Source organism: Paraflavisolibacter caeni (assembly GCF_025628885.1).
GTDB lineage: Bacteria > Bacteroidota > Bacteroidia > Chitinophagales > Chitinophagaceae > Flavisolibacter > Flavisolibacter caeni.
The window spans coordinates 57,672-115,342 of record NZ_JAOTIF010000014.1 but is presented as its reverse complement, the minus strand read 5'-3'; the positions used below and the strand labels follow the sequence as shown (position 1 = coordinate 115,342).

Below are 57,671 nucleotides of genomic sequence, written 5' to 3'. Positions count from 1 at the left end.
TACAGGTCAATTTCTTCATATAGTTCTTCACCTACTTCGAAGTCCGGCTCAATCTTTACGGCGTCTGAATAAGCGATCTCAGCGTTGGAATCAATTACTTCTCCGTCTTCAACAATCATACGGCGGCGAATGATTTCCAAGTCACCCTTTTCTGCGTTTACAATTACGTCAAAGTTCTCATCACTGCCAAATTTCTTGCGCAGCAATGTTTTAAAAACATCTTCCACCACACGCATCATGGTCGGACGGTCTATATTTTCAGCATCTTTAAAGTCCTGAAAAGCCTCAATTAGGTTGATACTTGCCATATGAAGTACAATTTACAAGTTACGATTTACGATTTAGTTTGCTTTAGGAGCGGATTGATGGTTACAGTATGCAGCCTTCGCCTTATGCTCTTTAGGCTTAAAACTTCACTTGAATTTTAGTTGTTTTTATATCACTGAATAAAACAGATTCCTGTTTTACTTCTTTCTTTTTTCCTTTCCCGGTCTCAGTTTCGACGATAATGCCGTCTTCGGCGGCTTCGATCAGCTTACCTTCTTTCTTTGTGCTGTCGTTGAGTGTAACTTCTACAAATCTTCCCAGGTTTTTTGTGTACTGGCGGCGCAGTTTCAGCGGTTCATCCAGCCCAGGGGAGGAGACCTCTAGGGAAAAGTCGCCATCGGGAAACATGCCGTCGGCTTCCAATATTTTGTAAAGCTTCCGGTTATAGTCTATGAGGACTGATAAGTTTACGCCTTCATCTGCATCGATAAAAACCTTAATATTATTGGTGGGCTTTACACGCACTTCTACCAGGAAATGATTAGGGTGTTCTGCCAACAGCTGTTCCATTTTTTCTTCAACAGCCTGTATTATAGTTTCTTTTTGCATGTTGTATAAAGAAGAAGGGAACGATTTCCGTTCCCTTCTAATAGTCATTGCTGAGGCAAAGTTAAGAGATTCTTTAAATAAGTTCCAAATTATAAAATCTTAAAGTCTGTGCTTTAATTTTGGGGTAATGAGTGTTTTTAGCATTTTATTCTATGGTTTCCTGATTTACCTGCTGTACAGGCTGGTATTTAACTTCATTATTCCTATCTACCGGACCACCAGACAGGTCAAAAAAAGCTTCCGGGCAATGCACGAGCAGATGAACCAGCACCAGCACCAACAACAGGGTAATGGTTCAGATACTCAAACGCAACAACAAAACAAGGGGAAGGATCTGAATACTGACAATGTTGGCGAATATATTGATTTTGAGGAGATTAAGTAAGCTAAGGCCTTAAAAGGCAGGGCTGCACAGCAAGGCTGGGAGTTGCATTATAGCTTTTTTAATCAAAATATGTTTCGGAATCGGAGTTTGTTACTTTTTTATAAAGCTGTTCCAACTGGCTTTTCAAGATCCTGTCGGTTGAAAGTTCTGGCAGGTTGTTGATGTCGAAATAGCCTACATCCAGTACATCAAAACCTTTGTTTAAGGTTGATGAGACCGCTTCACAGTGAAAAACCAGTTTGTAAATATAGTGTGGCTCCGGAGGGTGTGGATGTTTCCTTTTATCGTAAACGGCCAGTAGTCGTTTTGGAATAACATCAATGCCGGTTTCTTCTTTGCACTCTTTTGCAGCAGTTTCTGCAGGACTGTGGCCAATGTCCGCCCACCCGCCTGGCAGTGACCAATTGCCGTCAGCGCTTTCCCTGGCCATCAGGATTTTGTTATTGGGAGAAAGCACAAAAGCCCTGATATCGACTTTAGCAGTGGGATAGTCCTTTATTAATGGAAAAGTTTCTTTTAATGCTTCTATGCTGTGGCCGCTTAGTTCGCTCAAAAGGCGAAAGCAGATGTCTTTCAGTTCTGAATAGCGTTCCTTGTCATAGTTGTTGTTGCAATATAGCAGGCCTACATCTGCAATTGATTTCAGGCGCTTGATCTCTTCAAGTAATTCAGTAGGTGTCATAGGGTAAAGATAAAATCCATACTATAGTTTATAATAGTTGGTTGAATATTGATGATGAAAAAACTTATAATGAAATAGATTCTATAATGCCCTTGAGTTTCTCTGCCGACTTATTTAGTAATTGCTTTTCATTGTAATTTATTTGCAGGGGCAATACTTCGCGTACACCTGTATGGTCTACGATGCAGGGCACGCCAAGATATACGTCACTTATGCCGTGATAATTAGTGAGCAGTGCGGACACATTGAGCACAGAGGCCTCATTTCTCAAGATGGCGGTACATATACGATCTAAAGCCAGCGCAATGGCATAAAAAGTGGCACCTTTGGTTTCTATTATGCGGTAAGCTGCATCCCTTGTGTTGGCAAATATTTCCTGCTTGTCTTCTTCGCCTAGTAAGATCTCTGAGCCAGCAATGTTGGCAAGGCTCCATACAGGCAGTTCAGAATCGCCATGCTCTCCTATGATGTGAGCATGTACACTCCTCGGGTCAATATGCAGTTTATCGCCAATCAGGTAACGAAAGCGGGAGCTATCCAGTAGGGTGCCTGAGCCAATCACACGGCGAAAAGGCCAGCCGGATTTTTTCCAGGTAAAATAACTCATTACATCGACAGGGTTGCTGGCAATGAGCAGGATACCATCCGTATTGTATTTCAAAACTTCGTCTGTTATGCTTTCGAAGATGGCCACGTTACGCTTCAAAAGGTCAATCCTTGACTCGCCTGTGCGTTGGGCCGCTCCAGCGGTGATGATGATGATATCTGCTTCGCGGCAGTCCTCATAAGTTCCGGCCCAAACCTTTGCCTTACCCAGGAAAGGAAGTCCATGGTTCATGTCAAGCGCATCACCTATCGCTTTGTCCTTATTAGCATCTATCAATACCAATTCGTCCATGCGCTCCCTGAGCAGCAGGGTATAAGCAGTTGTAGAGCCTACAGCTCCTACTCCAATCACCACGATCCTTGTTTTCTTTTCAGCAGATGTCAGCATATATCTTGTTCATTATTTGTCATACGAATATAAGGCTCTCAGTAATAAGCTTTCTTCAATGAGAGGATAGCGCCTATTTCTGCGGTTATTCTTTCTAGTTAAATGATTAATAAAGTAAGATACAAAATGAATCTGTGTCCTGTAAAAAACTATCTATATACAGATGATTTACAAATGTGCCAACAAATTATAATTTAATCAATATGGCAATATGTTTGTGGCAGAATGTAAAAGACTTTTATGAGAAGCGAAGAACTATTGGGTACAAGCAAGTTCTTTGTTATTGTTCTGCTTGCTTTCACCTATTTGCCAACCTTTTTATTTGCGCAGACAAATTATCAATCCTCAAGCGCAAACGTTACGATTTCCGGCACCTCTTCTTTACACGATTGGACAGAAAAATCAGCTAAAGGCAGTGCTGCTGCAACTTTTGTCATCAGCAGTGATCATAAGATCACAGGCTTGTCTGCTCTATCCTTTTCTGTTCCTGCAAAAAGTTTAAAGAGCGAGCATAGTGGAATGGATAACAATACCTACAAAGCGCTTAAGACAGATAAGCATGCCAATATTACTTATACTGTCTCTTCTGCAACTGTAGAACCGGTCAATGCTAATACATTTACTATCAAAACGAAGGGTAAGCTAAGTATTGCCGGTACTATCCAGGAAACGGATGTGGTGGGCACTGCTAAGCTTAATGGTGATCGAAGTATTACAGTAACCGGTTCTAAAAAAATCAAAATGACGGATTACAAAGTAACGCCACCCACAGCTATGCTTGGTACCATCAAAACAGGAAATGACCTTACTATTTCTTACGATCTGAAATTGACCAGTAAATAAGTAACATCAACTATACTTTAAACCAAATCACTACAAATGAAAAAGTTTACTATCGCGAGCACGATAAAGTTGGCTTTAATGACTGCTTGTGCTCTACCGTTTGTAGTCAATGCACAGACGGAAAACATAGACGAAACTCCCGATAGGGAGATTTACCTGCGACCTTCTTACTGGAGGCCTTATGACAAAAGGGGTATCAATGTTTTTGAAACCAATAAGATGGCAGATACTATCCCTTATTCAGGACCCAGAGTACGTTTTGGAGCTGGGTTTACTCAACAGTTCCAGGGTATTAATCATGAAAATCCTGACGCCGATAATAATGGGGGAACCAGTGTTTCCACTGCAGGTGCTAACAAGTTATATCCCATTACTGCGGGTTTCATGACGGCTATGGCCAATCTTTTTACAGATTTCCAGTTAGGGGACGGTATCCGCTTAAATCTCACCACATATCTGTCCACCCGTCACCACAACGAAACATGGGTAAAAGGAGGATATATCCAGTTTGATAAGCTGCCATTCAAAGGTGAGTTCTGGACCAACCTGATGAAGATTACAACGATTAAGGTGGGGCATATGGAAATCAATTATGGAGATCAGCACTTCCGTCGTTCTGATGGTGGCCAAACTTTGTATAATCCCTTTATGGACAATTACATTATGGACGCGTTTACTACAGAAATTGGCGGTGAAGTGTATGTCCAAAAAAATGGATGGCTTGCCATGGGTGGTATTACCAACGGTATGCTCAAGGGAAATGTGGATACTGTTATTGCTACATCTGCAGACGAAAATACAGATAAAAATCCTTCCTTTTTTGGTAAACTTGCTTATGATAAACAAGTAAGTCCTGATTTGAGGTTCCGGCTGTCCGGGAGTATATACTACAACTCCAGTTCACCTGCGAGTGGGCTGACCTTATATGGGGGAGACCGTGCAGGGTCTAACTATCAAAACGTAATGGAGAAATGGGTAACCAATGCCGGGACACCTCAGGCTACACAGCAGGCTTCTACAAGTATAGCGTTCTCTGGCCGCTTAAACCCCGCATTTTCCAAGAAGGTTCAATCCATTATGGTGAATGGCTTTCTTAAATTCAAGGGCTTTGAATTTTTTGGTACTTATGAAAATGCGGAAGGCCGGACAAAAAATGAAAAAACCGAGAGAGACGCAGACCAATATGCTTTAGAAGGCTTGTACAGGTTTGGCAAAGCTGAAAGTATTTACCTAGGAGCCCGTTACAACAGTGTGGATGCAGAATTGTCAGGAATAACTACTAAAATAAATGTAAACCGCCTGGCTTTCGCGGGGGGCTGGTTTGTGACCCGGAATGTATTGCTTAAGGCAGAGTATGTCGTTCAAAATTACGAGGACTTTCCATCCTCCGACTATCGTGCCGGAGGACAGTTCGATGGATATGTTATTGAAGCAGTTGTCGGCTTCTAATACGTATTATTTTAAAGCCATGTGGCTCGGTGCCAGAGGTTTTCCAGTGGACCTTGCTTGTGCCGGCTCAGCCACCAGCGGCAAAAGAATAATTGAAGTGTAAACAACAGGATTCCTATTAACAGGCAATAGGTGGCGCCTGTGTATTGGTACAATCCTAATCCATAGCCATAGTATACTAAAGTTCCCAGTATAGATTGAACAATGTAATTGGTGAGGCTCATGCGTCCCAGGGGGGCAAATGTATTCAATACCCGCTTTGCTGCATTTTTAGTGTACAAATAAACAAAGGAGGACACCAAAACCATCATAAAAGCAAAGTTTGACCAGGTTGTAATGATCATGCTTAGTTTTTTGGCCAGCGCTTCAGTTGCAACGAATTGATGCATAGATCCTTTTAAGTAAAAGAGGGGTATGAATGATACTGCAGCAATCATCAGTATCTTCTTCCAAAATTGAGCATTCTGTTCAGATGCAAGAAAGCGCCTTTGCCTGCCCAGCAGCATTCCCAGCAAAAACAGGGCTGGCGTTTGAAAGAATCTGCCATTTTCCCAGGACCAGAAGAATACTGCTGGTCTTCCCACCAGGAAGTTGCCTTTTATCAATTTCCAGAAAGAACTACCCGCCATGAATTGTCCAACCTGTGAAAAATACTGGTCTGATAAGTTCTTGGGAATAACATAGCCTGGTGTATTTAGTATGTTGATGACATTGATCCACTCTACGGGCTGGAGCAGAAGAATGATTGCTGTGATCAGTAATGCTTTATTGTTCCATTTACCTACCGGCACCAGGATAACACCCAGTAATGCATAAAAAGAAAGAATATCGCCTTCATAGAATAATGCGTTGATACATCCGAAGATCATTAACAGGAAGAGCCGCCAAACAAATCTTAATCGAAAATCAACGCCTTTTTTAGCTTGGTTCTCCATCTGAATGAAGAAAGTAAAGCCAAAGAGAAGGGCAAATATGGCATATGCCTTACCTGCAAACAGGAAGAAGATAGAGTCCCATATCCCTTTATCAATTGCTTTTACCCAGGCAGGAAGATGCTGAGGAAAATAATAGAAGTCAAAATGCTCCAGGTTATGCAGCAGCATGATGGCGAAGATGGCAAATCCGCGCAGTGCGTCAACTACTTCAATACGGGGAATTTTGACAATAGAGGTTTGGTGGGGCTTGCTGTAAGGAGCCGCAGCAGTTAAGGTCATTGTATTTGCGTTATTAAGTAAACAATTGTTTTGGCGCGTACTAATGTAGTGAGAAAATACAAGATTATTTCACGGGATTGCAGTAAGTGGTTTGTCCTGGGCCTTTTTGGAAGGAATCATTAAAAGGTTATAATTTGTGGTGCTAATTACATGCAACCATGAAACTGACTTCTATTATACTGCTCAACTTGTTTATGCTATTGCCTTTTGTAGCATTGCGTGCTCAAAAAGGGCAACCAAAAGTTGAGAGTGCTCCTAACTGGATTACACAGAATACTGTTGATTATACCGTTCGTAACCTGGATCATGAGGCTGATAACGGTTATGTGGATCTTGTTTATGAAAAACAGGTTTCTCTGATCCATTCAGCATCTTATTACAAGGTTGGTATTAAGATACTTTCAGAAGCTGGCGTACAAAACAGCTCAGAGCTCTCCGTGAACTTCGATCCTTCCTACCAGGATTTATGTTTTCATAGTATCCGGATCATCCGCGGAGCTAATTCAATCAATAAACTGCACTTATCTAAAATCAAGATCATACAGAAGGAAAAAGAGTTGGACAGATTTATTTATGATGGTTCACTCACTGCTGTTCTGTTATTGGATGATGTCAGGAAGGGCGATATTATTGAGTATAGTTATACGATTAAAGGCATGAACCCTATCTTTAGTGGTAAATATGCTGATGTATATGATACAAGATTTTCTGTACCCGTATACCAGTTGTATTACAAACTGGTGAGTCCAAAGAACAGGAATCTGTTCATTAAGAACAACCAGGTCTCCCTATCTCCTGCTGTCACTACTTCCGCAAACGAGACAACTTATGAATGGAAGCTGGCTAATGTTCCCTCCTTACATGTAGAGGATCATTTGCCTTCCTGGTACGATGCTTATCCAACTGTCATGGTTAGTGAATTTAAAAGCTGGAAGGAGGTTAGTGACTGGGCCCTTAACTTATATCCTGTCCATTTCCCTTTATCTCCTGAAATGAAGAATACGCTTGAAGAGATCAAGAAGAAGGATGTAACTCCGGAGGGACGCATATTAACTGCTTTGCGCCTTGTACAGGATGAAGTTCGTTACATGGGAGTTGAGGTAGGTCCCAATTCTCATAGGCCACATGACCCGGGGCAAGTTCTGGTACAACGCTTTGGCGATTGTAAGGATAAATCTTATTTGCTTTGCTGCTTGTTAAGGGGCATGGGTATAGACGCTAGCCCCGTGTTCATCAATACATCCTTTAAAAAAACTGTGGGTAATTGGCTGCCTTCGCCCAAAGCCTTTGATCATGTAACTGTAAGAGTGGTGCTAAATGGGGCCATTTACTTTTTTGATCCTACAATTTCTTACCAAAGAGGAAGGCTTCAGGATATTTCTTTTCCTGACTACCAGGCAGGCTTAGTCATTACTGATACGACCACCAGCATCACTTCCATTCCCTTACAGGAGAAGGGAATGGTGAACGTAAAAGAAGTATTCAATGTATTGACGATGGCCGGCACTGCCCGGTTGGTGGTCAATACGATGTACACCGGCTCTTATGCTGATGATGTTAGGAGTGATTTTCAAAGCACAAGTCTATATGAGAAGAAAAAGGACTACTTGGATTTTTATAGTGATTACTTTGAAAAGATCAACGCTGACAGCTTATCATATATCGATAATGAGCAAGATGGATCATTTACGACCATTGAGTATTACACAATAAACGATTTCTGGGGAGCGTCCAATAGTTTTAAAAAGGCATCTTTCGAGCCATTTGTCATCAATGGTGTCATACGAAAACCAAAGGAGGAACCACGAAAAATGCCATTTGATCTTGTTTTTCCTGCTCATTACCATGAGGACATTGAAGTTAATTTACCTGAAGCCTGGAAAACAGAAGAATCTTCTGAAAAGATTAACGGCCCTGGTTTCGTTTTAAACTATGCCTATAATTGCATAGGAAGTCGTGTATTATTGAAATATGAGTATGAGAACCTGAAAGACCATGTGCTGCCTGAGGAAACAAAAGCATTTTTGGCCAGTATGAAAAAAGTAGATGAGTCGATTGGCTACCGGCTTACTCAAACTATTGAAGATAGTTCTGTTGCAGGTACTACCACTAGCGCATTCTCAAGTCATTATACATCACTTTACTTAGTGCTTGGGCTTTGTGTACTCATTACGATCATGATGCGTAAGGGAAATAATTATTAGGCGGCAAAGAGGTCTACAGATGCGGACTCTGAAACCCTAGATCCTTTAAACCTTTTTTTATTTCCGGGCAACTCAAAAAAAGATTCCATAACAAACCGCTTCGGTAGTTTTCAATCATTACAATAATTGGCCCCTGGTCAATGGCTAGAAACGAATCTGCAAACCAGGGAATACCCAGGTTGAATGCATCCACGAAGCCGTATTGCTTCCATATCTTATCACCCAGTTTGTAATAAAAGAATTTCAGTGCTTTCATGGATTCTGTTGGTGTGTAGGGGAAAGATGATAAAGCAGCAGTTGGTGAAATTGTCCCATTATCATTGGCTGGTTCATGTGCCAGGTAGCCAGTAGGAAAATGCCATTAAATGATTACGGCTGCTATTTTGTAAATAGCAGCCGTATCAAAACAGACCAGGTTACCGGCCTTGTTTTTCCAATTGGTAGAGAGAGCTTATTTCAAGGTCAGTTAATCCTTTATTATAAATCCTGAATTCATCCACAGATCCCCTGAAGTTCTGCATCCATGTATCGCCTGGTCCACCGATCTTTTGTTTCCAGGTACCAAAGACGAGCCTGCCAACATTGGCAAAGGCCAATTCGCCCAGAGGCGGGCCGCTTGGACCTGACAAAGGAGTGGATTGAAAAAATTTACGATTGTTCATGTAAGCCCTGAAAGTAGAAGTTGTTCCATCATAGACCGCAACAAAATTCGTCCATTTGCCAATGATATTTGGTTCTTTATCTGGATGGGCTTCGATAAATTGATTATTGAAAGCAACACCTTCTTTATGAAATTGTATTTTGAAGCGTAAGGAATCATCGGCTCCCCTCGCTTCAAAATATACGGCCAGGTTATACCAGAAATCGTTTGTATTATCAATATGAAACACCTGGGTAGCTCCGCAACAAAAGAAAGTATCTAATTTCATCCAGAATGAAACTGTAAAGCTTTTCAGGTTAGAAAGGGCAGGTCCAGCACTGGGATAATCGACATATCCCGTTTGAGAACCTTGTAATGCTTTGCCTTTTTGCCCCGCCGAAAAAGTGGTGCCGTGATTAGTGCCGGCCAGGTTTTGTTTGCTTTCCGTTAGGTTGTCCTCAAAACTCCACTTTGCTGCCTGGCTGGCAGCAGCCACTTCATCAGAGTTATTATAATCGCCAATAGGAGGAGGTGAACCAGGTTTGAAGTCGTCACTATAATCTGCTTCTGTGCAAGCGGTCAACAGCCCCATACAAATGAATATGGCAGCTTTGTAAAATATGATTGGAATGTTTTTCATTATTTCTTTTTTTGATAATAATATATACGGATAATGGGGTGGAAAAGTAATTGCTCATCAATAATTAGGGTTTTGTGCCAATCGATGACCGCTAAGGTCTATTTGCGCCTGTGGAATGGGATATATCTCATTCTTATTATCAACAAATGCTTTCCCATGGGCACGTAGTACCTGGCCGGCTCTTCCCTGCCTTACAAGATCAAAAAAGCGATCCTGCTCCATAGCCAATTCAACGCGGCGTTCCTTCCAGATATCCTGCTGTGTTGCGGTTGTGGCATCGGTCAGGCCTGCCCTTTTGCGTACCAGGTTCAACTTAGCTAGTGCTTCTCCGCTATTGCCCAGCATCGCTGCAGCTTCGGCATACATCAGCAATACCTCCGCATAGCGCATAAGAACTATATTTTTGGGCTTTTTATCCTTATTTCCGGCACAAGGCCCGACAGAGGGAACAGAGGCATAGGCCTTATAATTATAACGAAGATTTTCTACAGAGTCTTTTGTCGGCAGACGGAGGCCGTCCCATAAAATTGTTCCGGGATTAGGTCCGCCAGTAACTGTTGGCTGGATAAAAATAATAGAGGCATCCCTACGCTTGTCGTTTGGTTCGTAGGCTGCCAATAAGCTTTCTGAAGGATTGTTAAAACCCAAGCCTACATCATTCCATCCTCCTTTACCTCCTGAACGGGGCCCCTGTCCATTGCTGTAAAGGGGGCTGACACCATCGCAATTGGCAGTATTACCAGTTTGCACTTCAAATATCGATTCTGATGTGTTCGTGGAAGTTTGTATAAAATTTGAGGCATAGTTATCAGCCAGTGAATATTTGCCAGAATTGATGACCTCCTTGGTTAGATCAAATACCTTCTGCCAGTTTTTCTGGTACATGTAGACCTTTGCCAGTAAAGCTTGGGCAGCGCCTTTTGTAGCACGCCCAACCTCGGTATTGGGGTCACCTTTCTGAGCCAGGTTGTCTACGGCAAATTGCAGGTCATCAATAACCACCTGGTAAATCTCTGCAGCACTCGCCCTGGTCTGAAATTCATCGGAATTGCCTTCTGTTGCGTCAGGCACCCGTATGATCTTCGGCACACCGCCAAATAAGCGAACCAGGTTAAAATAATACATGCCCCTGATAAACCGAACTTCTCCAAGAAACTGGTTTTTGATGGCCTCTTCGAAGGTGCTTTCTTCCAGAGTTTGCAAGGTCTGGTTGGCACGAACGATGCCTGCATAATAACCGGTCCAGAGGTCATTAATAATTGAATTGGTAGGCGTAGTGGTGAAATTGTCTATTTCTTTTGCCGGCAGGAAATCAGCATCAAAGCTGCCTTTATCCTCATCATCAGAGGCTACATCTGTCGCTATAGAATAGAACCAGCCAATAGTGGTTCTGGCAAACCCCCCCAAATAGAGGGAATTGTAAACACCATTGACCAATTGCTCGGCCGCATCCAGGTTGCCGGCAATTTCCTCGTCGGTCAATTGCCCCTGGGGTGGAACATCAAGAAACTTCTGGCAACTTCCTGTGAACAGCAGCGTAGTAATGAAAGCTGCGATAACTCTTGTTTTATATTTTGTAAGCATTTTTTCAGTTTTAAATAGTCACACATTAGAAACTAACATTCAGGCCGAAAGCCCATGTGCGTACGGTAGGATAAACGCCTTGCTCGATGCCTGCAGCTAATGTACCTGCCGGGTCGGAGCCTGCTTCACTTTTGGGTATGATTTCCGGTGTGAACCCGCTGTAACCGGTAAAGGTTACCAGGTTTTGAATGGTAACAAATGCTCTCAAGTTACTCAGCTTGAGCTTGGAAACTATATCATCAGGCAGTTTATAACCCAGTGTCAGGTTGTTGATACGGAAAAAACCGCCATCTTCCAGGAAGTAGGTGGAAGTAGGAAGTTCTGTCAGATTGGCCCGTGGCACATCGGTATTGGGGTTGTCAACTGTCCAGCGGTTACGTGCCACATGGGATTCAATATTATCACGGGCATCCCCCCTTGCTTCTTTTTTAGCATTGTAAATCTTGCCGCCGGTTGTGCCATAAGTATTAATGCTCAGGTCAAATGTTTTATAATCCACACCGCCATTGATACCATACAATACTTTGGGTTGGTAAGAGCCAGAGAATTGGCGGTCTTTGGCATCAATTTTCTTATCTCCATTAAGGTCCCGGTATTTTAAGTCACCGGCTCTTGCTCCTGTTTGTCCCGATGCAGCAGCCTCGGCATCCGATTGAAAAAGGCCATCCACTTGCCAGAGGTAAAAACTGCCTACAGGTTCACCCACATCTGTAAGTGTAGTTGTTCCCTGGCCTCCCACGCTACCGCGGGGTAAAGGAATGCCCTGATTCAGTTCCAGTACCTCATTTTTATTAAAAGCTATATTGCCGTTCACATTGTAGCTCCAGTCTTTATTGATATCGTCAGACCAGTTGACGCCCAGTTCAACACCTTTATTTTGAATAGTAGCCGCATTGGTATAGTATTCATTGTTGGGGTCGCCCAGAACAGCTGGGACAGAAGCAATTACCAGCGCATCCTTTGTCCTTTTATCATAAAAGTCAAGGGTTCCGGTAAGCTTGTTATTTAAGAACGACGCATCAACGCCTATGTCAAATTCGTTCGTTACTTCCCATGTCAGGCCTTCGTCAACTAATTTGTCAAGAGAAAGCGTCAATGCCTGCTGGTTATTAAAGAAATAAGGTTGGCCAATGGTCGCTACGCGCAAAAACTCGCTGGAAGGTATTTGGTCGTTACCAACCTGGCCCCAGCTTCCTCTCAATTTCAGGGAGGTAAAGGTCTTCTGGTCTTGCATGAACTTTTCCTGAGCAATATTCCATCCTAAGCCGACAGAAGGAAAATAGCCCCAGCGGCTGCCTTCAGGAAACTTTGAAGTACCGTCTGCCCTAAAAGTAGCTGTAAGCAATAATCGGCTATCGTAACCATAATTCAACCGGGAAATAAAGGAATTTCGGCTAAACTTATCGGCTGAGCTGCTGTTTGTTTGCGTGCTTGGATCACCTGTACTTAAGTACCACTGGTTACTATTAGCCGGAACCCCCTGGCGCCCAGATACATTGCTGGAAAAGCGCAACTTTTCTGTGGTGATACCGGCCAGGAAGGTAACACTATGAAGGTCAAACTTTTTGGTAATGGTTGCTGTATTATCCCAAACCCAACGGGTGCGGTCGTCATCAGTGACATTCAACTGGCTGTTGGGGCGTACCTGGTTGCCACCAGGTACAATGAATACGTTTTCCGGGCCTGTATTGAGGTACTTGTATAGATATTCATTTCTCTGAAAAAAAGTGAGGTCTATACCAAGGCTGGAGCGAAGGGCCAGCCATGATACCGGGTTATAGTCAATCATAGTGGTTCCCTGTATGCGGTTTTCCAAACCGCTGTTGGAAGTTTTATCCAGATCCAATAACGGGTTGCCCACATTGCCTGCAGCAGAAGTATTGCCATATTTCCCATCTTTTATGGCCGGCAAATAAGGGACAGTGCGGTAGGCATTATTGAACGCTCCGGCAAAGTTAACATCCCTGGAATCGGCGCGACTATATGAGAATAGGGTAGAAAGTTTTAAATTTTTTGTGAATTTATATTCATTATTTGTGCGCACCGTAAAGCGGTTAAACTTGTTGGTAACCACGATTCCTTGTTCCTGGAGATAGCCAACACTAAAAAAATAACTGATCTTATCACTGCTGCCGGAAAGTGCAATATTATGGTTTTGATAAAATCCCTTTCGTAAAATCTCATCAAACCAGTCGGTAGAAGTGCCGTCCAGAACAGAGGGGTCAACTAGGTTATCTCCGCTGCCATAATACCGGCTAGCTTCGTTCACATAACCAACATATTGATTAGGACCAGCCATATCCACCAGGTCTGTGGCCTCACGGAGACCAATGTTCATATCATAATTTATGGTCAGTTTGCCACGCCCTTTACGCGTAGTGATGATCATAACGCCATTTGCCGCTCTCATGCCATAAATAGCCGTAGCTGAGGCGTCCTTCAAAATGTCCATACTTACAATGTCCGCAGAATTGATATTGCGGATGTCATCAGTGATCACTCCATCCACAACATATAAAGGGTTAACGCCGCCCAGCATCGTACCTGTTCCTCTTACCCGGACCGTAGGCAAGGTATTCGGTTGCCCGGACGTGATCACCTGCACACCTGCAACGCGGCCCTGGATGGCTTGTGTAGGTGTTTGCACGGGCAACTTTGCTATTTCAGCACCGCTTACCGAAGCTACTGAACCAGTGACATCTTTTCTTCTTTGGGAACCATAACCTGTTACCACTATCCCTTCCAGCACATTCTGTCCTGGTTGCATGGTAATAGTCAGGTCAGTCTGGTCGCCAACAGGGACATCCTTGGTCTGGAAACTTACGTGACTGATGGCCAGGGTTGCATTCGCGGGTACATTTAATGTAAAATTGCCACTGGAATCGGTTACTGTTCCATTACCGGTTCCTTTTACATAAACGGAAGCCCCGTTAACTGCTTCGTTTTTGGGAGACATAACACGGCCTGTAATACGCCGGGTTTGGAAATAGCCTGCAGCAGCAGTTTGTGAAATAGTAAATAAAATGAGTAGAAGTAGATACATGAAGATGTTGGCCTTTTTTTTCCATAGCCGGAAAATTGGTAAGGCTCTTGGTTTCAAGGTCATAACAATCGTATGTTTAAGGATGAAGGGAATTTTCTGCTCAAATACATTTTGTATGGACAAGTCCTGCAAAACACATCTATGCAAAAACTGTACTTTGAGTCAATGTATATAGGCAATTGCTAATAGGTTTTCGTTGCAGGAAAAGATGTTCGTTAAAAAAATATTTTTTAGCTGTGGAGAATGTGCCCCTTTCCTTATCTTTGCTGCCCGTTTATACCGCCTTGTGTGGTATGGACCCTTAGCTCAGACGGTTAGAGCATCTGACTCATAATCAGAGGGTCGCTGGTTCGATCCCAGCAGGGTCCACAAAAAGACAGCCTTTCAGGTTGTCTTTTTTATTTCTGGAGTTATCTATAAGTACTTAGGTTCAAGCTTTGCTCAGCTGCACAGGGCCAAGGTGTAAATCCGTAAGTTTTTGAATGACTTCGGCCTGGCGGGTCTCTTTTTCCGTTAGCCATTCGCTTTCCAAATGCTCCAGGAGCCGCGTTTCATTTTCTGGCAGGCCCTCTTCCTTGTGCGTTTGCAAAAATGTGAGGGCAAAACACAGATCATTATATTTACCCAAAAGGTGAGCGGCATGATTAAGGTCTTCTTCACTGTTCCCTAAGCTTACCGGGAATGGTTGGTTGAAATCGTTGCGGTAAGTTTTTATGTTGTAAATAAGGTCTTTTAGTTGTTTGCGGATCGTATGCAGGTCTTCATCGTGGTGAATTGAAAGCAATCCGGTTTGAATGGCTGTAATTTTATGTTGCACAAACTTTTTGACAGTTCCTATTCGTAAACTTTTAGGCAAATTACTGAGTATTGATTCTTCTGCCTTGTCAAATGAAGCTTTTTCAATAGCCTGCTGCAGGTCATTCTTTGCATGACTTGATTTTTGCTGCAGCCTTTCTAAATATTGCTGGGATGGCTGCTGGCTGAAATAAGGGTTCACAAGAGGCAGAAATAGTTGCAAGTCGCGCACAGGACCTGCTGTTTCATAAATAGCTTTTAGTTTACCCGGCACTTTCAATTTTGAAGACTCCTCCTCACCCTGGAGCAACCGGATGAATGCCCTCAGCTTTTTATATTCGACACGCAGGTCATGAATATCTTCAATGTCATAAGTACCAGTGATTTGCGCACACAGGGTTTTCATGTGCAGCAACCGTTTATTAATAACTTCTTCCAGGTAGGCCTTTTTCATGAAATTTGATCTGAACTATAAAGTCAAATCTACGAAGTAGAAAGAAGTTCAATAAAAAAAGCCAATACCTGGTTTAGAGGTACTGGCTTTTAATGAAACAGATCTTTATTGAGGGGATCAATGACTAACACAATTCACCATTCACCATTGACCATTCACTACTTTAATCTTTAATAAACTCTGCATTTGCTACCAGGGCAACTTCATCGCCTACAACAGCTGTAGGAGTAGCGGTGCCAACACCAAATTCAGAACGCTTTAAAGTGCCAGAGATCTTAAAGCCGGCAACTGTTTTCTTAGAATAAGGATGTACAGCAGAACCATTATAAACTACATCCAGGACTACTGGTTTCGTTACGCCATGCATTGTCAGGTCTCCAGCCAGTTTATATTTCTTGCCGCCAACATTTTTAAAAGATTTGCTCTTAAAAGTTAAGGCGTTGTATTTAGCTGCATCAAAAAAATCAGGGCTTTTTAAATGTTTATCCCTGTTTTCATCATCAGTGTTAATGCTGTTTACATCAGCAGTCAGCTCTATAACGGCATCAGAAAAGTCAGCTTTAGAAGAAGTGAACGTTGAATTGATGTTTTTGAAAGAACCTTCCACGTCAGAGATCAGCAGATGGGTAACTGTGAAGTTTAATTTAGAATGTGATTTGTCGATGTTCCAGGTTTGCGCAAAGCCAGCAAAAGAAGCAACAAGGGCTAAAGCAATAATAACGGTTTTCTTCATTTCTGTTTGTTTTTTAAGTATATATAGTATTAATTATGAATGCTGCATGTGCTACAGAAGATGTTTTTTCTCCTGTGTTGATGTTTTTGACAAGGCAAAATTCACCCCTTAGCCAAAACTGGACATTGATGTATGTTAGGAAATAAATGTTAAAATGGAAGGGTCAAATCATTTTTTAGAAAGTTCTTTGCGGATCCGGCTCAAAGATTCGGGCATTACGCCTAAATATGATGCAATCATGCGTTGAGGAATGCGGCGGGCAAGGTCGGGGTAGGTATTTAGAAAATCAAGATAACGATCTTCTGCGGTTGCCACCAATTGATTGACCAGCCTTTTTTGCAAGGCCCTGTAGCTATTCCGGATCAGGCGGTTGAATAAGGGGTTAAAGTCTGGGTGTATGGCTTCCAACTTTTGCTGAAAGTCTTTTTCACCCGCCAATATTGCTGCAGGTTCAATGACGTCTATAAAGAACATTGCTGTTTCCTGTGAGTAAAAACTGTTCAAATCTGTTATCCACCAGTTCTCTGGGGCAAATTGTATCACGAATTCCTTTCCTTTATCATCGATCACATAGCTTCTCAGACAACCTTTGGCTACAAAGAATACCTGCCTGCAGGGATCTCCCGACCGTAACAGGATCTCTCCCCGTTGTGCTGTTTTGGGCGTGAAGACATTTTTTACCTGTTCAAACTGGCCTTCACTGATCTCTATCTTTCCCTTAAAATATTGCTGTAGCAATTCGTACATGGGAGCAAATTAGCAAATTGGTAAGATTTAAGTAAATTACATGTAGATACATCAGAACTGAAAACCAGCGGCTTGCAATAGCATTAATCTATGCGTCGCACTTTATTATACCTGTTCTGTATTTTAGGATGGCCTGTGCTGCTTTGGGCGCAGGAGGTTGCCTCCATAAAGATCGATGGAAGCATTAACCCTACTTCCGCAGAGTTCATTCAGCGCAGCATCAGGAAAGCCGCTGAGGAGCATGCTCAATGCCTTTTGATCCATTTGAATACCCCCGGTGGTCTTTTGAAATCAACCCGTGTCATCGTAGGTGATATTATAGACGCTCCCCTGCCGGTAGTCGTTTATGTATCGCCCTCCGGTGCCCATGCTGGTTCCGCCGGTGTGTTTATTACATTAGCTGCACATGTAGCAGTCATGATGCCAGGCACCAATATGGGGGCGGCACATCCTGTAGGCATGCAGGGTATGGTCGGAGATACCATCATGAATGAAAAATCCACGAACGATGCTGCCGCCTTCATACGCACCATTGCGGAAAAGCGCAACCGCAATGTTCAATGGGCTGAAGAAGCTGTAAGAAAAAGCGTTGCTATAACTGCTACAGAAGCATTGAATAAAAACATTATTGACTTTGTTGCTGTTAATGAGCGGGAATTATTAAAACTTCTTGATGGAAGGAAACTGCAAACCACTTCAGGCATTGTTACGCTGCATACCAGCAGGGCGACGGTCAAGACCTATGAAATGGGCTTTATCGAAAACCTGCTGAACATTCTTAGCGATCCTAACATTGCCTACATTTTGTTGCTACTTGGTTTTTATGGAATCATGTTCGAATTATACAGTCCTGGTGCTATTCTGCCAGGTATTATAGGCGTGATTAGTCTGATCCTTGCCTTTTATTCACTGCATACGCTGCCCATTAATTATGCGGGCCTGGCATTGATCATTTTTGCTATCATACTTTTTATCCTGGAAATAAAGATCGTCAGCCATGGAATGCTGGCAGTTGGCGGTATTCTTTCTCTGTTGCTTGGTTCTATGATGCTGATCCGGGAAGATTCAGGTGGTATCGGACGAATTTCATGGAGCGTAATCATCTCATCAACCATTGTTACTGCCGCTTTTTTCCTGGTAGTCATTGGCTTAGGTATCAAAGCGCAGCGGGCAAAACCTGCCACCGGGCAGGAGGCATTGTTAGGCGAAACAGGCGTATCGTTGGGTATATTGGATCCTAATGGTATTGTGCTCCTTCATGGAGAGATCTGGAAGGCTGTAAGTAATTCAGGAATTATTGAAAAAGGTGCAAAGATCCGGGTGATCAACCGGAAGGGATTTACCCTCTATGTGGAAAGGGATGTCTAAACCTGCATTTGGAGGATAATATAAAAACAAGTGAACTATTAAATAAACTTTTATGCAACAGATTCCGGTAGTTCTGATTGTCGTTGTCGTCTTTGGATTGATCATCATTTCCAACGCCATCCGTATTTTAAGAGAGTATGAACGTGGTGTTGTCTTTCGCCTGGGCCGGCTGATTGGTGTTAAAGGGCCTGGCCTGATCCTGCTGATACCCATCATTGACAAAATGGTGAAAGTAAGCCTGCGTACAGTAGTGTTCGACGTGCCACCACAGGATATCATCACTGAAGACAACGTGTCGCTTAAAGTGAACGCTGTTGTTTATTTCCGGGTGATTGAGCCGCAAAATGCCATTGTGCAGGTGGAGAATTACCTCCAGGCCACTTCGCAATTATCTCAAACTACATTGCGCAGTGTATTGGGGCAATCAGAATTGGATGACCTGTTGTCTCAGCGGGACAAGATCAATCAGAAACTGCAACAGATCATTGATGCACATACAGAGCCCTGGGGGGTAAAGGTCTCTAACGTGGAAGTCAAACAAATAGACTTGCCCCAGGAGATGCAGCGGGCCATGGCCAAGCAGGCCGAGGCAGAGCGGGAGCGCCGCTCTAAAGTGATTGCTGCTGAAGGTGAGTTCCAGGCTTCACAGCGGCTATCTGAAGCTGCCAAAATATTGGCTGAAGAACCTAGCGCATTGACATTGCGTTACCTGCAAACATTAAGAGAAATCGCTACTGAAAACAATTCCACAACCATCTTCCCGGTTCCTATTGATTTTCTGAAACCATTTATGAGTGGTGAAAAGGGGGGCAATCAATAGTCAATGCGCTTATGGCGCAATTACTTTTTGACGGCTGATCGTATGAGCACTAAAATACCCCAGTGCTCCTCCACTGATATTGGTTAAAGGATTTGCAGGAGCCGCAATGCTCCCACTGCCATCTCCGCCCCCGGCGTCCAGGCTATACCAATATTTATAGATTACCTCATCCAGGCAAAGCATTTCAACTGTTACCTCATCACCACTCCTGATATTCCGGGGATCGTCTTTTTTATTCACCCCGTTATCCAATTGCATTGTAATAGAATTCCCATTGGTAAACTCGTCATTCTCCAAAAAAATCGCCGGGTCTTTAACACCGTTCACGTATTGTACAAACCTGTACCTGTTATTGAGATCTTTAGGATCCTTATACTGTATGGTAGCGAAATCAAACTGCCCGAAAGGACCTTCTGAAATATAAAGTGAATCTAAATGCACTGGTTGCGGCATGGTACATGAAGCCGTGAAAGTATGACTACTGATTGTAACGGTTAATTGATAGACATGCCCTGGTGTTCCCTTGATCAGCTTTGTTTCATAAGCGCCCGGTTGAGTCTCCATCAAAGGGAATTCCACCCCATTATCCTTGATGGTTACAACAGCCCCGCTTACTCCTGGAAATTGATTGTCTTCATTAAATTGTTTGGACTGACTCAAATAAACTTTACATACACCAGGCTCATTTGTAATCGCACCTTCCACTACATATTTTATATCACTTTCCTTGAGCTCTAAGTCTATCACCTTTTTACAGGAGCATAAACCCAGGATAAACGAAAGGCCGCATAATATTCTAATCATGTTCATGCTCAGAATTTAAAATTGTAAGAAATAGAGGGGACGAAAGTGAATAAAGATGTTTTTACCGCTTCTGTTTTATCAGGATGGTCTTCACTTTCCTGGAAATCTATTTGATATGCGTTTGCCCTTCCATACACATTAAAAACACTAAAATTCAGCTCAGAAGAAAAACGTTTTCCCTTTTTGAGCTGCTTTGTTGCGCTAAAGTCGAGTCTATGATAGTTTGGCATCCTGTAACTATTTCTTTCACTGTAATAAAAATATACTTCGCCATCAACTTTGTATTTCCCGCTTGGAAATGTAATGGCTTCTCCTGTGTTGAAAACCCAGTTGGCGGAAAGGGTCCATTTTTTATTCAACTGGTACATACCAACAATAGCTATATCATGCGTTCTGTCCTGGCGGGCATTGTACCAGTCATTATTATTAATGCCTTCGATCTTGCGTTCTGTTTTTGAAAGTGTATAACTTAACCAGCCATTAAACTTACCTGCTTTCTTTTTGAATAACCACTCAATGCCATAAGCGCGACCCTTGCCAAATAGCAATTGTGTTTCGATAGGCCGGTTGGAAAACACTTCCGCTCCGTTACGGTAGTCAATTTGATTTTGCATCTTTTTATAATAGGCTTCTATGGTTAGTTCATACAACGCATTCTTTATGTTTTTATAATACCCTATGGCTACCTGGTCTGCTATTTCTGGTTTAATAATATTGGTGCTGGCAATCCATTTGTCTGTTGGAGATGATGAGGTGGAGTTAGAGATCAGGTGCAGGTTTTGTGTATTGCGTGTATAAGATGCTTTCAGGGCACTTGTGTTGTTCAATTGATAACTGGCAGCCACCCTTGGTTCTGGGTTTACATATGTTTTCACCACTTCCCCGCGCCCATAATGCAATGTATCTGCCACTTCGCCTCCTGCATCCAAAGTGTAATAATCACCTGCACCTAATATAGAGAACGATGATACACGCAGGCCATACGCCAGGTTCCACCGGTCTGTAGCCCTCCAGTTATTATTGATGTATAATGCATTTTCAAGTGAGAAGCGGTCCGGCAGCCCTTGTAATACGGTGCCTGTATTTCCTGTAACAGATATTTCTCCGGGCTTTATGGTATGGTAAATCGCATTGATGCCCATATTGATCGTATTGGATGCATTGGCGTACCACTGAAGTTCCTCTTTCAGATTCCAGTCCCTGATCCAGGAACGGATCTGGTAATCTATGGATTCTGTTTTTACATTGATCTTATAATCATAGTTGCTATAGATCAGTGAAGTATTGGAGAATAGCTTTTTATTGAAAATATGATTCCAACGCAATGTACTGGTCGCATTGCCCCAGTTAATGCCTGCGAGTTTATCCTGGCTCAACTTATCCCGGCCAAAATAAGCAGAGAGGTATAACCTGTTTTTTTCATCAAGGGTGAAATTTGTTTTAGCGTTGAGGTCATAGAAATAAAGCTGGGTCTTTCTAAGAGATGAATCGCCAAGCACTTTAAGGAATACATCCGCATACGTCCTGCGCCCTGATACTAAAAATGAAGACCGGTCCTTTTGAATGGGACCTTCAATATTTAATCGTGATGCGATCAAGCCTATGCCCCCACTGACACTAAAGTCCTGGTTATTGCCATCATTCATTTTGATATCCACTACCGATGACAACCTGCCTCCATATTGTGCCGGCATGCCACCTTTATAAAGTGTTACATTCTTTATCGCATCAGAATTAAAGGTGGAAAAGAAGCCAAGTAAGTGAGATGCGTTATATACAGGTGCCTCGTCTAGCAATATCAAATTCTGATCTGCTGCCCCGCCGCGTACATAAAAGCCACTGTTACCTTCACCCGCTGCCTTTACTCCTGGCAGGAGTTGGATGGTTTTTAATACATCCCGCTCACCAAACAATACAGGCAAATTTTTAATTTCCTGGACATTGATCCGTTCAACACTCATTTGCGGGTTTTTAAGGCTCCTTGCCGTAACAGTTGAAGTAACAGTAACCACTTCAAGACTTTTGGCATCCTCTATCATAGAAAGATCAAGCCTGAGATTCTTATTTACATTCACTGGCACCTTCCTCGTGATCATTCCTATAGCTGATACCAGTAGTGTATAATTTCCCTGTGGCAAAGTCAGGGAATAAAAGCCATACTCATTACTAATTGTTGCAGCAGAGGAACCATTTACCACAATAGTTGCCCCAATAATGGTTTCTCCTGTTTTTTCAGATTTGATGGTTCCATGGAGTACATATTTCTGTGTACCAGCATTTGCATTCACTTGGGATACAGGGGCGTGTTTCTGATCGACTCTTTTGATCAAAATATTTTGATCTATCTGTTTGTACTCCAGCCTCCTTCCGGTGAATATTTTATCCAACACTTTATTGAGAGGTTCATTGCTCGCATTAATATGAATATGGAGTTCTTGCTCAATATCTTCTGCCTTAGCCAAAAACTTAAATGGCGTAACAGCTTCAATAGACCGGATCGCATCTTTTAACGAAACATCATTCAATTGAAGATTGATCCTGACGTCCTCCATCTTTTGAGACATGCCATTAAAAGGAAGCAGGATAATGAATGAGCAAAAGAAAAATTTGAAAAAGGTTCTTTGCATTGTTAAAACTCTTGGATCTGTTTAAATAGGTATTAGTTTATTGACATTCTTTACCAGATAAAGTGATTGTTTTCCTGTCACTACTGAAGGCATATTGCATTTCTGTAAGCTCAGACATTGTAGCCAGAAGCTTGTCCAGCGAAATAGTATTTTCTAATCCCATATAGTAACGGCAATTGCGCATTCCGGGGCTGGCAAATATTATGGTGACGCCATACCATCTTTCCAGGGTACTTGCTATTTCTGCAAGCGTTTGTCCTTCAAATTGCAATATTCCTTTCTGCCATGATATTACTGAATTCGTATTTATAGTCCTGGTATGTACTGTTTGATCCTTCCGGTTATACTCCAATAGCATGGATGGGGTTAAGACAGCAAGGTCTTTAGCCTTGTTTGTCACCTTCACTTTACCTGTAACCACGGAAATATCTGTTGTATTAGATGCTGCATAAGCTTTAATGTTAAATGAAGTGCCCAGAACTGTTGTCTGCACGCCACCTGCATCAACCTTAAATGGATGTTCTGGGTCGTGGGTTACTTCAAAGTAGGCCTCTCCATCTAATTTTAGCGCACGCTTGTTTTTGAAGGATGGAACATAGCTCAGCGTACTTGAAGCGTTCAGCCATACACTGCTGCTGTCTGGAAGCCGGACCATTTTTATTTTGCCAGGTGGATTGGTTACTGTTATGTAGGAGCTGGAAAATGAATTTGTAAACCGGAGCACCATCATTGCTGCGCCAATGAAAACCACCAATATGGCTGCCACCTTTGCCCACGATAAATTGAGCACCTTTGCTCTTCCCGGACTTATCGCCTTCTTCAGGCGCCGGAGCATCCGGTTGTATACATGCTGTTGCTCCCCAGGATCAGTAGTATGCCATAGAACGTCACCAATGGGCGCAGCATGATACCATTTCATTAGTTTAAGAATCTCTTCCTCAGTGGCAGTTCCATCTGCGTACTTCTGGATGAGTTCCTCTATATATTGCTCGGTCATATGATGAAGTACCACTAGCCAGGCCAACCCCTAAATAAAAAATGATTTTATTTTTTTGAGCGTTTCTCTAAGTGCACGCAAGGCCTTGGTCATGTGGTATTCCACTGCTTTTGGAGACAGATCCATTTTGCTAGCAATTTCTGAAATGGTCAGCTCTTCTACCCGGCTGTAGTTAAATACCAAACGGGCTTTTTCAGGGAGTTCTTCTATGGCGCCCAGCATATACGCATGCAGAAATTTAGCATCGAGCTTTTCTTCTATATCCGAGATGTGTTCAGAGAGCGCCTGCCCTTCAATGATTTCCCTCCGTCTTTTGTTACGGGTAATTGATTTGAACACTGCAAATTTAACAGCAGTGGCCAGGTATGCCTGCAGAGAGTTGATTGTAAGGTCTCGTTTCCTCATCCACAGACTGATCATTACTTCATGTACAATATCCTCAGCAGCCTGTTGATCTCGAACATGGTAATAACCAATAGCAAGAAGTTTCTCCCAATAGCGGTTATAAATTTCAGTGAATGCGTCTTCATTGCCTGCCTGGAGGCGTATTAATAATTCCTCTTCAGTAAGCGTAGAATAATTGCGCATTTCTATACTACTAAGGTACTGAAAAGGGAAAATCCGGTTTTACCACTTAGAAAGCTAAATGGCCATATGTGGATTTGATGTCCGGCTCATGACCCCATTACAAGTGACTTATTAAACTCACTCTTCCTTCATCAAGGTCATAACGAGCACCTACTATCATTAATTCATGTTTATGTTCTTTCTCGATCAATATTTCAGATTGGGTTTCTAATTGATGAACCCCATGTAACACATTGGCTTTTACACAGTCATCCAGGCGGTTTTTATCATCCTTGGCAACTGTCTTGATCTCTAACTCATCTTTAATGCTATCTACAATATCTTTGATATGGCCGGGTGCTTCCCCACCATCAACAAAAGCTTTAACGGCTCCACACTTTTCATGTCCCAATACCATTACCAGGTTCACGCCCAGGTGTTCTACCGCGTATTCAATACTGCCCATTTCCAACCCGCTAATCACGTTTCCTGCTGTGCGGATTACGAATACGTCTCCAAGACCTTGGTCAAACAATAATTCAGGTGGAACGCGTGAGTCGGAACAACAAACAATCACAGCAAAGGGATGCTGAGCAGTAGAAATCTCCTTCATACGCCTGGCAGTTTCATCGGGGTGAACAGGGTGAAAAGAAGCAAACCGTTGATTACCGCTTAACAATTTCTCCAGGGGTGTTGCATTAGTTTTTATAGGTTGAGTTTCATTTTTGCAGCCAAATAAAAATAAGCCAGCAACCAGGAAGAAGGAAAACTTATATCCTGCAAATGAAGATCTTCTATTCATAAACAATGAAATTGAGCTATTATTAATATAGGCAAATAATCAATTAGACGCCTCTCTGCAAGTAGGAGATATAGAAATAAAGTGGCTTGTGAAGGCAAAGCTACCGGCTTTCACGACTAGCGATGTTGAACAATATCATTCGTTCGTGTAACTCTTGTCATTATCCGGTTTGGTATAATAGTTCACATAAAGAAAGCCTCCACTACAAGCGGAGGTTTTCTTTATAAATACAGAACTATGTTGCTTACTCCATTATCTGCTCCAACCTGGTAAGCTTGCCATCGCTGCTCATACCTTCAATCACTACCCGGAACGACTGGCTAACATCATTATTATAAAAGGTAAACATAACGGTTTGCTTACCCGGTGTTGTTACCAGCATGGGGTTCCAATATAGTGTTGTCCGCAAATCACGCTCCTCATTACGCTGTTGGAACGAGCTGTAATTAGGAGCATAGAATTGTTTGATCGGCGTATAGCCTATCACTTTATTGCTTGCCAATCCTTTACCCGGCGTGCTTTGCACATCGCCACCCCTTCGGGTATAAATGGCAATAGCGCCATTGCCGCCTCCGGAACCGCCCATAAAAGGAGGACGGAAAACTTTGATATAGGCCACATCTGAAACAGGTATGCCCGAGATCATGTCCACATCAGTCTGTATTTCATCCAGGTAAAGCTGGGGTGACCCGCCGCGCCATTGCATGGACGCACCGCCTCCACTTTGCGTGATCTGGAGACCGGCGACTTTTCCCTGGAGGTATTGGAAAATATTCAAAGAAGAAGCCGCAAATGGATCATTCAGCAGGTCAAACTGGTAGGCGTCAGCGCCTTTGAACAATCCGGATGTGTATTTTTCATCCATTACCTGTACCGTAGGTTTTGTTTTAGCGCTGACTGTCACATTTTCCAACATCTTCACCTTTTGCATTTCCATCAGGCTGGCTCTTTCCCCTGCCAGTTTCATGTGACGGTAACTGCCAGTCGTATCGGAGATAGTTGCAAAAGGCGAAAAGTTTTTGCTGTAGTTAAGAGCTGCCAGGCGGTCGCTCATAAAGCGTACATCAGCACTGCTCAGACCTTTGTTCTTCGGAAACTGGTAATAGATCTTCAGGGAATCGAAGAAAACCATCTCCGGATCTGAAAAATTTCCTTTGGTATCAATAGGCATCATGAGCATTTTGGAGGCAGAGTCATTTTGCTTCACAATCATGATAATACTGCTGCCTGCCCCAAGCTGGCTTTGATGTACGCCTATTACCTTCCCTGATAGCGTAAGATAAGTGCTGTCTTTCGGGTAGGTGATGGTAGGAAACTTTCCTTTTACTACATCTTCCCATTTAAAGCGGCGCCAACCATTTGTAAGCATTACGAGGTCCATTTGCTGGCGGACGGTGTCGCTGTTGTTTGAAAAGTAATAAGCAGGGCGGTACACGCGTCCTTTGATTTCACTTGTTAGTAAGAGGTGTGAGAAAATATTGCTGCTGCTGTCTGCCGCTATTCCAGCATCAGTAACTGAAACAGAAAGATTCGCTGTGATGCCGGCGGGTACCGTAACTTCAATCTCATCTCTTCCTCTCTTGCTGAGACCCCAATGTGCCACGTTCATCTCTGTAGGAAAAGAATAATCATTATTATTAATGAACGTAATGCGTTCTGCAATAGCATTCCAGCCTGCATCAAAAACTGTGATCGTTAAAATGCCTGTTGGAAGGGTTTCGGTAGGAATCATTTTCGTTCCCGAAAGCTCCGTTGAAAGGTTCACCCCTGTCTTAAAAACCATGTTCTGGTGCATGGTGCCTACCAGGTATAACTGCTTCAGGTTGTCGGGGGCATCTGCCGGGCGGTTAACAGCTACAATACGCCTGGTACCGCTAATGCCTACCTGCATGGCAATACCAGTAGGTTTGATCACCGGAAGGGGCGTTGTTTTTTCAACACCTTTTGCTTCTTTCCATTTGGCTGTATAAGTGGCATTTCCTTCCGGTTGTAAGAAAAAGGATCCCATCCCATCGTGAATTGAACGCAATGAGTCAACAACCTTTCCCGCACTGTTCAGGATGACGCCCTTAATACTTACCGGCCGTCCCCACTGATCTGCCGCCTTAAAAGCAATCCTGTTTCTGATGCCTGCAACTGCATCTCCCCCTTCTGGGAAGAACTCCAGAGAAGTAACAGGTGCTACTTTAGCTGTAGCAGGAGTTTTAGAAAGAATGCGGATGCTCTTCTGGTAGAGGAATGCAGTATCAAAGTTGAGCATCCACCTGGTATAAGCCCTTACATGGATAGCACTGCCTGTATAGTTTTCAGGAATATCAAATTGGCCGTTGGTGACTGACTGCACTACCGGGCAGACGCTGTGTAGCAACACGGTTCCCTTTTCATCTACCCAGTCTATATAAAAAGTTTTACTGCCATCGGCAAGTTCGAGCCCTTGCATCAGGTAAGCCTTGAACCAAATGGTTTCACCTGGAGCATAGGACGATTTATCATAATGGAGATAAGCACGTTCCTGGGCGTATTTGGTAGAATAAGTAGCCAGTGTAGAATCAATCGTTTGAGCTTGTGAGCAAATCGTAAAAAAGAAAATGCTCAACATCACCATAGCAGTACGAAACAGGTATTGACAAATCAATTTCTTCATGGAATACAACTAGTTAGAGGGCCGTTAAATTACAGCCAATTGAGAAAATGGAAAATAGCTTTAAGTTTTTGTTGAGAGTTGGGCCTTACATATTCCTCCTGTATTGTCCGCCCACTTCATACAAAGCATGTGTGATCTGTCCCAGCGAGCAATATTTTACAGCCTCCATTAATTCTGCAAAGAGGTTCCCATTGTTCACTGCGACCTCTTGCAGCTTCTTCAATTCTTTTTCACTTTTATCCTCATTCCGTTTCCAGAAAGCATGCAGGTTTTGTATCTGTTGTTCTTTTTCTTCCTTGGTACTTCTGATGACTTCTCCAGGCAAAACTGTTGGCGAACCTTTTTTGTTCAAAAACGTATTTACGCCAATCAGTGGCAATTCGCCGGTATGCTTTAGGTGCTCATAATGAAGGCTTTCTTCCTGTATTTTGTTGCGCTGGTACATTCGTTCCATGGCCCCCAACACGCCGCCCCTTTCTGTAAGTCGGTCAAATTCAGCGAGTACGGCCTCTTCAACCAGGTCAGTCAATTCCTCGATGAGGAAGGAGCCCTGAATAAAGTTCTCCGTTTTCGCAGAACCTAGCTCTCTATTAATGATCAGTTGGATAGCCATGGCCCTTCTGACGCTTTCTTCTGTTGGCGTGGTGATGGCTTCATCGTAGGCATTGGTGTGCAGCGAGTTGCAATTGTCGTATATGGCATACAACGCCTGTAAGGTAGTACGGATATCATTAAAATCAATTTCCTGTGCATGCAAGCTGCGGCCGGAGGTCTGGATATGGTATTTTAATTTTTGCGAACGATCATTGGCTTTGTACAGGTGCTTCATTGCCTTGGCCCAAATGCGGCGGGCCACTCTGCCAATAACGCTGTATTCAGTATCCATGCCGTTGGAGAAAAAGAATGACAGGTTGGGTGCAAAATCATCAATGTTCATGTTCCGGCTCAAATAGTACTCAACATAGGTAAAGCCGTTGGCCAGCGTAAAAGCCAGTTGTGTAATCGGGTTGGCGCCGGCCTCAGCAATGTGATAGCCGGAAATGGAAACACTGTAAAAGTTGCGTACGTTATTCCGGGTGAAATATTCCTGCACATCTCCCATAAGCTTCAGGGCAAACTCCGTAGAAAAGATGCAGGTATTTTGAGCCTGGTCTTCTTTTAAGATGTCTGCCTGCACAGTACCTCTTACCTGGGAAAGCGCCTGTGCTTTCAATTGCTGATAAATTGCTTCAGGTAGGACTTCGTCTCCGGATAAGCCCAGCAATTTCAATCCCAGGCCAGTGTTGCCTTCAGGTAAACGCTCCGGCGAAGACGGGTTATAATAAGATGGTCTTGGTAAATGCTGAAACTTCTTTTCGAATACATCATTCACTATGGACCATTGGCCATTCGCCTCAATCCACTTCTCGCACTCCTGATCGATAGCGGCGTTAAGAAAGAAGGCTAAAATAATAGGTGCCGGCCCGTTGATGGTCATAGAAACAGAAGTCTTCGGATCGCACAGGTCAAAGCCGCTGTATAGCTTTTTAGCATCATCCACAGTAGCAATGCTCACCCCCGAATTGCCCACTTTACCATAAATGTCGGGACGGAAGTCCGGATCCTCACCATAGAGCGTCACACTGTCAAAAGCTGTGGACAATCGCTTGGCAGGCTGGCCTAATGACACATAATGGAATCTTTTATTGGTACGCTCGGGGCAGCCTTCACCGGCAAACATGCGTGTAGGGTCTTCACCCTGGCGCTTCAACTCAAATACGCCGGCTGTATAGGGAAATTCGCCTGGAAGGTTCTCCTGCAACAGCCATTGCAGGATATCGCCCCAGTCTTTGTACTTAGGGAGCACTACTTTGGGAATGCGCGTGCCACTGAGTGAAGTGGTGGTTAAAGGTTGTTTAATGATTTGGCTGCGTACCTGGTATTCAAAGAAGTCTGCTTTATATTTTTTGACAGTCTCAGGCCATTGTTCTATCAGCTTTTTAACATGGGGGTGAAGCTTATTTTCAAATTGCATTCTTATGAGTTCCAACGCTCCATGATAGGGTGCGTCTTTTTCCACTGCCTCCATGGCTCCCGTCACCTGGTACAATTTGGAAGCGATTGCGCATTGTTCCTTTGCCCAGCGGTCGTAATTGCGGTTGTTGTCTGCAATTTCCGATAAATAACGAACCCGCTTCGGGGGAATGATCTGTGACTTGTTGGTGGTGTCTTTAGTGTGTGCATGAAACGCTAACGTACCAAAGGTCGCCTTGGTTTTTATTTCAATGGCCTGAATGATCTTCTCAAACAACTCGTTCACACCGGCATCATTGAACTGTGCGGCAATAGTTCCTACAATCGGAAGATCTTCATCCTTGGCGGTCCACAATCCATGATTTCGTTTGTATTGTTTGCGCACGTCGTGCAAGGCGTCCAATGCTCCTGCTTTATCAAACTTATTGATCGCTATAATATCCGCATAATCCAGCATGTTGATCTTTTCCAGTTGTGAGGCTGCCCCATATTCCGGTGTCATCACATACAGGCTCACATCGCAATGTTCCAGAATGGAGGCATCGCTTTGTCCAACGCCTGCACTCTCCAGGATGATGAGGTTGAATCCAGCTGACTTACAGATGTTTAGAGCATCCTGTACATGGCCACTTAATGCTTTATCACTCTCTCGCGTGGCCAAAGAACGCATATACGCTCTTGGTGATGAAACCGAATTCATGCGGATTCTGTCGCCGAGCAAAGCACCTCCCGTTTTTTTACGTGAAGGATCAACAGAAATCACAGCTATGGTTTTATCTGCAAATGCACTCAGGTAACGCCTTACAATCTCATCGGTTACAGATGATTTTCCTGCACCACCGGTACCGGTAATGCCCAAAACTGGGATCGATAGGCCGGTTTCTGGTAAAGTTTGTTTTTTTCCGTTTTCAGCCAATGTGATCTGCCGGGCTATTTGCCGGATATCCTTTACTTCGCCTAATGGAGCCTGCATGGTAGAGGTGTAATTACCGTTCAGGTTAAAGTCACAAAGCTTGACAACTTCCTCAATCATACCTTCCAGTCCCATACGACGGCCATCATCGGGCGAGTATATCCTGGTGATGCCATAATGGTGCAACTCATCAATTTCATGGGGCAGTATAGTTCCGCCGCCACCTCCAAAAATCTTAATGTGACCACATCCGGCCTCGTCCAGCAGATCCTTCATGTATTTAAAAAACTCGATATGGCCGCCCTGGTAAGATGTAATAGCGATCCCATGAGCATCTTCTTCAATAGCCGCCTCAACAATTTCAAGTACCGATCGATTGTGACCTAAATGGATGATCTCCGCACCTTTGCTCTGAAGAATACGACGCATGATATTGATGGCGGCATCGTGGCCGTCAAAAAGGGATGCGGCCGTAATTATACGGACCTTGTTCGATGGAAAATTCATACAATAAGCAAGCTATACAAAAGTAATTTACATCAGAGAGAAAAAATTTTTAAACTCTTCACTTTTCGTGCAGCGTTTTTAACAAATGCTTTGCCTTGAATGGAAAGCTACCTTATTCGGGCTGTAAGTAAGATTCATGATACAATTACGCTTATGTTAATTGCTATAGATCGAAACTTCCAAAGGTTAGCTGTTATGTTACAAAAGGCATAAGACGATTGCTTGCCATTTTTTTGCGGGACTTTTATGACTTTGAACTGCTTGTGATCATAAGGTCCCGCTTTTCTTTATTTTATTTCCACTCATCCAGCAGGTCTACGGTTCATCCATAATAACTTGGGCACGGTACAACGACAATATACATTTGGTAAAATGATTTTTACGTGTAACATCCTTGTTCCTTTTTACGTCAAATGATTTGCTAACACTATTTAGAAATTCAAACAACGCTCCAAATGTTTATCATTGATGATTATAGTGCGGTATTAATAGCGTTTATATTTTTTAGCTTATCAATCCTGCTCCTGTTAATGCTTTTTGCCATCAACCTGTTCGAACGCAAAAATTGATTTTATTGAATCCTCTTTTGAATAGATGAGCTCCTGCTTTATCAGACGGCGGTGATTAGCGTTTCAATCACTCTTTTTGTATTTTACATGAAATTCGCCCCATGGATTCCTCTTTATTCGAAAAGCTGCATACTGAAGGCAATTTGACTGATGCTTCTCTTCAAAGGGTAAGAGCGCATGCTTCTAGTGGCCTCTTTTCTGTGCATTGGGAGCTGAAAACCCTGCTTTATTGTGGTGTATTGCTATTGACCACGGGGCTAGGTGTGCTGGTATATAAAAATATCGATATCATTAGCCACCAGGTACTTTTGATGTTGATTGCACTGGTTTGCGCTAGTAGCTTTTTTTATTGCTTTCAAACAAAAGCTCCATTTTCCACCGGCAAGGTAACTTCTCCCCATGCTTTTTTTGATTATATCTTACTGCTGGGGTGTCTCACCTTTTTGATGCTGACTGGTTACTTACAAGCACAGTACAATTTGTTCGGCAACCGATACGGATTGATGACCTTCATTCCATTGGTGGTGCTGTTTTCCTCAGCTTATTATTTTGATCACCTCGGTATTTTGAGCCTGGCAATTACAAATTTGGCAGCCTGGGTGGGGATAACGGTTACTCCCAGTAAGATATTAGCCGATAATGATTTTAATAGCAGCACCCTTATCATTTCCGGGTTATTGTTGGGAAGTCTGCTGTTGGTTGTGGCCATACTTACCAGGCGCTACAGTATCAAACCGCACTTTGCTTTTACCTACACAAACTTCGGGGCACACCTGGCGTTCATTTCCTGTCTGGCTGGTTTGTTCCATTTTGAATCCGTCTATTTTCTATGGTTCTTGCTGCTGCTGGGGCTTGCTTGGGTCTTTTACCAAAAATCGCTTCAGGAAAGGTCGTTCTATTATTTATTGATCCTTACTCTGTATACCTATATTGGCTTGAGTTATGTCATTGTCCGTTTTCTACTGGAAGGTAATTTCTCGGAATCTGGCCTTTACCTGGTCTTTATGTACTTTATCAGCTCTTCTATTGGCATTATACTTTTCCTGATCAAAATGAATAAAAAGCTAAAGCATCATGATAGCATATAACAAAACATGGCTGGCCAACCTGGAAGTGCACCATCAGTTGGATGAAGCATACCGCTATCAGTGCATCAGCAAGGAAGAATTAGAGAACTCAAAGAACCAATATCCTGTTGGGTTCTACATCCCTAATTTCTTTGTGCGCATTGGACTGTTCCTGCTAACCCTCGTTATTGTCTTATGCTCTTTTGGATTTTTTGCTTTACTTTTTATAAATAACAGTGGTGAAAAAGGTTTCGGAGTATTACTGATATTTTCAGGCTTTGCTGCATATACTGCATTGGAGTTATTGATACGCAAAAAATATCATTACCGGTCTGGCGCAGATGATGCCCTATTATGGATGTCCGGTTTATTGATGGTTGCTGGATTGAACCTGTTGCTGGATATTCCCGCTCTTGGAAATGCTGTAATCATCTTTTTACTCTCTTTTTATTTGATGCTCCGGTTTGTGGACGCATTGATGAGTGCCATAGCAGTTTTATCAATGGCTGGCATTTTATTCTACACATATATTGAACTGGGAAGCTTTGCTAAGGTTACAATGCCTTTTTTGCTCATGGCATTCTTTGCTTTTGTCTATGTTTTTACGAAGAGAAAAACTTCCCTATATTATGCAAACTGCCTTCTGTCTTCCCGAATAGTGGCATTGGTCTGCTTTTATTTGTCAGGCAACTATTTTATTGTTCGCGAAACAGGCAACGAACTTCTGGGACTAGGATTGGCACCGGGCGCATCTCTACCTCTTGGCTGGTTATTTTGGTTGCTGACGATTTCTACTCCTCTGGTGTATATATTTATGGGCATTCAGAAAAAGGATTCCGTTCTTTTACGCGTAGGCTTATTGCTGGTAGCTGCAACTGTTGTTACGATATGTTACTATTACCAGGTATTGTCGCTGGAAGCGATCATGTGTATGAGTGGAATGATGCTCATCGCTATTGCCTATGCTTTCATTCGCTACCTCAGGCTGCCGAGGAATGGATATACCTGCCAGGAACTAAACGAACCCTCATTAATGGACAAGCTCCAGGTGGAATCAATCATAGTGACACAAACTTTTGGTCAACCTGCTCAGGAAACCTCACATACAAAGTTTGGTGGTGGCACAGGTGGTGGCGGTGGTGCTTCCGGCGATTTCTAATTCCCCGAAGCATCTTTTCATTTTAACGCTAAACTTCAAAATCAGAACTTCAAACTCCATTAGCTTTGCGCCATGCAGCAACTTATAGACGCCATATCCAAGCTTTATATCCAATGGAAAGGAATGGAACCCCTCCATATTGATATTTTACCTGAATCAGGTAGCAACCGTCGTTATTTTCGCATCCATGGCCAGGGCGGGGAATCTATAATTGGCACTTATGGCACCAATATCAAAGAGAATGAGACTTTTCTTTATTTCTCTGATCATTTCAAGCAAAAGCACCTGCCTGTGCCACAAATATTGGCTGTCAGTGAAGACAAGTCTACCTACCTGCAACAGGACCTGGGAGACATCGCATTGCTTCATATTTTAGAAGAGAAAGGCACTTCAGATGAAGTGTACACTTTATTTAAAAAGAGCCTTCAAGAGCTGGCGCGCTTGCAGGTGCTGGGCGATAATGGTTTGGATTATAACCTGTGTCTTACCAATAAAGAATTTGGTAAGCAGGCTATTATGTCCGATCTGCTGTATTTCAAATTTTACTTTCTGGATGTGTTGCAAAAGCCCTACGACAAACAAAATCTTATTGATGATTTTGAGGCATTGAGCAATTACCTTACACATACTGAATACAAGTACTTCATGTTCCGCGACTTTCAAAGCCGGAATATTATGGTGCAGGATGGAAATGTCCATTTCATTGATTTCCAGGGCGGCATGAAAGGCGCTCCCCAATACGACGTGGCCAGTATGCTGTGGCAGGCTAAAGCTAATCTGCCTGACGAATGGAAAACGTCTTTGCTGGAAGATTATATGGATGCTTTTGAAGAAATCATACAAAAACCTCTGGATAGGGCCGTATTCCGCACCCAATACAATGGCTATGTATTGATACGGTTGTTGCAGGTGCTGGGTGCCTATGGATTCCGGGGATTATTTGAACGCAAGGCACATTTTCTCACCAGCATCCCTTTCGCATTAAAGAATTTAAAATGGTTTATTGAAAATAATAGTTTGGGCCTGGTACTGCCGGAATTCAGAAAGGTGCTGGAGATTTGTGTAGATGAAGAAGTTATTAAACGTTTTACACCCATCCAGGCAGATGAAGGCACACCTTTGGTAGTGAAGATCTGCAGCTTTTCTTATAAAAAGGGGATACCTGTTGATGAATCTGGCAATGGTGGAGGCTTTGTATTTGACTGTCGGGGCATCGAGAATCCAGGGCGCTATGAACAATATAAAACCATCCACGGGCGCAACAAGCCTGTAATGGATTTCCTGGAACGCCAAACCCGCATGCTCGACTTTTTAAATTCTGTCTATGACATTGTGGACATCAGCGTGGAAGATTACATCCGTCGCGGATTCAGCAACCTGGCTGTGAATTTTGGTTGTACCGGTGGTCAGCATAGAAGTGTCTATGCCGCTGATGCATTGGCAAAACACCTGAAAAACAAGTACAAGGTGAAAGTAGAAGTTTGCCATGTGGTGCAGGAAGAAAAGAAATGGATCAATGAGCTTGTTCCTGCTGTTCCAAAAGCTTAAAGCATAGCAGGAAAACTCCTGGCTATAATTCTGTTTTTCTCAAACCGGCAACTGGTAATAGTAATTTGCAACCGGTTGCCGGCAAATAAACATCCACCTCTTTATACTTCCACCTGCTCCTGCATTTTCTTTAATTGCTCCTCATTGGTCAGGTCAAGTCTGAGCGGGGTTATCGATACAAATCCGTTCTCTACTGCCCAACGGTCAGTACCTTCATCTGCCGGTTCCAATGGTGTCACCGTAAACCAATAGTGCTTTCTTCCCAAAGGGTCTACACCTGGTACTATTGTGCCATCGTATAGTCTTACTGATTGCCGGGTCCATTTAATGCCTTGGGGGTCTTGTGGAAAGTTTACATTGAAAAGGCTCAAGCCTGGGCTTTCCAGCAACATCTTTAAGGTCTTTTCAACATAAGGTTCCAACAGGTCAAAGTTGGGTTCACTTTTCCCTACCGGAGTACTCAGTGCAATGCCTTTAATTCCTAACAGTACAGCCTGTTTTGCGCCAGCCAGTGTTCCGGAATGCCACATCGAGTTACCAAGGTTGGGTCCCATATTAATTCCGGAAAGCACCACATCTGTTTTCGTATATAAGTGAGTTCCCAATGCAACGCAATCCGCCGGTGTACCGTTTACCCTGAAAGCTTCAATACCTTCAAACTGAATGGGCGATTTCTTGAAGGAAAGTGGCCGGGAATGGGTAACAGCATGCCCCATCGAAGACTGTTCAACGTCCGGCGCCATTACGGTTACGTCGCCAAAACGGGTAGCTATTCTTGCCAGTGCCGCTATGCCTGGACTGTAAATTCCGTCATCGTTGGTTATAAGAATTCTCATACTTATTCATTTTATATTTTTCATGCCATAATATTATTCACCCTCTTCTCAACTGTGGTACGTTTTTTAAGCTTCTAGAGTCTCAACAGCATTCTTATGAAGGTGGTAAAGCTTTTACACAATCCTGGTGCCGGAGATGAAGAACATTCAAAAGAAGAGTTGATGTCAACCCTGAGGGCAAATGGCTTTGAGTGTAGATATTCATCTACAAAGAAAAAAAACATTGGTAAGGACATTGAGACTGATATCGATATGTTGGTGGTGGCTGGTGGCGATGGCACAGTAAGGGACGTAGTGGGAGACCTTCTGGACAGAAAGATGCTGGAAAAAAACTGGCCTATTGGTCTGTTACCATTAGGTACAGCAAATAATATTGCAAAGACATTAGGTATTGAAGGTGAGACTCAGGACATTATTAGATCCTGGCAAGGGGCAAAAGTGAAAAAGTATGATGTGGGAAGGTTATATGATGTGCCCGAATCAAAATTCTTCCTGGAAAGTTTTGGCTATGGCGTTTTTCCTTACCTCATGCAGGAAATGAAAAAGACGGGTAAAGAAAAAATTGATGTACCAGAAATGAAGATCAAAGCCGCGCTTGAATTACTGCATGATATCATTTTATCCTATGAAGCTAAGCGGTGTATGCTGGAAATAGACGGGGTTGATCATTCAGGAAATTTTCTTCTGGCTGAGATCATGAATACGCGATCCATCGGTCCTAATCTATTCCTGGCGCCACAGGCCGATCCCGGAGATGGTCACCTGGAGGTTATACTAGTGCCGGAGCACGATAGAAAAAAGCTGGCGGCCTACGTTCAGCATAAAATAAACGGGATTGAGGAAGATTATGATTTCCATAGTATCACAGGAAAAAACATCCGCATCAGTTGGCATGGAACCCATGTACACGTAGATGATGAAGTGGTGAAACTAAAGGAGTCTTCAGAAATCAAAATTGAACTGAAACAAAGTTTACTGGAATTCCTTGTGCCTTAAAACAGTAAGTTATTGATTACAGACCCAGGACTTGCACTCCATGATCAGTAATCGATTAATTTTTGAACATAATCATTGAGTCTTGCCTTGGCTAGGAAAGTCTGCTCCAGCTCTGTATTAAAAGGAATTGGCGTGTCCAGCGATGCGCAACGCATAACTGGCGCATCCAGCCATTCAAAACAGTGCTCTGCTATCCATGCAACTACTTCTCCACCAATGCCGCCTGTTAAACTGTCCTCATGCAAAACAAGCACTTTGCCTGTTTTTTTTACCGAATAACGGATGGCTTCATAATCTATAGGAAGTAGGGTGCGTAGGTCTAGTATGTCAAGTGAAATGTCCAGGTGCTCAGCAGCATAGGCTATAGCCCAATGCACACCACTGCCATAGGTGATTATGGAAATATCTACGCCAGTTTGCACCTGGTTTGCTTTACCAATTTCCACTGTGTAGTATTCTTCCGGTACAGGACCAGTGATACTGCGGTACAATGCCTTGTGCTCGAAATACAGTATAGGATTGGGATCATTGAAAGCAGCATTCAATAGGCCCTTGGCATCATAAGGGGTAGAGGGATAAACGACCTTCAATCCCGACGTATGTACAAACCATGCTTCATTACTCTGGCTATGGAATGGCCCGGCACCCACACCTGCCCCGGTAGGCATGCGGATCACTACATCTGCGTTCTGCCCCCAGCGGTAATAGATTTTTGCCAGGTTGTTGACGATCTGGTTGAAACCCATGGTAACAAAATCGGCAAACTGCATTTCTACCATGCTCTTGAAACCTTCCAGGCTTAAGCCCAATGCTGTACCAATAATGGCACTTTCACAAATTGGTGTATTGCGGACTCTTTCTTTGCCAAACTCTGTTACAAAGCCTTCTGTGATTTTAAAAACCCCACCATATTCTGCAATATCCTGTCCCATCAAAATAAGGTTTGGATGCTTCCGCAGGCTTTGTCTAAGTCCTGAAGAGATGGCATCAATAAATCTTACGCTAGTTCCCTCAACTTTTAGAGAGGGGGTGCCATGATGTGCAGTTTCGCTTGTCGAAGTAGCTTCCTTACAATAAACCTCATCGAGCGAGGATTGAGCGCTGGTTGGCTCCTCCGCAACTGGAGCATAAGTTTCACCTAAACGGGCGGAATTAGGCGCGAGTTCCTTTTCAATTTTTTGTTTCAGTTCATTCCTGGTTGTTGTGATCTCTTCATTTCCCAGTATCCCCTCTTTCACCAACCACTCCTCATAATTCGTTATAGGATCTTTTTTCGCCCATTCTTCCATCAATTCTTTAGGTACGTATCTTGTACCGCTCGCTTCTTCATGGCCACGCATCCGGAATGTCATGCATTCCACCAGGTATGGCTTCTGTTCGCGGATGCAATATTCCCGGATACCTTTGATGATATGATAAACTTCCAATACATTATTGCCATCAATGGTCACCGCTTCCATGCCATAACCCTTCCCTCGATCTGACAATTGCTGGCAACGGTACTGCTCGCTGACAGGAGTGCTTAAACCATAACCATTGTTTTCAACCAGGAAGATGACAGGTAGGTCCCAGACTGCTGCTACATTCAGCGCTTCATGGAATTCGCCTTCTGAGGTGCCGCCCTCACCAGTAAAAGCCAGAGAAACTTTCTGCTCTTTTCGCAGTTTATAGGCCAATGCAACGCCATCGGCAACTGACAGTTGAGGACCAAGGTGGGAGATCATACCACAGATGTGATGCTCTTTACTGCCAAAATGAAAACTTCTTTCGCGTCCTTTGGTATAACCATCAAGATCACCCTGCCACTGCTTGAAAAGCTTGTTCAGTGGCATATTCCGGCAAGTAAATACACCCAGGTTGCGGTGCAGCGGCATGATCCATTCATCTTGTTGCAAAGCCATGGTCGCGCCTACTGAAATGGCTTCCTGCCCAATCCCGCTAAACCATTTGGATATCTTTCCCTGCCTCAACAGCAGCAGCATTTTTTCTTCAATAAGACGTGGCCATAAAAGATTTTTATAAAAATCGAGGAGGCGTTCCCTGCTCAGGTTGTAAGGGTGAAATTTCATCTCATGTAATACTTGTTCTTTAAAATTACATGATGAAATGATTTTCTAATAATCAATCATTAGCACCCACGATCTTTTCCAATGCCCAGCTTACAAAAGAAACAATCAGGCTGAATAAAAGTGCAGGCCACCAGCCATCAACAGTAAAACCGCTCACCAGGCTTGCCGTCCACTTGACCATCAGGATGTTGATCACCAGCAGAAATAGACCTAATGTCAGAATGGTAATAGGAATCGTTAAAATAACAAGGATAGGTTTGATGAACGTATTCAATAACGCCAACACCAATGCCACAATGATTGTGGTTTTGATATCCACGATATCAACGCCATCAAGAAAGTAGGCTGCTACAAAAGCGGCTACGGCTGTAACAAGAACTTTAATAATAAATCCCATATCAGTTTATAGTTTATGGTCTATAGTTTAGAGTTGCCTTGACAAATGTAAACTATAGACCATAAATCAATTGAGCGGAATTCAGACAACAACTAACTCATAGAAATGCTCTGGCGCCAGGTATTTGTTCGCCAACTGCTGCAATTCCTCTGCTGATACGGTTTTAATCGTTTGTATCTGCTTGTAAAAGAAGCTTTCATCCAATCCATTCAGAATAATATTTTTCCAGCGGCTGATGATGTGGAACGGACCATCCAGGTCTCCCAGGATGCTGCCCATCATATAGTTACGTACCAGCAACAGTTCTTCATCATCTATCGGTTCATTGCGCAAATCCTCCATTTCCTTATATACTTCAACAATTGTGGCCTCGCAAACATCTCTGCCCGCCTCTGTACTGATCATCCAGGCGCTTTGCTGAATATGGTTTTGCAGGTAACTGTGAATACCATAGGTATAACCCTTGTCTTCCCGAATGTTACTCATCAACCTTGATCCGAAAAAGCCACCCAGCACATTGTTCAATACCTGCACTTTCATAAAATCGGGATGGTGGCGGTTGGGAAATGGAGATGCCATCCTGATAGCGCCTTGCACACCATTGGGATCATTGGTAACACGGTATTTTTTTTCTGCAGCGGCCTGTGATTGATGATCAAATAGCTCCACTTGTCCATTTTTCAGGTCTCCGAAATACTTGTTGAGCAGTTCAATGGTATTTGAAGGCAATTTACCTGCTACAAATAAGATCATTTTGCCATTCTGGTAATACTGTTGGTAAAACTCCTGTATTTGCTCTCGGCTCACATTGTCAAAATCTTCAAAGTGGCTATAACGGCCATAAGGATGGTGCTCTCCAAAGAGGTAAGCGTCGATGAGCCGGCCTGCTACAAAATCACTTTTTTTCAGGTTCACATTCAGCCGTTGCTTCATGTTTTGCTTATAAATATTGATCTCCTCTTCAGGAAAAACAGAGTCAACGATCAATTCTTTAACCACAGGCAACAATTCCTCCAAATGTTTGGATAAACAGTGTAGTGAAAGCGTTGCCGTCTCATTATAACAGTGGCGGTTAAGGTAAGAGCCATAAAATTCAAAGTGTTCATTGATCTGGAATGCGCTTTTTTGAGAAGTTCCATTTTTCAGTAAAAAATTGGCGCTGGCGGCAATCAGGTTCTTTTTCTCAAACCAGTTACCCGCATAAAACACCCATTCAACTTGCAGCACTTCCTCTGTCCCTGCATCAACAGCATATACTTCTACACCATTGTTCAGAACATGTTTTTCGTAAGGTTTAAGTTTTAAATCAAATTCTACAGCGTCTTTTATTACTGGGGGTTGTTTACGATTGAGCATAAGTGAAACTAAAATATAGAATAATAAATGTGAAATGTAAAACAGCTCATATTAGCTGTTTGAACAGGATTCCGCTAAATACAGTGGCATCAGTATTTAACTTAGGTTCTTTGATAAATACCAAAGCGTATTGCAATTGCCTTCCCGGAAAATAGCATTGCTTTCCTCCAGGATATCCTGTACCGTTACCTGGTGATATCGTGACAGTTCCGTATTCATCAGGTTAGCATCGCCAAGCAATTCATAAAAGGCAAGGCTGTTGGCCCTGTTCATGATCGTCATATCCTCAAATGCAATGACACTCTCTGTTTTGTTCTTGCCCTTCTGTAATTCAGATTCACTCACACCATCTGTTTTCAGCTTTTCCAGTTCCCGGTTAATGGCAGCTTCAGCATCTTCAATCTTTACTCCTTTCACTAGTTTGCCTTCAATAGTTAGTAAACCTGGATCTACGGTTCCATGGTGATAACATTCAATATTAGAGAACAGCTTTTGCTCTTTTACCAGACTTTGGTATAAGCGTGAAGATTGCCCACCGCCGAGTACTTCTGTAATGAGGTCGGCTATATAATAGCGTTTGTCAACCCTGTCGGCAATATGCCAGCATTTGTACAGCGCGTCCAGGGGCACATCAGCGTGCACTTCCAGCTTACGGTCTGCATTCTGGGCAGGCTCTTTAGGCAACTGGCGGACATACCTTTCGCCTTGCTCTATCGGGCCAAACCACTTCTCTGCTAAGGTTCTTACCTGTTCAGTAGTTACATTCCCAGCCACTACCAAAATCGCATTGACAGGGCGGTAGTGTTTAAAAAAGAAGTTCTTTACGTCCTGTAACTGGGCATTTTCAATATGTGAAAGCTCCTTGCCTATGGTCATCCATTTATAAGGATGCACCTGGTAAGCCAGTTCGCGCATCTTCAGCCATACATCCCCGTAAGGTTTGTTGAGATAGTGTTCCTTGAATTCCTCGCATACTACTTTCCGTTGCACATCAAGACTCTTCTCACTAAATGCCAGCGATAGCATGCGGTCGCTCTCGAGCCAGAAAGCCGTTTCCAGGTTCTCTGCAGGAAGTTGTATATAATAATTTGTCAGGTCGTTAGTGGTATAGGCATTGTTCTCTCCTCCGGCCATTTGCAACGGATCGTCATATTCCGGAACGTTGAGAGAACCGCCGAACATAAGGTGCTCAAACAAATGGGCAAAACCTGTGCGGGAAGTATCCTCATCTTTAGCCCCCACATCGTACATCACATTAACCACTGCCATTGGGGTTGACGTATCCTGGTGAACAATCACTCTCAATCCATTGCTTAAAACAAAACGTTCAAAATTGACCACGTATATAATTGATTTATGATGATAAAATAGTCTGCAAGTTTACGGGATAAAACCAACAAGTGCAAAGACGAAGAAGTTTACCTACCTACCCCGTATCTAAGCCATATCTGCGCTATCCGTCTAACATTTGATTACCTCTGCATCCCTAAACCCCTTTCACTCCAACCCCAAACCCCAAACTTCAAACTCCAAATCTCTAAATCCCCTCTACTTTCTATCATCTATCACCCCCCATTCTTCCTTCTTCATTCGAATCATTCGTCATTCTGACCTCATTCCGAACATTTTCCCACCCCTTCGCCGTGATCTTATAGAGCCCTTATAGTAATCTTATAGGAAACTTACAGTAAAGTTATAGTAAACATATAGTAGAGTTATAGTAAACATTAGCCGTACATCCTAACTACATCCTCCTCGACCACTCCTATACTACTCCGGATCAACTCCGTATCTACCATATACCCACGACTTACTATCCCCTTTATCTAACCGACCATGCCTTCCGCATACCTGAAGCACACCTGAAGCATACTTACAGCATACCTGAAGCACGAAACAGATTTTGCCCCCACCTTATCCACCCAACCTCAATCCCCTATTTCCCTGCTCCGAAATCCCAAATCATCACTCATTACTCATCACCCCATTTCCTGACTGCTTCCTCTCTTTTCTCCTGAAAAGACTACCTGGTTACTTATTGCTTAGAATGCTCTTTACTTTAAATTCTATTTCCTTTAGCACTTCGCCACGCATTACGATGAGCTTTGCCTTTCCAACGGAGGCCTGAAGGCTGGCCTTGTAATGCTGTAAGTTTTGACTAAAATCTTTATTAACAGCCACAACGATATCACCTTCCAGCAAACCTGCCGCTTCAGCAGGAGAACCTTTGGCCACGTCTCCAACGATAATCTTGCCATCCTGGAAATAAAGTTCAATGCCAGAATAAATGTAATCGAAGGCATCATTGAAGTGTGAATTTGGAATCAGGTAAAAATCTCTTTTGTCATAATTGAGGATCAGGTTGAATCGTCGAATTATGTCGCTGCCCAGAATGCCGCCTAAATACGGGTAGGAAGTAATATTAAAATCGTCATCAAAAATATAGACCGGCACGTTTTTAAATTTATAGGGTCCCAGCCTTGCCTCTTTGATCACTGTCATGTGCATATCAATTTTACCGCCCAGTCCTTCTGCTTCTTTGGTGTATAACTTTCGTTTCTTATTGAGTATAGCACTGTCTTTAATAAAGTCAGTTGTCAGCATCAGATTTAAGCCTGCTCCCAAATCAAATAAAAAGCGGGTGTTACTTTCTCCTTCATCTTTTACCCGGACAAAATTCACGGGCAGGGTGGAAATAAACGGCCTCATTAAATAGCCACCCCTGGGGTATTTTAATAAACCTTTGGTCCAGAATTCCACGAAAGAGCTGTCATAGTTCACCTTGACGATATACCGGCTGAATACGGAATAGCCAATAATGCCGTCGATGCGCTCACCATATACAGCTGTCAGTATTTCATAGTTATTGACATGAAAATTCAAGCTATCTATTGTTAAACTAGGAAAATGCAGCTTTTGATTGTTGAGAAAGCTAACCTGCCGGATTCCTGCAATGCCACGGATAGTTCGGGTAGAAGCCTCCGGTTTTAACCCAAAATATTCTACCGTGGTAGAATCGAGTGAAATACCACCGGATCCGGTATCCAATATAAAGTTGAGCGAGTCGGGAAAAGCCGCAAACCTCGCATTTAACAAAATAACGCCTCCTGTAAGCTGCCGGAAGGGTATGCGGGCTAGTCGCTTGGATGGTTCAATAAATTCCTCCTGGCTAAAGCTTTGTAAGCAAGCCGCCAGGCAAATGATATAGATGACAAGCTTTTTCATCGGGGAAGAAGGATCGTTCATGGTTTTTTGGGGTTCGTACAGCATTCCTGAAAGGGAATAAACCATCAAACTGTATTAAAGTTATTCTAAACTCATCAACCGGAAAAACCATTCGTCCCTTTTGTTGATTCAGAACGTAAATTTGCAGGCTATGTCACTTTCTGAACTGTTTCATAAAGCTTTAGGCTTTGAAGATCTGTCTATAGAAGAAGGAATGCACCTGTTTGAACAGGCGCCCCTGACCGAACTGATGTATGTGGCCGATGAACTGCGTAAAAAGCAGGTGCCACATGGAAAAGTTACATGGCAGATTGACCGCAATGTGAATACAACCAATGTTTGTATTGCCAACTGCAAGTTCTGCAATTTCTATCGCATCCCAGGTCATGCCGAAGCTTACATTACTGATATGCCGGCTTACCGGAAAAAAATCCAGGAAACAATTAAATACGGCGGCGACCAGTTACTGTTGCAGGGCGGCCACCACCCGGAACTGGGCCTGGACTTTTATACCAATACTTTCCGCCAGATCAAGCAAGAATTTCCAACCATAAAACTGCATGCACTTGGACCTCCCGAAGTGGCACACATCTGCAAACTGGAAAAAATGAGCCATCGCGATGTGCTGATTGCTCTGAAAGAAGCAGGTTTGGATTCACTACCTGGTGCAGGTGCTGAAATCCTGGTAGACCGTGTACGACGCCTTATTTCTAAAGGAAAGTGCGGTGCTGACGAATGGCTGGCTATTATGCATGAAGCTCATAAGTTGAATATTACAACTTCTGCTACCATGATGTTTGGCCACGTGGAAACGGTAAGGGAACGCTTTGAGCACCTGGTAAAAATCCGTGAGGTGCAGGCCAAAAAGCCACAGGATGCTAAAGGATTCCTGGCTTTTATACCTTGGACTTTCCAGGATGTAGATACCCTGCTGACCCGTATACGTGGGGTTCATAATCTGACTACTCCCGATGAGTACCTCCGTATGATCTCGATCAGCCGCATTATGCTGCCCAATATCAAAAACATTCAGGCTTCCTGGCTGACTGTTGGTAAGCAGACCGCTCAGCTTTGTTTGCATGCCGGCGCCAACGACTTTGGCTCTATCATGATTGAAGAAAACGTAGTGAGTGCAGCCGGCGCTCCACACAGGTTCACCTCTAAAAGCATTCAGGCAGCTATTCGTGAGGCCGGTTTTGAACCGCAATTGCGCAATCAGCAGTATGAATGGCGTGAAATACCGGAGAGTATTGAGGAACAGGTTGTTAGTTATTAAATAATAACTGACTATAATGATAAAAGCCATGCCTGGTCAGGCATGGCTTTTCTATTGTACTATAAAAAAACTGGTCAATGTTGCTTCAGCAAATAGCCTTCCAACGCCTCAACTGCCTGGTCTTTTAAATCCGGGTCAATGGGGTCCTGGTCATGCCATTCATCATGCTCCCTCTTAATAGAAAACGTCGGTAGCCCTTCTTCCGGAGGTTCGGGCATGAATATATATTTCTCATGATCAAAATAGACATGGTAAGAGGCACTCTTGTTGCCGATGCTGATATTGGTAGTAAATATGGATTCCATATTGCCTTTTCTTTCATTTATATAAAAATGATGCCTTAAACAATATACTACCAATCTTTCATGGGAACTGTGGCCTGCCCATTAGATTTCAACGTAGATGCCGTCTTCTCTTACTTCTACAGGCCAGTGTTTGAGGTAATAACCTTCCCCCGTTACATTACGGCCATTCTTCATGCAAAATTTATAACGGTGCAGCGGGCAAACCACATTGCCTAATGCATCAATATATCCGCTTAAAAAGTACCCACTGGCGTGCGGGCATTTATGGGTAAAGGCAAATAGGGTGTTATTGAATTTTGCTATGCATATCTTTTTGCCGTTTGCAGTTACTTCTGCTATATTGTTGTCGCCAAATGGAATTTCATGAATATAATCTGCAACTTTTATCCAGCGGGGCTTATGGAACATAAAGAAGGGATAAATTAGAATGACGAATAAGGCTAAGCCTGTTCAGCCTGATCTTATTCGTCATTCATCATTCAAAAGAAGAACTCTGTTTTATATGGATACCGCACACGGTAAAGTTCTCTCACTTTATCAAGGATCGTTTTGCGCAGTTTGTCTATATTGGTTCTCTCCAGGGCAGAAATAAAAATGGCATTGCCTCCTGTTTGTTGCTGCCACCTTTCTTCCAGGTCTCTCAGAATTTCTTCCTTAGTCCCTGCTTCCAGCCACTCATCGAACGTATTCTTTATATACAGGTCCATTTTGTTGAATACCATCAGGATGGGCTTGTCAAAAGAGTTCAGTTCCTGGAGTGTTTTGTTGACTACGCCAATTTGATCCTCATAGTTTGGGTGCGAAATATCTACTACATGTATCAGAATATCAGCTTCCCGTACTTCGTCCAGCGTGCTTTTAAAGCTTTCCACCAGGTGGTGGGGTAATTTACGGATAAAACCTACCGTATCACTTAAAAGGAAGGGCGTCGTCTCAAATACGATTTTCCGGGTAGTAGTATCAAGTGTCGCAAATAACTTATTCTCAGCCAGCACCTCGCTTTTGCTCAACAGGTTCATGATCGTTGATTTCCCCACATTGGTATAGCCTACCAGGGAGACCCGTATAAACTCTCCCCTGTCTTTTCTTTGTGTAAACGATTGTTTGTCTATTTCAGCCAGCCTTTTGCGCAGAAGCGATATCTTATCCCGTACAATACGACGGTCTGTTTCAATTTCTGTTTCACCCGGACCCCTGGTACCAATACCACCACCTAGACGTTCCAGGTGCTTCCACATACCCCGAAGTCTTGGTAATATGTATTGATATTGTGCAAGCTCTACCTGGGCTTTAGCCTGTGCTGTTTTAGCACGGCGGGCAAAAATATCCAGGATAAGGTCTGAACGGTCGATCGTTTTTACATCAACAATTTTTTCAATGTTGGATATTTGCGATCCATTGAGTTCGTCGTCAAAGATCAAAACATTAATGTCATGCGTTTTGATGTAATTGGCAATTTCTTCAAGCTTTCCCTTGCCAACGAAGGTTTTACTGTCCGGGTGCGCCAGCTTTTGATAAAAACGTTTTACCGCAACGGCACCAGCTGTTTCTGCCAAAAAAGCCAATTCATCAAGATACTCCTGTATTTCATGTTCCTTTTGTTCTTTCTGAATGACGCCAACTAATACAGCCCGTTCCTGATGTGCAATTCTTTTTGTTGTATCCAGCATATGACCACGGATTTGCGGAGTTTGAATATAATTCTTAAGGATTTGATGTAAAAGTGTGCCAAGGTAATAAAAAATGCCGGTTACCAGTTTTGGGCATCCGGCATTTTTCTCTATCAAGAATACTTCATAAGATGTTATAATCCACTCAACATTATTCCAAATGTAAAAGGACGAATGGTTGGAGCTAAACCTTCTTTAAACAAAGGTGTTACTGCGTATGAACCGAAGATACTCAGGTTCCCGTAGCCAATGCGTCCCGTCAGGGAAATACGGTTCTGGTTGAAAAAGCGTTTTGTATTTTCTTTTGTGATATAGTCGTTCACTGTGCCGCCGCCCTTGTTTTGCAATTCCTTGCCTTTGGTATGGGCATTCAACAGCGTACCAATTTTGGCGCCAACAGCTATTTTAAAGCTCTTGTTATTGTTTTCAGGGTTAGCGTTATAGCGCAATTCCACAGGAGCTTCCAGGAAGGTGGTTGCAATCTTGAACTTTTTGAAATGGTTGGTATCACTGGCATCCCTGAATTGAAGGCTGGATGACGTTGATTTAATATCAACGATAGTTTTATCAAAATAAACATTCTCCGTACTTACGCCGGCTCCAATTGCTGCACTGAAGTGTGGATTACTTTTAAATGGGAAATCAAACATAAAATATGCATTGAAAGCCCTGTGAAAGCCGCTGGTGTTGATCGTGTCCGGCGTGCCATTCCAGGCAGTGTAACCAAATTGCAGGATAAGATGATCATTTGAACGGGGTAAGGTAACCGCCGGCTTAGGATGGACCGTGCTGTCTTTCTGAGCAAAAACGTGTAAAGCTGCTATTAAAATGAATCCGGTAAAAACTATTCTTCTCATATCAAAAATTAATTCAGCAAAAGTATTGGGTTCAAATGAATGATTCGAATGAGGAACCATGATTTAATGGTTTCAGGAAGCTTTAACTTATTCTTAATTGATTTGGTCTCAATAATTTGCTTACTCGTCGCAATATTTTAGAGCAGGTGTCTCATGCCGGAAAGTTGTTGCTAATTTGCCGGCATGAAAACAACTTATAAGAAATGGGTGGTTGCATTATTGCACATAGCGGTTTGGGCATTGTTGTTTTCTTTGCCTTTTTTGCTGCGTTCTTATGAAGATCATCGTCCGCCTCAGAGAGGTGGCGGGCATTCCAATCCCTCCCTGCATTATTTTATTAATAACCTGTACTGGATCGGTTTTTTCTATTTGAATGCCCAGGTATTGATTCCCAGGCTGGTTTATAAGAGGAAGTTCTGGCTTTATGGCATTGTTTTATGTTCTATATTTTGCCTTTGGCTGGTCCTGGGCTGGCTGACATTTCTTTTGTTGCGCAATCCGGACTCTTTTCACTGGCAAACGCACATCCTGTTTACTTTTTTTATATTTCTTTTCTTTTTTGCATGCAGTACGGCTTATCGAACCTTTCGTGATAAAATCATATCGGACCAGGTGGCGCAGGAAAGAGAAAACGAAAACCTTAAAACCGAGCTTACACTTCTTCGATCTCAGGTGAGCCCTCACTTCATGTTCAATGTACTGAATAACATGGTGGCGCTGGCCAGGAAGAAGTCGGACCTGCTGGAGCCCTCCCTGATCAAACTTTCATCACTGATGCGCTACATGCTTTATGAGTCGGATGAAGAAAAGGTTTACCTGGAAAGGGAAATTGAATACCTGCAAAGCTATATCGATCTGCAGCAGCAGCGTTTTGGAAATAACGTAAAAGTGAATGTGTCAATGGATATTGCAGATAACTATTACCAGATAGAGCCCATGCTTTTGATCCCCTTTGTTGAAAACGCTTTTAAACATGGTACCGGTCTCATCGATGACGCGATCATTAATATACAATTAAAGGCTGAAGAAGGCCTTCTCCGGTTTTCTGTAGGTAATAAATATGTTGAATCTGCGGATGAGGTGAAAGACAAAACATCTGGTATTGGACTGCCCAATGTACAAAGAAGACTAAATTTACTCTATGGTAACAACCATCGGTTGTTCATTACAAAAGAAAACAACTGGTTTGAAGTTAAGCTTGAGATTAAGATGACAAATGAATAACAGCTAAGCTTTTATTCCTATTTACAAACTATAAACTACAACTTAGTCATGCTGACTTGTCTTGCAATTGATGACGAACCGCTGGCATTGGAATTACTGGAAGATAACATCAGCAAGGTACCGTACTTGAAGTTGGTGGCAATTTGCAGTAACCCACTCCAGGCAATGAAAATATTGCAGGAACAACCGGTTGATTTGATCTTTCTTGATATCCAAATGCCGGGACTTACAGGTTTGCAATTCATCCAAAGCCTGAGTCAAAAACCCATGTTTATTCTGGTTACTGCTTATGAAAAATATGCACTTGATGGCTTTAATCTGGACGTTGTCGATTATCTGTTGAAGCCGGTTTCATTGGAACGTTTCATTAAAGCTTGCAATAAAGCATGGGAATTACATGAACTCCGTGCCGGATCCAAAGCTGTTAGTACGGAAACTCCTCAGGAATACTTTTTTGTAAATGTAGACTACAGTCTCCTTAAAGTAGAATTTGCCGACATCACCTGGATAGAAGGTCTGAAAGATTATGTAAAGATTCATTTGAAAAGTACCTCAAAGCCCGTCGTTACCCGCATGAGCATGAAGGGCCTCGAAGATCAATTGCCTCCATCGCAGTTTGTAAGAGTCCATAAATCCTTCATCGTGTCTAAAAAGCACATCACAGCCATCCGCAAAAACAGCGTCTTCATTGATGATATAGAAGTTCCGGTAAGTGAAGGATACAAAGATGCAATTGCTGCAATTATGGGGTAGGTATTCTCTGGATATTAAAGAGTTGTCCAAAAGTTGTTGGAGATTTATAAGGGACAACGTCATAGTTTCTTTACAAATGAGAGATACTTAATCAACCATCCGGTAGAAAGTTTTTAAGAAAAAAACTGACTTTAAGCAGAAGGCGTCAATTGTGAATAAGTTTTCACTATTGACGCTTTTTGTTTAATGGTATACCATTATTGCTTTTAAAATCAATCAGTTGTGACATCACCACTTTAAAAATAGAAAAACTCCTTTATGTAAGGTTAAGTGTAAGATAGTTAGTAGGTTACGAATGATTATTATAATGTGGAAAAGCACGTTAGCTTCATTGTTATATGTGCGTTCCGCAAACGATTGCGTAAATAATTCAGGATAGTGCAGGATAGTAGATGTTAATAAGATATTAATTTCGATTGATCAAACGTTAATCAACTGCTTTATTTACGCTAACCTATAGGGTTAGCCAAAAACACACTGCTTGCTTTATGAGAACAAAATTTCTACATACATTTTCTGCTCTTCAATCTACCTGTATTGAAAAGCGATTGCTGGCCGAAAAATCACCAACTTTTATTGTTTCTTCAATTATTCAGTGTTTCGTTCCGTGCTGAACAGAGTTACTGTTTATGATCGTTCAGCTACGATGAATGTGCGCTGCGCCCTCTCCCCATAAGTTTCCATAAAAACTTTTTTTACTTACTATGAACAAGTTTCTACTCAGAATTTTGCCCCTTCTTACTCTAGGAGTGCTGCTGGTGAATTGCACAAAAAAAGAGTGGGATGAATATTACGGAAGACCGGAAAACCTGGAGCCCCCAATTTATCAAATATTGCAGGGTAAAGGAAATTTTAAAAACTTATTAGCAGCTATCGACAAGGCTGGTTATAAGGATATTTTAAGTGCAGCCGGTTATTGGACATTTTTTGCTCCGCACGATTCTGCTTTCCAGGTTTACTTCAAAGAGAAAAATATTAGCGGCATCGATCAGTTGGATAGTGCAGCTTGTAAGAAGATCGTGACTTATTGCCTGGTGTACAATGCATTCAAAACGGACAGGATCGATGATTACCAAAGTGTAACTGGTTGGGTGACCAACGCTGCATTTAAGAGACGTACAGCGAGCTACACTGGTATTTACAACGGTAACGATAATTCCGGTAATGCTATCAAGGTTATTTCCAGTAACCGCAATAACAACGGGACTACATTTTATGTGGATGCGGACAATAACAACAAGTATATTCCTTATTTCGCGGATGGTTATATGGCCAGTAAAGGATTGACTGCCGCAGACTATAATTATTTCTATCCAAACACTACTTATACAGGCTTTAATGTGGTGGATGCTGTAGTAACAGAAAAAGATATTGCTGCTGAAAATGGTGTGATCCATGTGGTAAATAAGGTAATCACAACTTTACCAAGTCTGGATGAATACCTGGCAAGCAATCCGAATTACAGTGAGTTCAGAAAACTGTTTGAAAAGTTCCTGATAACATATGCATTGAACTCCAGCGTAACTCAGAAGTATCAGAGTTTGAATAACTCCACCTCACAGGTATTTACCAAAGTATTTAATTCTGCCCTGGCTTTCTCACCCAATAACGAGAACTTTTTGAAGTTGCAGGATAACGACGGACAGTCGAATTCCTATAGTATGTTTGTTCCAACCAACGATGTGTTGACAAGCTATCTCAATAATGTTTTGATGGAAAACTATCCTAACAAAAAAATTGAGGAGTTGCCTATAAACATTATTTACGATTTTATCAATGCTCATTTATGGCAAACAGCCGTATGGCCTTCTAAATTTACAACAACTTTCAATTCCCTGGGCGAAGAAGCTCGTTTTAGTCAAGCTGACATCATAGATAAGAGGATCCTGAGCAATGGTATTTTTTATGGTACCAGTAAAGTGCAGGAAGCAAATGTATTCAGCAGTGTTTTTGGTAGGGCTTATCTCGATCCGAATTATTCGATGATGACAAGCTTGCTGAGTCAGGAACTGAAATACCAGATATCCAATATCCGCCAGAAATATACATTGTTCCTGGTGAGCAACAAAGCATTGAATGATTCAGGCTTTTTTGCAGATCCTTCAGTAAGCAATATTGTAAATGAGCAATGGCGTTATACATCACCAGGTGGAGGTACCGTCATTACAGGTAGTTCGGCTTTGGTGCGTTTGCTGCGCATGCTGAACATGCATGTAGTTCTAGGCGATCAAACCAGTCTTTCTGGCTCAGGTGTTGTTCAAACCTATGGTGGTGAATTCATTACATATGATAATGGAAAAGTGCAGGGATCTGGTAATGCTGAGTACAATGCACCTGTTATTGTACAAAAAAGTAAAACTGCTAAGAATGGCACTGTATATTATATTGACAGGCCGCTGACCTATAGCAATTACGCAATTGGCATTTACCTGAAACGATTGGGAGCAGCCACAACTTCAGAGTACAACTATTTCTGGCGCTATGTGACCAGTACCGATCTGTATAATACAACTACTGATGAATTTAACTCTGGTCCTTCTACCGGTTCCTTCTATACCTTCTTTGTGCCCAACAAGTTAGCTATTGAAAATGCCATCAAGGCTGGTTTATTGCCGGGTACAGTTTCTGGTTCAACAGTAACGCCTAAGTTCACTGGTTTAACGAATCCTGAGATCGAATTAATTAAAAAATTCGTACTGTATCACATCCTGAATAAAAAATCTGTTGCAACTGACGGGAAGGAGAGTGGTTCATTTGAAACTCTGCTGAAAACGGCGAATGGTGATCCTACCTCAATTTTCGTGAGCAATAGCACGCCAAATGCAATGACACTTACGGATATGAATAACCGTACTGCCAGTATAGATATTGTCAATAGCAATAAGCTGGGTAACCGTATTGTGATCCATCTCATTAATAATTATTTGAAATATACATATTAACCACCGTCTCTTCTAATAAAAACTGGTATGTTGAAATATATTCAAACAATAGTTTGCTCCTTTGCACTCATCTGCCTGTGTGTATTGCAATCTGCAGGACAAGGTGCGGCGCCGGGAGCCGATAAAAGCATTGTAAAGGGAAAGATCGTGGATAAGCAAACAAGTTTGCCTATCAGCGATGTGTCCGTAACAGAGCTGGATGCTGATAACCGTATTGTTAAGGGTACAAAAACTGATATTGAAGGTAACTACGTTCTGAAAATATCGAACCCTAAACACAGGATCAGCATTTCCTACATTGGCTATAAATCCATTACACAAGCATATGGTGGACGCACCACAATCAATTTCCAGATGGAAGATGCGAACACAAGTATGAACGAGGTAGTGGTAGTTGCCAGCCGTAATGTGGACAATGGTATGATGTCTGTAAAAGAGCGGAACAACACCCTGGCAGTATCAAGAGTAAATGCCAAAGACCTGGAAGAAATGCAATCAGCCAGTATTGACCAGGCACTTCAGGGGCGTATGGCCGGTGTGGACATTACCGCTACCAGTGGTGATCCGGGTGCGGCCATGAATATCCGGATCCGTGGTGTATCTTCTATTAGCAGCACAGGCAATCCTTTAATTGTTGTGGATGGTATGCCTTATGAAACGGAAATACCCAGCGACTTCAACTTTGGTGCTGCCGATGAACAGGGCTATGCGCAATTACTGAACATTTCTCCGGCTGATATCAGGGAAATTACTGTTTTAAAAGATGCAGCAGCTACTTCTGCATGGGGTTCCCGCGCAGCCAATGGAGTATTGCTGATCAGCACCAAGAGAGGTGCACAAGGTAAACCTTCTATTTCTTATGCATTTAAAGGTTCTGCTTCATTCCTGCCAGAATCAATCCCAATGCTGAACGGTGATCAATATTCTACATTGATTCCGGAAGCCTACATGAACCGTATCGGTACAACAATGAACTCGCAAAACGTACGTGAGTTCAACTACGACCCTAACGATCCATACTGGTACTATAACTATAGCAACAATACAAACTGGATCGATGAAATTTCAAGAGTTGGTCATGTGCAGGATCATACTGTTAGTATGAACGGTGGTGGTGAGAAAGCAAGGTACTTTGCCTCTATGGGTTATTACGACCAGGCAGGTACTACCCTGGGTACATCACTGAAACGTATCAATACCCGTATCAACCTCGATTACAATATTTCTGAGAAGATCAAGATATTCACCAGTATCGCTTATACGCACACCGACCAAAACCGGAACTATCTAAGTGATAAAGATGGCGCAATCCGTGGTGTAGCTTATATTAAGATGCCAAATATGAGTGTGTTTGAATATGACGAACAGGGCAACCTGACTCCCAATTATTTTTCTCCTTTGTCGAATGTTCAAGGAACCTACAGCCGTATCTATAACCCGGTTGCTATGGCTTCAAAGGCTAAATATGCAGTGTTGGGTGAGAGGATCGTGCCTCGCTTCCAAATGAATTATGACATTATCAAAAGGGTATTGAAAGCAAGCTTCGATGTGCAGTTCGACATCAACAATACAAAGAACAGCAGCTTTTTGCCCCAGATTGCAACAGGCCGTAGCAATACGGAAACAGTTGTGAACAGGGCTTATGATGGCGATATTGACCTGTTCAACGTGAATACCAAGGCGAACCTGACCTATCAGCCTACTTTCAAAAATACGAACCACTCAGTGGTATCTTCTTTCAGCTTCTTCTCCAATGATTACAAATCACTGAATCAGGAGATAATGACTTCGAACACGGCTTCTTCTTTATTGGTTGACCCGGCTACTGCTTCGAGGACTCAGAATGAAGAACTGAAATCAGTATCAGGTATGTCGGAAACCCGCAGCCTGGCAGGTGTATTGGAAGCACAATATGGATTTAAGGATAAATACATGATCAAGGGTTCATTACGTGGTGATGGTAATTCCAAGTTTGGTCCTAATTACAGGTATGGTCTGTTTCCTTCTGTGTCACTTAGATGGCGTGTGTCAGATGAGAAATTCTTAAAAGGTATTAAGGGTTTAGATGAGTTTAGCTTCCGTGCCAGCTATGGAGAAAGCGGAAACGCTCCAAAATATGATTATACTTTCTTCAACAGGTATTCCACCTTTGGATGGAGCTACCTGGGACAAAGCGGCGTGGCACCATCTACTATGGAATTGAAAAACCTGAAATGGGAGACGATCCATGGTACGAACGTCGGTGCTAACTTATCTCTTTGGAATGGTCGCTTCCGTGCTGATGCCGACTTATACAGAAACAGGACAACAGATTTGTTCTTCAACGGTTTGCAGATTGCTTCTTATACAGGGTACAGCAGTGTGAATATGAACGTGGGTACTCTGGATAACCAGGGTTGGGAATTGGCAATATTTACTACGCCTTACAAAACAAAAAACCTTTCTGTTGATTTTAACTTCAACATTTCTGCCAACCAGAACGTAATCCGCGAGATCTCTGATTTATATCCCAGTAGTAAGGGTGATGTGACTCAATTAGGTGAGTACCTGCGCTTACTCCAGGTAGATAATCCATTTGGATCTTTCTATGGCTACAAGTTTAAAGGTGTTTATAAGGATAAAGCATCTACCATAGCACAGTCCCAGGATGGGAAGAACATTGTTGGACCTAATGGCCAGATCGTTTACATGCGTTTTAACTATCCGAATGTGGATTATGTATTCCAGCCAGGTGATGCGATGTATGAAGATATCAACCACGATGGTAATATCAACTATATGGATGTGGTTTATCTTGGAAACAGCAATCCTAAGTTTACTGGTGGTTTCGGACCTTCTATCTCATGGAAAAATAAAATTAAATTATCAACTTTCTTCTCCTTCCGTTATGACTACGATGTTGTGAATGGTACGAAGATCAATACTTCTGCCATGTACAATTTTGACAACCAGAGTACAGCCACACTGCGTCGCTGGAGAAAAGAAGGTGATGAAACAAGTATGCCCCGCGCGATCATAGGAGGTGGTTACAACTGGCTGGGTAGCGACCGTTATGTGGAAGATGCTTCTTTCCTGAGGTTCCGCACCATTACGCTTCGCTACACATTTGACAACAAAGCACTGTCTAAAATGAAATTGAAGAATATGAGTGCCTATGTAACAGGCGAGAATATTTTTACCATTACGAAGTATACAGGACAGGATCCTGAAGTGAATGCAACGGGTTCCGATCCTTTCAAAATGGCTTACGACTATTCCATGACGCCACCTTCAAGAAACATCATTCTAGGTCTTCAGATAGGTTTCTAAGAATGGTTCTCGGAAAATTGATTTTAATCTGAAATATTAACTCTATAAATGATAGTGCAATAATGAAGAATTTAGTCACATATGTTTGTTTGCTTGTCCTCATGATAAGCGCTTCGTCCTGCAAAAAATGGCTGGACCTGAAGCCACAGGATGGCATTGTGCGGGAAAATTTCTGGCAAACAAAAGAACAGGTAGATGCTGCCGTAACAGGGATTTATGCTTCCTTACTGACCAGTACGTCGGGATCAGCCATAGGGCCTGTGGAACTTTTTTTCCTGTGGGGCGAAGCCAGGACTGAAATGATTACACCCGGCTTTCAAGCAAATCCTGATGAGATTGACTTTGTGAACATGAACGTTCAACCAACAAACAGGTATAGCAACTGGAGGACCATTTATCAAACGATCAACTACTGCAATACTGTGATTGAACTGGCTCCTGGCGTCTTGGCAAAAGATAATACATTTACCCAGGAGCAATTGAACAGGGCGGTGGGCGAAGCGCTTACGATCAGGTCGCTCATGTACTTCTACCTTGTGCGCAATTTCAGAGATGTGCCACTAAAATTGGATGCTACGATCAGTGATGAAGACATTACACCAATGTCTAAGAGCAGCAGCGATTCTGTATTGTCCCATATCGTTGCTGATCTGAAAAGAGCGGAACCTTATCTGCCTACTACTTATGGAAATATCAATATTGATAAGGGCAGAGTTACCCGTTATACAGTGAATGCGATCCTGTCAGATGTTTACCTGTGGATGGAAA

The 57,671-nt window shown here is 42.7% G+C and carries 45 protein-coding genes and 1 tRNA gene (2 of these 46 cut by a window edge); 17 read left to right on the top strand and 29 right to left on the bottom strand.

The features are described 5' to 3' along the window. A protein-coding gene (gene nusA, locus OCK74_RS16380; protein ID WP_279298138.1) for a transcription termination factor NusA crosses the window boundary here: on the bottom strand, window positions 1-308 show its 5' portion. The gene continues 940 nt to the left of window position 1, outside the view; 308 of the gene's 1,248 nt are visible here — the first part of the coding sequence; its start codon is at window positions 306-308; its stop codon lies beyond the left edge, outside the window. Window positions 309-405: 97 nt separating this feature from the next. Further along, on the bottom strand, window positions 406-924 hold the full coding sequence (locus tag OCK74_RS16375) for an LSm family protein (RefSeq protein WP_279298137.1): 519 nt from the start codon (window positions 922-924) through the stop codon (window positions 406-408). A gap of 79 nt (window positions 925-1,003) precedes the next feature. Here OCK74_RS16375 and OCK74_RS16370 point away from each other — a divergent pair, with 79 nt between their 5' ends. Then, window positions 1,004-1,261: a DUF4834 family protein gene (locus tag OCK74_RS16370; protein ID WP_279298136.1), complete on the top strand. Its 258-nt coding sequence runs from the start codon at window positions 1,004-1,006 to the stop codon at window positions 1,259-1,261. 58 nt (window positions 1,262-1,319) lie between these two features. Here the strand turns inward: OCK74_RS16370 and OCK74_RS16365 are convergent, their stop codons facing one another. Both OCK74_RS16365 and OCK74_RS16360 read right to left on the bottom strand, forming a co-directional pair. Further along, on the bottom strand, window positions 1,320-1,943 hold the full coding sequence (locus OCK74_RS16365) for an NUDIX hydrolase (RefSeq protein WP_279298135.1): 624 nt from the start codon (window positions 1,941-1,943) through the stop codon (window positions 1,320-1,322). A gap of 64 nt (window positions 1,944-2,007) precedes the next feature. Next, the gene (locus OCK74_RS16360; protein ID WP_279298134.1) at window positions 2,008-2,937 is read right to left on the bottom strand and encodes an L-lactate dehydrogenase; all 930 of its coding nucleotides are present in this window, start codon (window positions 2,935-2,937) and stop codon (window positions 2,008-2,010) included. 240 nt (window positions 2,938-3,177) lie between these two features. On the opposite strand from OCK74_RS16360, the gene OCK74_RS16355 reads away from it, so the two are divergent. Together OCK74_RS16355 and OCK74_RS16350 are read left to right on the top strand one after the other, a co-directional pair. Then, window positions 3,178-3,780 (top strand): YceI family protein, encoded by a 603-nt coding sequence (locus OCK74_RS16355; protein ID WP_279298133.1) that lies wholly within the window; start codon window positions 3,178-3,180, stop codon window positions 3,778-3,780. 36 nt (window positions 3,781-3,816) lie between these two features. Further along, a complete protein-coding gene (locus OCK74_RS16350; protein ID WP_279298132.1) occupies window positions 3,817-5,229 on the top strand; it encodes a hypothetical protein in 1,413 nt (470 codons plus the stop codon). Window positions 5,230-5,240: 11 nt separating this feature from the next. On the opposite strand, the gene OCK74_RS16345 is transcribed toward OCK74_RS16350, so the two are convergent. Continuing rightward, window positions 5,241-6,443, bottom strand: a complete 1,203-nt coding sequence (locus OCK74_RS16345) for a DUF418 domain-containing protein (protein ID WP_279298131.1) — start codon at window positions 6,441-6,443, stop codon at window positions 5,241-5,243. Between the two features lie 158 nt (window positions 6,444-6,601). Between OCK74_RS16345 and OCK74_RS16340 the strand changes: the two genes are divergently transcribed. Beyond that, window positions 6,602-8,647 carry a DUF3857 domain-containing transglutaminase family protein gene (locus OCK74_RS16340; protein ID WP_279298130.1) on the top strand — a complete coding sequence of 682 codons (2,046 nt, stop codon included), beginning with the start codon at window positions 6,602-6,604 and terminating at the stop codon, window positions 8,645-8,647. 13 nt (window positions 8,648-8,660) lie between these two features. On the opposite strand, the gene OCK74_RS16335 is transcribed toward OCK74_RS16340, so the two are convergent. From OCK74_RS16335 to OCK74_RS16320, 4 genes are all read right to left on the bottom strand, one after another. Then, window positions 8,661-8,987 (bottom strand): glucoamylase family protein, encoded by a 327-nt coding sequence (locus OCK74_RS16335; RefSeq protein WP_341483202.1) that lies wholly within the window; start codon window positions 8,985-8,987, stop codon window positions 8,661-8,663. Between the two features lie 76 nt (window positions 8,988-9,063). Further along, window positions 9,064-9,927: a LamG-like jellyroll fold domain-containing protein gene (locus OCK74_RS16330; RefSeq protein ID WP_279298129.1), complete on the bottom strand. Its 864-nt coding sequence runs from the start codon at window positions 9,925-9,927 to the stop codon at window positions 9,064-9,066. Window positions 9,928-9,984: 57 nt separating this feature from the next. Continuing rightward, window positions 9,985-11,511: a RagB/SusD family nutrient uptake outer membrane protein gene (locus OCK74_RS16325; RefSeq protein ID WP_279298128.1), complete on the bottom strand. Its 1,527-nt coding sequence runs from the start codon at window positions 11,509-11,511 to the stop codon at window positions 9,985-9,987. A gap of 25 nt (window positions 11,512-11,536) precedes the next feature. Next, window positions 11,537-14,617, bottom strand: coding sequence for a SusC/RagA family TonB-linked outer membrane protein (locus OCK74_RS16320; protein WP_279298127.1), 3,081 nt, complete (start codon window positions 14,615-14,617; stop codon window positions 11,537-11,539). A gap of 232 nt (window positions 14,618-14,849) precedes the next feature. On the opposite strand from OCK74_RS16320, the gene OCK74_RS16315 reads away from it, so the two are divergent. Then, window positions 14,850-14,923: transfer RNA gene (locus tag OCK74_RS16315), tRNA-Ile, on the top strand. Between the two features lie 61 nt (window positions 14,924-14,984). Here OCK74_RS16315 and OCK74_RS16310 read toward each other — a convergent pair. The 3 genes from OCK74_RS16310 to OCK74_RS16300 all read right to left on the bottom strand — a co-directional run bounded on the left by OCK74_RS16310 (window position 14,985) and on the right by OCK74_RS16300 (window position 17,283). After that, the gene (locus tag OCK74_RS16310) at window positions 14,985-15,803 is read right to left on the bottom strand and encodes a CHAD domain-containing protein (protein WP_279298126.1); all 819 of its coding nucleotides are present in this window, start codon (window positions 15,801-15,803) and stop codon (window positions 14,985-14,987) included. 163 nt (window positions 15,804-15,966) lie between these two features. Further along, entirely contained in the window at window positions 15,967-16,536 is a 570-nt protein-coding gene (locus OCK74_RS16305; protein ID WP_279298125.1) for a YceI family protein, read from the bottom strand. Between the two features lie 168 nt (window positions 16,537-16,704). Then, the gene (locus OCK74_RS16300) at window positions 16,705-17,283 is read right to left on the bottom strand and encodes a Crp/Fnr family transcriptional regulator (RefSeq protein ID WP_279298124.1); all 579 of its coding nucleotides are present in this window, start codon (window positions 17,281-17,283) and stop codon (window positions 16,705-16,707) included. Window positions 17,284-17,373: 90 nt separating this feature from the next. On the opposite strand from OCK74_RS16300, the gene OCK74_RS16295 reads away from it, so the two are divergent. Both OCK74_RS16295 and OCK74_RS16290 read left to right on the top strand, forming a co-directional pair. Then, entirely contained in the window at window positions 17,374-18,651 is a 1,278-nt protein-coding gene (locus OCK74_RS16295) for an NfeD family protein (RefSeq protein ID WP_279298123.1), read from the top strand. A 52-nt stretch (window positions 18,652-18,703) separates the two neighbouring features. Further along, complete coding sequence (locus OCK74_RS16290; protein ID WP_279298122.1) at window positions 18,704-19,471, top strand: slipin family protein; 768 nt, start codon at window positions 18,704-18,706, stop codon at window positions 19,469-19,471. Between the two features lie 9 nt (window positions 19,472-19,480). Here the strand turns inward: OCK74_RS16290 and OCK74_RS16285 are convergent, their stop codons facing one another. The 7 genes from OCK74_RS16285 to OCK74_RS16255 all read right to left on the bottom strand — a co-directional run bounded on the left by OCK74_RS16285 (window position 19,481) and on the right by OCK74_RS16255 (window position 31,345). Continuing rightward, window positions 19,481-20,281, bottom strand: coding sequence for a DUF4249 domain-containing protein (locus OCK74_RS16285; RefSeq protein ID WP_279298121.1), 801 nt, complete (start codon window positions 20,279-20,281; stop codon window positions 19,481-19,483). 2 nt (window positions 20,282-20,283) lie between these two features. After that, on the bottom strand, window positions 20,284-22,902 hold the full coding sequence (locus OCK74_RS16280; protein ID WP_279298120.1) for a TonB-dependent receptor: 2,619 nt from the start codon (window positions 22,900-22,902) through the stop codon (window positions 20,284-20,286). Window positions 22,903-22,939: 37 nt separating this feature from the next. Then, on the bottom strand, window positions 22,940-23,899 hold the full coding sequence (locus tag OCK74_RS16275; protein WP_279298119.1) for a FecR family protein: 960 nt from the start codon (window positions 23,897-23,899) through the stop codon (window positions 22,940-22,942). A gap of 30 nt (window positions 23,900-23,929) precedes the next feature. Beyond that, window positions 23,930-24,487: an RNA polymerase sigma factor gene (locus tag OCK74_RS16270; protein WP_279298118.1), complete on the bottom strand. Its 558-nt coding sequence runs from the start codon at window positions 24,485-24,487 to the stop codon at window positions 23,930-23,932. Window positions 24,488-24,584: 97 nt separating this feature from the next. Further along, on the bottom strand, window positions 24,585-25,268 hold the full coding sequence (locus OCK74_RS16265; RefSeq protein ID WP_279298117.1) for a carbonic anhydrase: 684 nt from the start codon (window positions 25,266-25,268) through the stop codon (window positions 24,585-24,587). Window positions 25,269-25,512: 244 nt separating this feature from the next. Next, window positions 25,513-27,912 (bottom strand): hypothetical protein, encoded by a 2,400-nt coding sequence (locus OCK74_RS16260; protein WP_279298116.1) that lies wholly within the window; start codon window positions 27,910-27,912, stop codon window positions 25,513-25,515. An 85-nt stretch (window positions 27,913-27,997) separates the two neighbouring features. After that, complete coding sequence (locus tag OCK74_RS16255) at window positions 27,998-31,345, bottom strand: methylmalonyl-CoA mutase family protein (protein WP_279298115.1); 3,348 nt, start codon at window positions 31,343-31,345, stop codon at window positions 27,998-28,000. Between the two features lie 670 nt (window positions 31,346-32,015). Here OCK74_RS16255 and OCK74_RS16250 point away from each other — a divergent pair. The 3 genes from OCK74_RS16250 (at window position 32,016) to OCK74_RS16240 (ending at window position 35,688) form a co-directional block, all read left to right on the top strand. Next, window positions 32,016-33,002: a DUF2157 domain-containing protein gene (locus OCK74_RS16250; RefSeq protein ID WP_279298114.1), complete on the top strand. Its 987-nt coding sequence runs from the start codon at window positions 32,016-32,018 to the stop codon at window positions 33,000-33,002. After that, window positions 32,989-34,140, top strand: a complete 1,152-nt coding sequence (locus tag OCK74_RS16245; RefSeq protein ID WP_279298113.1) for a hypothetical protein — start codon at window positions 32,989-32,991, stop codon at window positions 34,138-34,140. The genes OCK74_RS16250 and OCK74_RS16245 overlap by 14 nt, the downstream gene beginning before the upstream one ends. A gap of 72 nt (window positions 34,141-34,212) precedes the next feature. Beyond that, window positions 34,213-35,688, top strand: coding sequence for a RapZ C-terminal domain-containing protein (locus OCK74_RS16240; protein WP_279298112.1), 1,476 nt, complete (start codon window positions 34,213-34,215; stop codon window positions 35,686-35,688). A gap of 101 nt (window positions 35,689-35,789) precedes the next feature. On the opposite strand, the gene surE is transcribed toward OCK74_RS16240, so the two are convergent. Next, window positions 35,790-36,524: a 5'/3'-nucleotidase SurE gene (gene surE / locus OCK74_RS16235; protein WP_279298111.1), complete on the bottom strand. Its 735-nt coding sequence runs from the start codon at window positions 36,522-36,524 to the stop codon at window positions 35,790-35,792. A gap of 96 nt (window positions 36,525-36,620) precedes the next feature. Here surE and OCK74_RS16230 point away from each other — a divergent pair, with 96 nt between their 5' ends. Beyond that, window positions 36,621-37,520, top strand: coding sequence for a diacylglycerol/lipid kinase family protein (locus OCK74_RS16230; protein WP_279298110.1), 900 nt, complete (start codon window positions 36,621-36,623; stop codon window positions 37,518-37,520). 44 nt (window positions 37,521-37,564) lie between these two features. Here OCK74_RS16230 and OCK74_RS16225 read toward each other — a convergent pair whose 3' ends face one another. The 5 genes from OCK74_RS16225 to OCK74_RS16205 all read right to left on the bottom strand — a co-directional run bounded on the left by OCK74_RS16225 (window position 37,565) and on the right by OCK74_RS16205 (window position 44,633). Next, the gene (locus tag OCK74_RS16225) at window positions 37,565-39,589 is read right to left on the bottom strand and encodes an alpha-ketoacid dehydrogenase subunit alpha/beta (RefSeq protein WP_279298109.1); all 2,025 of its coding nucleotides are present in this window, start codon (window positions 39,587-39,589) and stop codon (window positions 37,565-37,567) included. A gap of 52 nt (window positions 39,590-39,641) precedes the next feature. Beyond that, window positions 39,642-39,986 (bottom strand): phage holin family protein, encoded by a 345-nt coding sequence (locus OCK74_RS16220; protein ID WP_279298108.1) that lies wholly within the window; start codon window positions 39,984-39,986, stop codon window positions 39,642-39,644. A gap of 81 nt (window positions 39,987-40,067) precedes the next feature. Further along, a complete protein-coding gene (locus tag OCK74_RS16215) occupies window positions 40,068-41,342 on the bottom strand; it encodes a M16 family metallopeptidase (protein ID WP_279298107.1) in 1,275 nt (424 codons plus the stop codon). A gap of 96 nt (window positions 41,343-41,438) precedes the next feature. Next, window positions 41,439-42,683 carry a M16 family metallopeptidase gene (locus tag OCK74_RS16210; RefSeq protein ID WP_279298106.1) on the bottom strand — a complete coding sequence of 415 codons (1,245 nt, stop codon included), beginning with the start codon at window positions 42,681-42,683 and terminating at the stop codon, window positions 41,439-41,441. 690 nt (window positions 42,684-43,373) lie between these two features. Then, window positions 43,374-44,633 (bottom strand): aspartyl protease family protein, encoded by a 1,260-nt coding sequence (locus tag OCK74_RS16205; RefSeq protein ID WP_279298105.1) that lies wholly within the window; start codon window positions 44,631-44,633, stop codon window positions 43,374-43,376. 85 nt (window positions 44,634-44,718) lie between these two features. On the opposite strand from OCK74_RS16205, the gene mqnC reads away from it, so the two are divergent. Then, window positions 44,719-45,843, top strand: coding sequence for a cyclic dehypoxanthinyl futalosine synthase (mqnC, locus tag OCK74_RS16200; RefSeq protein ID WP_279298104.1), 1,125 nt, complete (start codon window positions 44,719-44,721; stop codon window positions 45,841-45,843). Window positions 45,844-45,917: 74 nt separating this feature from the next. Here mqnC and OCK74_RS16195 read toward each other — a convergent pair whose 3' ends face one another. From OCK74_RS16195 to OCK74_RS16180, 4 genes are all read right to left on the bottom strand, one after another. Further along, a complete protein-coding gene (locus OCK74_RS16195; RefSeq protein WP_279298103.1) occupies window positions 45,918-46,148 on the bottom strand; it encodes a hypothetical protein in 231 nt (76 codons plus the stop codon). A gap of 81 nt (window positions 46,149-46,229) precedes the next feature. Next, a complete protein-coding gene (locus OCK74_RS16190) occupies window positions 46,230-46,556 on the bottom strand; it encodes a Rieske (2Fe-2S) protein (RefSeq protein ID WP_279298102.1) in 327 nt (108 codons plus the stop codon). Between the two features lie 71 nt (window positions 46,557-46,627). Then, window positions 46,628-47,818 (bottom strand): GTPase HflX, encoded by a 1,191-nt coding sequence (gene hflX, locus OCK74_RS16185; RefSeq protein ID WP_279298101.1) that lies wholly within the window; start codon window positions 47,816-47,818, stop codon window positions 46,628-46,630. A gap of 134 nt (window positions 47,819-47,952) precedes the next feature. Then, on the bottom strand, window positions 47,953-48,675 hold the full coding sequence (locus tag OCK74_RS16180) for an outer membrane beta-barrel protein (protein ID WP_279298100.1): 723 nt from the start codon (window positions 48,673-48,675) through the stop codon (window positions 47,953-47,955). Window positions 48,676-48,858: 183 nt separating this feature from the next. Between OCK74_RS16180 and OCK74_RS16175 the strand changes: the two genes are divergently transcribed. From OCK74_RS16175 to OCK74_RS16155, 5 genes are all read left to right on the top strand, one after another. Then, entirely contained in the window at window positions 48,859-49,899 is a 1,041-nt protein-coding gene (locus OCK74_RS16175) for a sensor histidine kinase (RefSeq protein ID WP_279298099.1), read from the top strand. 48 nt (window positions 49,900-49,947) lie between these two features. Next, a complete protein-coding gene (locus tag OCK74_RS16170; protein WP_279298098.1) occupies window positions 49,948-50,652 on the top strand; it encodes a LytR/AlgR family response regulator transcription factor in 705 nt (234 codons plus the stop codon). A 704-nt stretch (window positions 50,653-51,356) separates the two neighbouring features. Then, a complete protein-coding gene (locus OCK74_RS16165; protein ID WP_279298097.1) occupies window positions 51,357-53,594 on the top strand; it encodes a fasciclin domain-containing protein in 2,238 nt (745 codons plus the stop codon). Window positions 53,595-53,621: 27 nt separating this feature from the next. Next, the gene (locus OCK74_RS16160; RefSeq protein ID WP_279298096.1) at window positions 53,622-56,903 is read left to right on the top strand and encodes a SusC/RagA family TonB-linked outer membrane protein; all 3,282 of its coding nucleotides are present in this window, start codon (window positions 53,622-53,624) and stop codon (window positions 56,901-56,903) included. A 62-nt stretch (window positions 56,904-56,965) separates the two neighbouring features. Further along, window positions 56,966-57,671, top strand: the start of a protein-coding gene (locus OCK74_RS16155; RefSeq protein WP_279298095.1) for a RagB/SusD family nutrient uptake outer membrane protein. Its footprint extends 794 nt past the window's final position; only the first 706 of its 1,500 coding nucleotides appear in the window; it begins with the start codon at window positions 56,966-56,968; the stop codon falls past the right edge of the window.

Coding starts and splice junctions, on each gene's coding strand:
- OCK74_RS16375 (WP_279298137.1), bottom strand. CDS start 924: ATGACTATTAGAAGGGAACGGAAATCGTTCCCTTCTTCTTTATACAAC.
- OCK74_RS16370 (WP_279298136.1), top strand. CDS start 1,004: ATGAGTGTTTTTAGCATTTTATTCTATGGTTTCCTGATTTACCTGCTG.
- OCK74_RS16365 (WP_279298135.1), bottom strand. CDS start 1,943: ATGACACCTACTGAATTACTTGAAGAGATCAAGCGCCTGAAATCAATT.
- OCK74_RS16360 (WP_279298134.1), bottom strand. CDS start 2,937: ATGCTGACATCTGCTGAAAAGAAAACAAGGATCGTGGTGATTGGAGTA.
- OCK74_RS16355 (WP_279298133.1), top strand. CDS start 3,178: ATGAGAAGCGAAGAACTATTGGGTACAAGCAAGTTCTTTGTTATTGTT.
- OCK74_RS16350 (WP_279298132.1), top strand. CDS start 3,817: ATGAAAAAGTTTACTATCGCGAGCACGATAAAGTTGGCTTTAATGACT.
- OCK74_RS16345 (WP_279298131.1), bottom strand. CDS start 6,443: ATGACCTTAACTGCTGCGGCTCCTTACAGCAAGCCCCACCAAACCTCT.
- OCK74_RS16340 (WP_279298130.1), top strand. CDS start 6,602: ATGAAACTGACTTCTATTATACTGCTCAACTTGTTTATGCTATTGCCT.
- OCK74_RS16330 (WP_279298129.1), bottom strand. CDS start 9,927: ATGAAAAACATTCCAATCATATTTTACAAAGCTGCCATATTCATTTGT.
- OCK74_RS16325 (WP_279298128.1), bottom strand. CDS start 11,511: ATGCTTACAAAATATAAAACAAGAGTTATCGCAGCTTTCATTACTACG.
- OCK74_RS16320 (WP_279298127.1), bottom strand. CDS start 14,617: ATGACCTTGAAACCAAGAGCCTTACCAATTTTCCGGCTATGGAAAAAA.
- OCK74_RS16310 (WP_279298126.1), bottom strand. CDS start 15,803: ATGAAAAAGGCCTACCTGGAAGAAGTTATTAATAAACGGTTGCTGCAC.
- OCK74_RS16305 (WP_279298125.1), bottom strand. CDS start 16,536: ATGAAGAAAACCGTTATTATTGCTTTAGCCCTTGTTGCTTCTTTTGCT.
- OCK74_RS16300 (WP_279298124.1), bottom strand. CDS start 17,283: ATGTACGAATTGCTACAGCAATATTTTAAGGGAAAGATAGAGATCAGT.
- OCK74_RS16295 (WP_279298123.1), top strand. CDS start 17,374: ATGCGTCGCACTTTATTATACCTGTTCTGTATTTTAGGATGGCCTGTG.
- OCK74_RS16290 (WP_279298122.1), top strand. CDS start 18,704: ATGCAACAGATTCCGGTAGTTCTGATTGTCGTTGTCGTCTTTGGATTG.
- OCK74_RS16285 (WP_279298121.1), bottom strand. CDS start 20,281: ATGAACATGATTAGAATATTATGCGGCCTTTCGTTTATCCTGGGTTTA.
- OCK74_RS16280 (WP_279298120.1), bottom strand. CDS start 22,902: ATGCAAAGAACCTTTTTCAAATTTTTCTTTTGCTCATTCATTATCCTG.
- OCK74_RS16275 (WP_279298119.1), bottom strand. CDS start 23,899: ATGACCGAGCAATATATAGAGGAACTCATCCAGAAGTACGCAGATGGA.
- OCK74_RS16270 (WP_279298118.1), bottom strand. CDS start 24,487: ATGCGCAATTATTCTACGCTTACTGAAGAGGAATTATTAATACGCCTC.
- OCK74_RS16265 (WP_279298117.1), bottom strand. CDS start 25,268: ATGAATAGAAGATCTTCATTTGCAGGATATAAGTTTTCCTTCTTCCTG.
- OCK74_RS16260 (WP_279298116.1), bottom strand. CDS start 27,912: ATGAAGAAATTGATTTGTCAATACCTGTTTCGTACTGCTATGGTGATG.
- OCK74_RS16255 (WP_279298115.1), bottom strand. CDS start 31,345: ATGAATTTTCCATCGAACAAGGTCCGTATAATTACGGCCGCATCCCTT.
- OCK74_RS16250 (WP_279298114.1), top strand. CDS start 32,016: ATGGATTCCTCTTTATTCGAAAAGCTGCATACTGAAGGCAATTTGACT.
- OCK74_RS16245 (WP_279298113.1), top strand. CDS start 32,989: ATGATAGCATATAACAAAACATGGCTGGCCAACCTGGAAGTGCACCAT.
- OCK74_RS16240 (WP_279298112.1), top strand. CDS start 34,213: ATGCAGCAACTTATAGACGCCATATCCAAGCTTTATATCCAATGGAAA.
- surE (WP_279298111.1), bottom strand. CDS start 36,524: ATGAGAATTCTTATAACCAACGATGACGGAATTTACAGTCCAGGCATA.
- OCK74_RS16230 (WP_279298110.1), top strand. CDS start 36,621: ATGAAGGTGGTAAAGCTTTTACACAATCCTGGTGCCGGAGATGAAGAA.
- OCK74_RS16225 (WP_279298109.1), bottom strand. CDS start 39,589: ATGAAATTTCACCCTTACAACCTGAGCAGGGAACGCCTCCTCGATTTT.
- OCK74_RS16220 (WP_279298108.1), bottom strand. CDS start 39,986: ATGGGATTTATTATTAAAGTTCTTGTTACAGCCGTAGCCGCTTTTGTA.
- OCK74_RS16215 (WP_279298107.1), bottom strand. CDS start 41,342: ATGCTCAATCGTAAACAACCCCCAGTAATAAAAGACGCTGTAGAATTT.
- OCK74_RS16205 (WP_279298105.1), bottom strand. CDS start 44,633: ATGGTTTATTCCCTTTCAGGAATGCTGTACGAACCCCAAAAAACCATG.
- mqnC (WP_279298104.1), top strand. CDS start 44,719: ATGTCACTTTCTGAACTGTTTCATAAAGCTTTAGGCTTTGAAGATCTG.
- OCK74_RS16195 (WP_279298103.1), bottom strand. CDS start 46,148: ATGGAATCCATATTTACTACCAATATCAGCATCGGCAACAAGAGTGCC.
- OCK74_RS16190 (WP_279298102.1), bottom strand. CDS start 46,556: ATGTTCCATAAGCCCCGCTGGATAAAAGTTGCAGATTATATTCATGAA.
- hflX (WP_279298101.1), bottom strand. CDS start 47,818: ATGCTGGATACAACAAAAAGAATTGCACATCAGGAACGGGCTGTATTA.
- OCK74_RS16180 (WP_279298100.1), bottom strand. CDS start 48,675: ATGAGAAGAATAGTTTTTACCGGATTCATTTTAATAGCAGCTTTACAC.
- OCK74_RS16175 (WP_279298099.1), top strand. CDS start 48,859: ATGAAAACAACTTATAAGAAATGGGTGGTTGCATTATTGCACATAGCG.
- OCK74_RS16170 (WP_279298098.1), top strand. CDS start 49,948: ATGCTGACTTGTCTTGCAATTGATGACGAACCGCTGGCATTGGAATTA.
- OCK74_RS16165 (WP_279298097.1), top strand. CDS start 51,357: ATGAACAAGTTTCTACTCAGAATTTTGCCCCTTCTTACTCTAGGAGTG.
- OCK74_RS16160 (WP_279298096.1), top strand. CDS start 53,622: ATGTTGAAATATATTCAAACAATAGTTTGCTCCTTTGCACTCATCTGC.